The organism is Phaeobacter sp. 11ANDIMAR09 (assembly GCF_001294455.1).
Classification (GTDB): Bacteria; Pseudomonadota; Alphaproteobacteria; order Rhodobacterales; family Rhodobacteraceae; genus Pseudophaeobacter.
Genome location: NZ_LIKT01000005.1, coordinates 1 through 55,124, shown reverse-complemented (window position 1 = coordinate 55,124; position 55,124 = coordinate 1). Strand labels below are relative to the sequence as shown.

The window sequence follows — 55,124 nt, the reverse complement described above, 5'->3', positions numbered from 1 at the left end:
GACCATCGAACGCTTGGTCAGCCGTATTCAGCAGTTGGGGAATGACATCGAGCGCGAAGGCGGGTTGAACCGGGATGCTGGCGAGACCATCGAGCGGCTGGATTGGGAACAAAAGGAGCTGGCCAAGGCCAGCGAGGGCCAGGATGACCGCCTGAGCGAGGCCGGGGAATTGGCGCGGGAGGCCGCCAAAATTCTGGAGGCCCGCGAAGACCACCTGACCCAGCTGACAGAAGATGTGGCGCGGCTTTCGGCGCGCTATCAATCTGCGCAGCGCCTGGTCGAGGACTGTCAGCGCACCCTAGCGCGGTCTGAAACCGAAGGCGCAACGGCGGCGCTTGCTCAGGACCAGGCAAGAGAAGCGCTGGGCCTGGCAGGCGAAGGTTTTGAGGCAGCGCAGGCCACCGAAGAGGAGGCGCGGGAAGCTGTTGAGATGGCCGAAGAGGCTCTGGCTGCGGCGGATGAGACCCGGACTGAGACCCAGGCGCTGGAATCGGCGGCACGGGCGCAACGGTCCGAGGCCGAGGGGGAGCTGGGCGCGATCCGGGCCGAGGTGACGGCCCTGGCCAAGCTGTTGGAACGTGACACGGCCGAAAGCGGCCAGATTCTGGACGAGCTGAGCGTGGCGCCCGGATATGAAAAGGCGCTGGGGGCGGCTCTGGCGGATGATCTGCGCGCGCCGCTGGCGGCGGTGGACGGGCCAACAGGGTGGCTGGATCTGCCTGCCTATACCCGTGATGTGCCGCTGCCGGATGGGGTGGAGCCCCTGGCCAAACATGTCTCTGGCCCTGCGGCGCTGGCGCGTCGGATTGGTCAGATCGGGCTGGTGGATAGTGATACGGCCCGCGGGCTGCAGGCGGATCTGCAACCAGGGCAGAGGCTGGTGACCCTGGAGGGCGATATCTGGCGGTGGGATGGCTACCGGGCTTGGGCCGAGGATGCGCCCAGTGCAGCGGCCCTGCGGCTGGAACAGCTGAACCGGCTGGAAGCGCTGAAGCAGGAGCTGGAGCGGGTCAGCGCCAAGGCAGATGGCACACGTGCCGCGCATGAAACGCTGATCCGGCGCTTGGAAGAGGTGACCCAGGCGGATCAGAATGCGCGCCAGGCGCGCCGCGTTGCGGATCAGCGCGTGGCCGATGCGGCTCGGGCGCTGAGCCGCGCCGAGGCAGAACGGAACCTGGCCGAGGGTAAGCTGGAGACCTTGGGTATTGCGGTGGCGCGCCACAATGAGGATGCGATGAACGCCCGCTTGCAACTGACGGAGGCCGAGGCGGCGCAGGCTGAGCTCGGCGATCTGGACGCTGCCCGCGCCGGGGTGGAAGACATTAAACAGGGGGTCGAGGCGGCCCGGATCACCATGCTGACCCATCGCTCGGCGCATGATGAGTTGCGCCGCGAGGGCGAGGCTCGCACCAAACGCGCTCAGCAGGTTACCAAGGAACTGTCGGGTTGGCGGCACCGGTTGGAAACCGCTGAGCGACGCATTGAGGAGTTGGCGGAACGCCGGGAGGCCTCGCAGGAAGAGCTGGAGGACGCCCATGCGGTGCCCTCCGAAATTGCCGAAAAACGCGAGGAGCTGAATGAGGCCATTGAAGACGCCGAAAGCCGAAAGACGCTGGCCTCGGAAGCGCTGATCACTGCCGAGACCGGGCTGCGTGAACTGGTGCAGATCGAGCGCGACTCGGAACGGCTTGCTTCGGAAGGGCGCGAGGCGCGGGCGCGCTCCGAGGCGCTGTGTGAGGCTGCACGGGAAAGCGTTGCCCATGCTGCGGAGCGGATCAGCGAAGACCAGAATTGCAGTCCTGAGGCCCTGCTGGAACAGCTGCAGGTCAGCCCGGATCAGATGCCGGGGGCCGAGGATCTGGAGGCTGAGGTTAACCGGCATAAGCGGCAGCGCGATGCCCTGGGGGCGGTGAACCTGCGGGCCGAAGAGGATGCCCGCGAGATCCAGACAGAACATGATGAATTGGTCTCGGAAAAATCCGATCTGGAAGAGGCAATCAAGACCCTGCGTAGCGGCATTGCCAGCCTCAACCGCGAAGGGCGCGAGCGGCTGCTCACAGCCTTTGAAGAAGTGAATGCAAGTTTTGCCAACCTCTTTACCCATCTGTTTGGCGGCGGCGAGGCCAATCTGGTGATGGTGGAAAGCGACGACCCATTGGATGCCGGGCTCGAGATCATGTGTCAGCCACCGGGCAAGAAACTCTCGACGCTGTCTTTGTTGTCGGGCGGGGAGCAGACCCTCACCGCTATGGCGCTGATCTTTGCGGTCTTCCTGTCCAACCCGGCTCCGATTTGTGTGCTGGACGAGGTTGACGCGCCGCTGGATGATGCCAATGTTACGCGCTTTTGTGACCTGTTGGACGAGATGTGCCGCCAGACCGAAACGCGGTTTCTGATCATCACCCACCATGCGGTGACGATGGCGCGTATGGATCGGCTGTTTGGGGTCACTATGCAGGAAAAAGGCGTTAGCCAGCTGGTTTCGGTGGACTTGAAAAAGGCAGAGGCCCTGGTCGCATAGGCTTGAAGATCGCCCGTTGTTTGGTGGTATTGGTCCTAAGGACAAGGTCTTGGGGAAAAAGAATGGAAAACACTCTCTTGCTTGCCGTTTTGATATCTTAGTAGTTAGTTAGGGATGATCATGGCCAGATCTTGGACTGCGATCCAAGGGCCAGCATTGAGCAAAAACAAAATTGGAGGGACGAATGAAACTGACAAAACTCTTTGCGGTTGCAGCGCTTGCAATCAGCCCCATTGCCGCTCAGGCGGAGAATTTGACAGCTAGGAATTCCAGCAGCATCGAAGGTTTTTTCCTCGACGAAGGCTCTAGCGTTGAAGTGCTCGTGGACAATGTTGGTGATCCACAGCTGAACGTGAACCACTATGGCAGCGAGTTCACGATTTTCTACTATGGCTGCGACAACAACACCAATTGTGATTCCATTCAGTTCTACTCTGGCTATGCCACTGATGGCTCTGTCCGCCTGAAGACGGTCAATGATTTCAACGCTGAAAAGCGTTGGGTGCGCGCCTATGTTGCGGACAATGGCTCCACCAAGCTGGAGATGGATCTGTATATGGGCGACGATGGCGTCAGCCCTGATGACTTTGCCACGGTTGTCGGCCTCTGGTCGCGCCTGATGGGGGACTTTGAGGAAGTGATCGACTACTGATCCCTGTCATCAAGCCCGCGAAAGGGCCTGAGATCAATTGCGAAAGGGGCATGTGTGTTCATGCCCCTTTTCTCTGTCTAGCGCGTGAGTTTCGGTCTGGCTTACAGACGTCCCAACAGCGTGGGTGTTGGCCAGGCATCGGCCGGCAGCCCCAGGCGCTGTTGTTCGCTTTGAACCGCGGCGCGGGTCTTGGCGCCAAGAATACCATCGATCTTGCCCACATCATGTCCCAGATGCTGCAGTTTCTGCTGCAGCTGCTTCATCTGCGTCCCCGAGAGACCCTGGTCCGGCTTGCCGGCAGAATAGACCGAAGCTCCCTCTAGCCGGTTGGCAAAATAGGCAGCGGTCAACACATAGGTAAAGCTCTGGTTCCACTCAAAATAAACGTCGAAATTCGGGTAGGCGAGGAAGGCTGGCCCCCTGTGGCCCTGGGGCAAAAGCAGTGCGGCTTGCAGATTGCCTGCGGCCAAAGAACCCTCCTTGGCGCGCAGGCCCAGGGCTTGCCATTCTTTGACCGAGAGTTTGGTATCGGTGCCGGATTTGGACAGGTCGAGACCACCGGGGATGGTAACCTCTTGCAGCCAGGGTTGCCCGGCGGTCCAACCCAGATGGGACAGCATCTTGGCGCCGGACATCAGTGCATCTGCTGGCGAGGTTTTTAGGCTGACCTGGCCATCCCCATCGGCATCAACACCATTATCAAGAATATCCTGCGGCAGCATCTGCACCATGCCAATTTCGCCCGCCCAGGCGCCGGTAGTGCGCGCGGGGTCAAAATTGTCGCGCTTGTACAGCTCCAGGGCGGCAAAGATCTGTGGCCGGAACAGCTCTGGGCGGCGGCAGTCATGGGCCAGGGTGATCAGCGCGTTGCGGGTGTTGAAATCGCCCTGAAAGCTGCCGTAGTCGGTCTCAAAGGCCCAAAAGGCCAGAAGCACACCGCGATCAATGCCATAGGTGCTTTCAATCCGGCGGAAGGTGCTGTCGTATTTTTCTGCCATCGCGCGGCCCCGGTTGATCCGGCTCTGCGAGATCAGCCGACGGGAGAACTCGATAAAGGGCTTTTGAAACACGCCCTGGGCCCGGTCCGCTCGCAGCACCTTGGGATCCTGACTGGCCCCTTTGAAAAAGCCATTGACGGTGGCCCGGTCATAGCCTGCTGCCAGAGCCTCTTGCTTGAGGGATTTTACAAAGCCGGAAAAGCTGCCACCACATTGGGCAAAAGCGGTTGCCGGGAGCAAGAGGGCGGCAAAGGCGAGGGGCAAGAGGCGCATGACGGGCAGTCCTTAATGAAGCTCTAAAACACCGTATGTGCTAAAAGATGAGCGTAAAAGCAACCAACAGAGCCAGGCCAAGGCCCCATGTCATCCACAAAAGCGCGCAGCATCGCAGAATGGCGGGGCCGGTAATGCTCTTCGCGCCGGCTGTATTGACCCAGGAAAAATCCCGCATTTCCCCATCATAAGACCGTGGTCCAGCCAATGACAGTCCCAGGGCGCGCGCCGTGGCAGACTCGGGCCAACCGGCATTGGGAGAGCGGTGTTTGGCGGCATCGCGGGCAATGGCGGGCCAATCGCGCAGCACTCCGCCCACCAAGGCAATCAACAGCCCTGTCAGTCGCGCCGGAATCAGGTTGACCAGATCATCCAGCCGGGCGGTGGCCCATCCGAACTGCTCATAGCGCGGGGTGCGATAGCCGATCATGCTGTCGCCGGTGTTGATCATCTTGTAGGCCAGCAGCCCGGGCAGCCCGGCCAACAGAAACCAAAAAGCCGGGGCGACAACTCCGTCGGACATGTTCTCCGAGCCGCTCTCAATAGCCGAGCGGGCAACCTGCGGGCCGGTCATGGTTTCGGTGTCTCGACTGACAATCATGGCAACTGCCCGGCGCCCTTGATCCAGGGAGACGGTCAACCCGGTTGCAACGGCGCGCAGGTGTTCCACCAGCGAACGTTGTGCCACCAGGATGGCCGCGATCAGGATTTCGACCAGGGGTCCAAGGAGAGACAAAAGCCAGCCAAGGCTCAGTCCCAGGCAGGTCAGCAGGGTGACCGCAAGCAGTCCCTTGGCCCGGCGCCCATGGCCTGTGTTTAGGCGCTTCTCCAGCCAGGATACGAATTGGCCCATCAAAACGGCCGGGTGGGGCAGGCGCGACCAGAGCCAGTCGGGCTCACCCAACAGGGCGTCCAGCACCAGGGCGATGAGCAGGATCTCTGCGGTGCTCACAGGGCGTTCTCCAACCGCTCCCAGCCTTCTGCGGGCGGCAGTCCCAGGCGGATAAGGGTTTTGGAATAGGGAAAGATCCGGCTCCAGATATGGGCCTTGGCCAGACGCGTTTGCCATTGGGCGGCATCCTCGACCTCATAGAGGCGAAACAGATCAGTGCCCCCGGCAAGGGTGGCCCCCCGCGCGGTGGCCAGTTTATCCAGCCTCTGCGCGTCGCGGGCGAGGGTCTGCCGGGTGGTTTGTGCCCAGCTCTGATCCCGCAGTGCGTGAATACCGGTTTTTAATGCCGGCCCCGAAACCGCCCAGGGCCCCTGCAATTGAGCCAGTCGCTGGATCAGGTCAGGATCGCCAATGGCAAATCCCAGCCGCAGGCCGGCAAGGCCCCAGAATTTGCCAAAGCTTTTGAGGATGATCACACCGGGCTGGGCTGCCAGATGCATGAGGCTGTGATCAGGGCAGATATCGCAAAAGCTCTCATCAATGATGCTCAGAGGCGCGGCCACTTCATGGGGGTGCCACAGGCGTCCGTCGGGATTGTTTGGGTTCACCGCGACGCTGGCCTCGGCGGGCAGATTGGCGGTAATGGACCAGCCGTGATTTTCAAAGGCGGCGGCGTGTTCATTATAGGTTGGACGCGTGATCCTGACCCAGCGTGGGTCTCCCAGTCCGGGCAAGAGGGCAATCAGCACAGAGGCCCCCGGTGCGGGCAGTACGGCGGCCTCTGGTGGTACGTTCCAGAACTCCCGCGCGGCCTGCACCAGCTCTGCATTGGCGGCCACGTCAGGCAGCGCGCTCCAGTCTGATGCGTCAAAGGTCGGCAACGGATAGGGGGTAGGATTGATCCCCGTTGAAAGATCTATCCAATCGGCGCGGGGGCCGCCGTAGTCGTGGATGGCTGCGCTCAGATTGCCGCCATGATCGCGCAGGGTGGCGCCCGTTTTGATCTGGCCCTCAGTAACATGTGCCGACATGGAAAAGCCCCAACCTGATATCACTGCCAATGCCTGCGGCATTGTTTCTTTTCGTATGAAACAGGGGCAGAGATAAGGCAAGACAGCTTTGCTGGACGGTGGCTTGTTCTTGCTTAGGCGGGGCTTTTTTTGAGCTGAATTTAGGCACTGTGGAGTCAGATCTGGTTGCGATCATGGGGCTCCAGCCAGTTGATATCCGGGTTCACCGGAATGATCCGATTGGGATTGATGGTGTCATGACTGTAGTGGTAGTGGCGCACGATATGCTGCATGCCGATGGTCGCCTGAACGCCCGGGTATTGAAACAGCTCACGGCAATAGGCCCAGAGATTGGGGTAATCCACGATCCGCTTTTTGTTGCACTTAAAATGCAGGTGATACACCGGGTCGAAACGCACCAAGGTAGTAAAGAGCCGCCAGTCGGCCTCGGTCAGTTTGGTGCCCATCAGATAACGATGCTGCGACAGCAGATCCTCCAGCCAGTTGAGCGAGTCAAACAAGGGTCCAACAGCGGCATCATAGGCCTCTTGCGTCGTGGCAAAGCCGCATTTGTAAACACCGTTGTTCACGCTGTCATAGATCCGCGTGTTCACCGCCTCGATTGGTTCGCGCAGCTCTTCGGGCCAGAAATCTCGGGTGTTTCCGGTGATGCCGTCAAAGGCCGAATTGAACATACGGATGATATCGGCGCTCTCATTCGAAACGATGGTTTTGCGGGTTTTGTCCCACAAGATGGGCACAGTCACCCGCCCGGTGTAGCTGGGATCGGCGCGGGTATAGATCTGGTGCGCATGGCTGCTGTCAAAGAGGTGATCGCCCGTGGCGCCATCTGCGTCGCGCACAAAAGTCCAGCCTTCGCCCAGCATGTCAGGGTGCACTACCGAGACGGAGATATGGTCCTCCAGATCTTTGAGCGCGCGAAAGATCAGGGTGCGATGCGCCCAGGGGCAGGCCAGCGAGACATAGAGATGATAGCGTCCGCTTTCGGCCTGAAACCCGTCCTGACCGCTTAGACCCGCGCTGCCATCCGCAGTTACCCAGTTGCGAAACTGTGCTTCGGAGCGTTTGAACGCGCCTCCGGTGGATTTGGTGTCATACCATTGATCCTTCCAGATCCCGTCAATCAATAATCCCATAGCAGTGTCTCCTTCACTCGGCTGGCCTGCGGCATGGCTGGCTGCAGAGACAAATAGGCGCAGATGCGTCTCCAGCCTATCCGTGTTGTCGCGCAGATCCTCTGCATGGCTGCACATCACGAGCCCGTGCCTGTAGGGATATGTGACCAAGGTCTGTTTGAAACCAGCGCCTCAGCAGGCCATGGGGTGGGGCGTTTCGTTACGGGCTGTTTCAAAATGTTCACTTGATTTTATCTATTTGTCGGTCACCTTTAGAAGAAGATAGCAAGCCGAGGGTGACGCGATTCCCATCGCTCAGCGCTTGGCCGAAAGGGGACCAGCCATGACCACATATGTGCCAAAAGCCGTGCAAGAGGCGCTGGATGCAGCGCGCGTTTCCGGCCTGAAAAAGAAGAGCCGCCTGCGAGTGGCTGTGGATGGCGGCTATTTCCCGGTGCTGCGCACCTGGGAAAACGGATTTTCGGTCGAAGAGGAATTTGCGCCGCAGCTGCGCGGGTTGGTCGATCTGTATGATGGATCGCGCCACGTGTCGCAGTGCCTGATTGTTGCCTCAGAGGCCGCAGGTGGCGAGATGCGCTATGAGTTCAAGCGCTCGACTGCGGCAGCTGACAAGGCTCCGCTGGATTTCTATCGTGCTCCGGATGCGCCAATTGGCCTGATTGGCACGGAGGGTGCCGAAGGGCGGCTGCAGTAATTGCCATGGCGATCGGCGGCGTGGCGATCTCGGTCTGAGGGATTGCAGGTTCCATCTGTCGCCAGGGGCAGCAGAGAAGGGGGCTTTGCCCCCGTCGCCGCAGGCGACTCCCCCAGGATATTTTCGGCCAAATGAAAGCGGTGGAAAACAGCTCTGCTGTGAATTTTGAGGCAACGGGGGCTCAGGGTCTGATCTCTACTCGGGTCCCGAGCCCAGCCAAGTGCCAGAGCCGTTCCATTTGAGAATTGGTGACCGCGATGCAGCCTTCGGTCCAGTCTCCGGGCAGAACAAGCGCCTGGCCCAGGGCATTGGGTTGGCCGTGAATGAAAATATCACCTCCGGGGCTGAGGCCTGCCTCTGACGCGCGGGCGACATCCCTGGGCCGAGGGTAGTTTAACCCCAGTGACAGATAGAAACTGCTGTTGGGATTACGGCGGTCGATCTTAAACAGACCCTCGGGTGTTTTGCCGTCGCCCTCTTGTTGTTTGTCACCTTCAGGGGCAAAGCCAAGGGCGATGTTAAACTCCAGGACAACCTGCCCGTTCCGGCGTGCGGTGAGGCGGCGTGCGGATTTATCGATCAGGATATGATCAACCCGCTCGGCCTGCACCGCCAGGTCCGGGGGCACAGGTCTGGAGCCATAGTGGCTCCAGATCCCCCAGCCGAAGGCAAGAATAACGGGCACGATCAGAATGACCGCCACCCGCTTGAGACCGACGCGCCGCATCAAGACTATTGCAGATCCGCAAACGCCTTTGCCAGGCGTTCCCCTGCCTCAACGATACGGCTGCGCTGGGTGCCCATGTTGAAGCGCAGGAAGTTTTCACCACCGCTGCCAAAGGTCGTGCCATGGTTGGCAGCAATGCCGGCATCCTGCTCGACCCGTTTGGTGAATTCTTCGCGGCTCATGCCGGTGCCGGAGAAATCAATCCAGGACAGATAGGTGGCCTGCAATCTCATAGAGTTGAGACCGGGGATCTTGGCAATGGCGGCGTCAAAGACCTGACGGTTGCCGTCGATATAGGCGACCAGCTCATCCGCCCATTTTGCGCCTTCCGGGGAGTAGACCGCAGCGGTTGCCAGTTGACCCGCCGAATTTGGCGACAGGGCCAGCGCCAGCATGCGGCGCTGGAAGCGGGCGCGCAGGTCGGGATCGGGGATGATCACCTGCCCGGTGTGCAGCCCGGCAAAGTTGAAGGTCTTGGACGGGGCGGTGAGCATCAGCAGCCGGTCAGTGATTTCCGGCACCGCATTCTGCATCGGGATATGGGTAGCGCCATCAAAAACCAGATCGTGATGGATTTCATCCGACAAGAGGATCAGATCGTGGCGTTTGGCAAAATCAGCCACCTCTTGCAGCTCGTCCTGGGTCCAGACCCGGCCACCGGGGTTATGAGGCGAGCAGAGGATGACCATCTTTTCCTTGCCGGTCATCTGCGCGTCATAGGCATCCATATCCATTTCATAGCGGCCATCGCGGTTGATCATCTCGCATTCCACCACCTGGCGGCCAGCGTTGTTAATCACCTTGGCAAAGGCGTGGTAGACCGGGGTGAACAGGACAATGCCATCCCCCGGCTGGGTGTATGTGTCCAGACACATGCCGACGCCGTTCACCAGTCCGGTGGTGGTAAAGATGGCTTCGGGGTCGACCGTCCAGCCGTGGCGGTTCTGCATCCACCAGCAGATCGCCTGCTTGTAGGGGGTATCACAATTCACATAGCCATAGATGCCATGATCGGCCATTTCGCGCATCTTTTCAGTGACCATGGGCGGCACGGCAAAGTCCATATCGGCGACCCACATGGCGAGCCCGGTGTCAGGTGAGACACCATAGAGGCTCTCCATATAGTCCCATTTGGCGCAATGGGTGCCGCGACGGTCGATGATGCTGTCAAAATCCATGGGGATACTCCGCTTGTTTGCCAGCGAAGCTAGCGGCTATTGCGCCATGTGCAAGGGCTCTGTTGATCTGTAGCTTTGCCATGGCAAGCAGGGCGTTGCAGTCATAGGGGCAATGTCCTAAATCATCCTCATGAAACATTCGATCCTGATCCATCCCGATCCCCGTTTGAAAAAGCTCTGCGCTCCGGTTGCGGATCTGTCGGACAAGCTGCGCCTGCTGGCCGACGACATGCTGGAAACCATGTATGCAGCCCCCGGCATCGGCCTGGCCGCGCCACAGATCGGCGTGATGGACCGGCTCATCGTGATGGATTGCGAAAAGGCCGAGGGTGTCGATCCCAAGCCCTTGATCATGTTCAACCCTGAGATCATCTCGGCCTCGGATGAGACCAATGTCTACGAGGAAGGCTGCCTGTCGATCCCCGATCAATATGCTGAGGTCACCCGCCCCAAGGAGGTTGAGGTGCAATGGCTGGATCGCGATGGCAATCAACAGCAGCAGAGTTTTGACGGGCTTTGGGCCACCTGTGTGCAGCATGAGATCGACCATCTGGATGGCAAATTGTTCATTGATTACCTGAAACCGCTGAAACGGCAGATGATCACCCGCAAGATGCAGAAACTGAAAAAAGAGCGCGCCCGCGCCAAAGGAGCCTGATCATGGCTGTGCGCCCCTGCCTGCCCTGGCCCGACAAGCGTCTGCGCACCCCTGCGGCTGAGGTGAGCGAGATCACCGATGAGGTGCGTGAGATCTGGAACGATATGATCGACACTATGGAGGCCATGCCCGGTGTGGGTTTGGGGGCAAACCAGATCGGCGTGATGTTGCGCCTGGCCGTGGTGGATGGCTCCAAAGAGCGCGGCCGCGCCGTGCGCATGGCCAATCCCGAGGTGCTGCATGCCTCGACCCAGCTTCGTGAGCACGATGAGGCCAGCCCCAACCTGCCGGGCGTCTCGGCCAAGATCAAACGCCCACGCGCGGTGACTGTGCGCTACATGGATGAAAACGGCGAGGTTGCCGAGCGTGATTTTGTCGGTATCGAAGCCACCAGCGTGCAGCATCAGATCGACCATCTGAACGGCAAGCTCTACTTTCATCACCTGTCCAAGATGAAACGCGACATGCTGATCAAGAAATCTAAGAAACTGAGCGGCTAGAGCCTGGGAGCAGTCAGATGCGTGTCATCTTCATGGGAACACCGGAGTTCTCGGTGCCGGTGCTTGATGCGCTGGTCGAGGCGGGTCACGAGATTGCGGCCGTCTACTGCCAGCCACCGCGTCCCGCCGGGCGGGGCAAAAAGGATCGTCCAACCCCGGTGCATGCCCGCGCTGCCGAGCTGGGCTTTGAGGTGCGCCATCCGGTTTCATTGAAGGGCGAAGCCGAGCAGGCGGCGTTTGCCGCCCTGAAAGCAGATATCGCCGTGGTGGTGGCCTATGGTCTGATCCTGCCGCAGGTGATCCTGGATGCCCCCGCCAGGGGCTGCTTGAACATTCATGCCAGCCTGCTGCCGCGCTGGCGCGGAGCGGCACCGATCCATCGCGCCATCATGGCGGGCGATGCGGAAACCGGCGTCTGCATCATGCAGATGGAGGCGGGGCTGGACACTGGCCCGGTGCTGCTGCGCGAAGGCACGCCGATCGGGGCAGAGGAAACCACCAGCCAGCTGCATGACCGGCTGTCCGAGATGGGGGCCTCGCTGATTGTCACCGCGCTGCGTCATCTTGATGGGCTGACGCCGGACGTGCAGCCTGAAGAAGGCGTCACCTATGCCGCCAAGATTGACAAGAATGAGGCCCAGATCGACTGGAGCCAACCGGCGGAAGAGGTCGACCGCAAGATCCGCGGGCTGTCGCCCTTTCCTGGCGCCTGGGTTGAAATCGATGGGCAGCGGGTGAAACTGCTGGCCTCGCGTCTGGCAACAGGTAAAGGCCAGCCGGGGCAGGTGCTGGAGGGGGATCGGCTTGTGGTGGCCTGCGGTGAGGGCGCAGTAGAGCTGTTGCGCTTGCAACGGGCGGGCAAAGCTGCGCAGGATCGGGAGATCTTTCTGCGCGGCTTCCCCTTGGAGACCGGGCGACAGCTGTAACGGGAGGGTGCGGATGTTTCCGGTCCTGATGGGAACCATAGTGCTTGCCGGGATCACCGGTTACATTGCCGAGAAGACTGGCTTTACCCAAAACGGCTATCTGTCTTCGATCATCATCTGCATCGGCGGCGCCTTTCTGTTTTACTTTGTGCGGCTGATGTTTGGTTTTGGCTTTGCCTCACCGGGGCTCAACGCCATTGTGTCGTCAATTGGGGCGCTGATCATTGTGCCCTTCCATTGGCGGCGGTAACGGAGCGCACACATGAGCATTGTTTTCCTGATCATCATCGGCATTGCAGCCGGATTTGTCGCCACCAGGATCATGGGCATTGAATCCGATATCATCACCACCATGGCAATTGGCATCGCCGGAGCCCTGATCGGTGGCTTTGTCCTGCGCGCGCTGCTGACGGTGATGGGCATGATCGCGGGGCTGGTGGGCGCCGTGCTGGGCGCCCTGGTGCTGATCTGGCTCTGGCAGACCTATATCAAGCGCTGACCCCTTCCAGCGGGCAGCCCTCCACCGTGATGCGGTGCATGTAGCGGCGAAATCCGTGATAATCGTTGATCGCCTTGTGCCAGGTAGCGCGGTTGTCCCACAGGGTGATGTCGCCCGCCTGCCAGCGCACCCGGGCCTGCAGTTCCGGTTGCTGGCAATGCTGATAGAGCATCTGCAGCAGGGCCTCGGATTCCGCCGCGCTTAGACCGTCGATCCGGGTGGTGAAGACCGGGTTCACAAACAGAGATTTGCGCCCCGAGAAGGGATGTTTGATCACCACGGGATGCAGGACATCCTGGGTGGCGGCCTCGGCGTTGCTCAGTCGCCCGCTGCGCACCGCCTCGCTGTCCTGGGCTGCCATGCCAAAGACGTGGCGTGAGCTGTGCCAGGCGGACAGTCCTTCCAGTATCTTCTGCATCTTTGGCGACAGGCTATCATAGGCTTGAGACATCGAGACAAAGAGCGTGTCCCCGCCATAGGGCGGCACCTCGATGGCGCGCAGCAGCGAGCCCATGGCCGGGGCCTCATCATAGGAATGATCGGTGTGCCAGCCCTCTCCGACGGCGGCCCTTTGGTCCTTTTCCTTCAGCACAGTGGCGATCTCGGGGTGACCGTCCACAGGCTTGAAAAACCGGTTCACATTGATCGGGCCAAAGCGACGGGCAAAGGCGATGTGATCCTCCGGCGTCACCTCGGCCTGGCCTCGGATCACCAGCACTGAATGGGTTTTGAAAGCCTCAAAGAGAGGTGCAAAATCGGCCTCCTGGCGAATATCCGCGCCCTGCACCTCGGCACCCAATCCGCCTGTCAAAGGGGTAATCTGCATCGCGTTGTCTCCTGTTTGCTGCCGACAACGCTAGGGGATTTCAAAAGGCTGGAAAAATATATTATTCTGCGCTCAAAGGATAAAAAAACTGATGATTAAATTCACCCTGCGCCAGCTTGAGCATTTCTCCACTGCCGCCCGTCTGGGCAGCATCGCGGCGGCTGCACGGGCGCTGGGCATGACCCCAGCTGCCATTGCCGCGTCTTTGGCAAAACTGGAAGAGGTCAGCGGGGTGACACTCTTTGACAGGTATCCAGCGCAGGGCATTCGGCTGACCACGGCCGGGCGAGAGGTCCTGGAGGCGGCTGCAGGGATTCTCTCTCGCGGGGAAGAGTTGCAGGCAGGGCTTCACGGGTTGGAGCAACGCAGCCGGGGGCATCTGCGCTTTGGTTGTTACCCGGCGCTGGCCTATGTCTTTGCGCCGCCCATCCTGATGACACATGGCAATCGCTGGCCCGGCGTCCAGCTGGAGATTTTTGAGACCCATTTTGAGGAGATGCAGCAGCTTTTACAGCGGGCGGAGGTGGATTTGATCCTGACATATGATCAAGGGTTGGACCCAGAGCAATTTGACATTCAGCCGCTGATGCAGGTGCGCCCCAAGGTTCTGCTTTCGGCGCGCCATCCCCTGGCCCATCGCGCGGCCTTGTCGATCAGTGATCTGGAAGGGCTGCCCTATCTTTTGGTGCAGGATCCCGGCGCGGGGCCCGGCTATCTGGATTTGCTCCGCGCGGCGGGGGCCTCCCCCGAAGTGGCATTGGTCACCAGATCTTACGAGCTGGCCCGCTCCTGTGTTGGCAAGGGGCTGGGCTATAGTCTGATGGCCTTTCAGCCGCCAAATCCGCAAACCTATCATGGCGACAGGGTGGTTGCCTTGCCGCTCTCCACGGATCTGGGTCCGCAGGAGGTGGTGCTAGCCTATCGCAAGGGACGTGGGTCAGAGCCGCTGATCAAGGCCTTTGCCCAGAGCTGTCAGGAGGTTTTTGCTGTGCAGGCGCCGCCGCATGCGCAGCTGTTCCTGGCCTGAGCGCCTCTTCTTGCTGGTGGAGCGGTCACTGGCGCGGGGGGCGGCTTTTGTAGACTGGCAGGTGCCAGCCAAAGGCGATGGAGCCTGCCCGCAAGACCCAGGTGACAATGGCGCAAAGGATGAGAGTTGGTCCCGTGGTCAGGCCCAGTGAGGCTGCCGTTATGGCGGCTATGGCGCCGCTCATGGCGCAGGTGATGTACAGCTCACCCTGTTTTAGCACCAGGGGGACTTCACCAACCACCACATCGCGCATCAACCCGCCCAGGCTGCCAGTGGCCATGCCCATCAACACTGCGATGACATCGGGTTTGTCCAGTGCCATGGCAACCCCGGTGCCGGCAGATACCGCAATGGCCAGGGCAAAACTGTCGAGCCAGATCAGCAAGCGCAAGCGACTTTCCACCAGATGCGCGGTAAAGAACACCACAACAGCGGCCAGGGCGGCCAGCAGGATGTGGTTCGGATCGGCAACCCAAAACACCTCGTCCCGGTTCAACACCAGATCCCGTACTGTACCGCCGCCGACGGCGGTCAGGCAGGAAATGAAGGCAAAGCCGACGATATCAAGCTGCGCCCGGCTGGCGACCAGGGCGCCGGTCAGGGCAAACACCAGCACCGAGGCATAGTCCAGCAGAGTGACAAGACTCATCGCTGCCTCTCCCTGATCCCCGGCACCGGCCTCATGCTTTGGATTTGCTTTTCTTGAACGGGGCCATACCGGCGCGGGCCAGCTCATCAGCGCGTTCGTTTTCGGGATGGCCGGCATGGCCCTTGACCCATTCCCAGGTCACCCGATGGCGGCTTTGGGCGGCATCCAGACGCTGCCACAGCTCGGCGTTCTTCACCGGCTTTTTGGCGGCGTTCTTCCAACCGTTCTTTTTCCAGCCAAAGATCCAGCCGGTGATGCCGTTTTTGACGTAGTTGCTATCGGTCACCACGGTCAGAGCCGAGGGGCGATCCAGGCTTTCCAGCGCATTGATCGCAGCCAGCAGCTCCATCCTATTGTTGGTGGTATTGGCCTCGCCGCCTTTGAGTTCTTTTTCCTTGATGACGGTTTGGCCGTCCTTGGCCTGCAACAGGGCACCCCAGCCACCGGGGCCAGGATTGCCGGAACAGGCACCATCGGTATAGGCATAGAGATCAGCCATGACAGGCCACCGAAATCCAGCGGGCCATAGTGCCATCCAGGCCTTTGCTTTCGCCGTAGGCGCAGTCCCCTACCGTAAATCCGGCGGTCATCAGCTGATCTTTCAAGTCGTCTTCCTCAAAGTAGGTATAAAGCCGCCCTAGGGCGTCGCGGGCCTCGCCTTTACCCAGTTTGAGCGCGATGTAAAAGACGCCTCCGGGTTTCAGGCACTGTTTGATCTGAGCCAGATGCTTTGGGAAATCTGCGCGCGGCGCATGCAGCAGGCTGAAATTGGCCCAGATCCCGTCATAACGTGCCGTGCCTGAGATTTCGGAGAAGGTCGCCTGCCAAGCACTGACCCCTTCCTGAGCATTTGCCAGGGTGACCATCTCCGAGGAGGCATCCATCGCATCGGCCTGCAACCCTGCAGCCGCCATGACGGCCGCTGATGTGCCGGGACCGCAGCCGAGATCCAGCACCCGGCCAGCTGTCGGGCAGGCCGTGATAAAGCTGTGCAGGCGGGGATCCTGACTGAGGTAGTCCTGGTTTTGGGCTGCGTAGTCTGCGGCTTTGTCGTCATAGATGCGGAGTGTTTCTGCGTCGCTCATGGGGGGCTTTTCTGTGAAAAAGGAAGAGGGGCGCGGTCTAGGCGCGCTCAAACGCCAATCGTGCGGCAAGGGCGGCAAAAATGCTGGCAAAGCCTCGGTTCAGCCATTTCAACACGGTTTCCGATCCCAGGATGAACTGCCGGGCCTGGGCGGCAAAATACCCATAAAGCACAAAGACCCCAAACGTGAGCCCCATGAAGACCGCCCCAAGAAGTGCCATTTCAGTGGTGGCCGAGGCGGGATCCCCTGACAGAAAGGGCGGCAGCAGCGCGAGGAAAAACACCGAGAGCTTGGGGTTGAGGATATTGATCAAGGCGCCGCGCTGGGCAATGCGCAGGGGGGATTGGGCTTTGGCCTCGGCGGAAAGGCTGAGGGCGCCCCCGGAGCGAAGGGCCTGCCAGGCCAGATAGAGCAGGTAGAGCACCCCGAGGATCTTGACGATCTGAAACAGCAGGGCCGAGCTGTGCAGCACCGCCGCCAACCCAAGCGTTGCAGCCGCGAGATGCGGCAGAATGCCAAGGGTGCAGCCCAAAGCCGCCCAGATTGCGGGTCGCGCCCCCTGACCCAACCCCAGAGCCAGTGTATAGAGCACCCCGGTCCCGGGTGCCAAAACCACAACAATGGCGGTGATCAGAAACTGCATGGAAATCATGGGCTCTCCTTCTCTGGCGGGGCTTGGGTAAACTGGAAGTCACAGCCTATGAGCAAGCACTGGCGCAGTAAATAGGAAGAGCAGTTCTGACGTTAGATCGGAAGTCAGACTGAGTTGCCAGGGGCTGATCCAGCGGGTTGGCGCAGCACCCGTGGAACTTTAAATTCGACACGTTCCACCGCGGTTTCCACCACTTCGACCGTCACATCATAGCGGGCCCGAAAGGCGTCGATCACCTCATTGACCAGCAACTCCGGGGCCGAGGCTCCGGCGGTGATGGCAATGCTGGAAATGCCGTCGAGAGCGCGCCAGTCGATGTTTTCAGCCCGCTGCACCAATTGAGCGTATTTGCATCCTGCCTTTGATCCCACTTCGACCAGACGTCGCGAATTGGAGGAGTTCGGCGCGCCGACCACCAGCATGGCATCGGATTTGGGGGCAACGGCCTTCACCGCTTCCTGCCGGTTGGTGGTGGCGTAGCAGATGTCTTCTTTGTGGGGGCCGATGATGGCTGGAAAACGGGCTATGAGCGCGGCGACAATGCCCTTGGTATCATCCACCGACAGGGTGGTCTGGGTGACATAGGCCAGTTGCGCGGGGTCACGCACCTGCACCTGGGCCACATCTTCGGGGGTTTCCACCAGAATGACTTCGCCTTCGGGCAATTGCCCCATGGTGCCGATGGTTTCGGGATGGCCCTTGTGGCCGATCATGATCATCTGCAGCCCCTGCTCCGCATGGCGCTGGGCCTCGATATGGACCTTGCTCACCAGAGGGCAGGTGGCATCGACATAGACCATTTCGCGGGCTTGGGCCGCGGCGGGAACCGATTTTGGCACCCCATGGGCTGAAAAGATTACCGGCCGGTCCTGCGGGCATTCTTCCAATTCTTCGACAAAAACCGCGCCTTTGTCCCGCAGCCCGTCCACCACAAATTTGTTATGGACGATCTCGTGGCGCACATAGACTGGGGCTCCCCATTTCTCGAGCGCCAGTTCGACAATTTTAATGGCGCGATCAACGCCGGCACAAAATCCGCGTGGCGCCGCCAGATACAGGGTGAGGGCAGGTTTGGTCATCAGCGTCTCCTTAGGGGCAGGAGTAAGGCTTTGCAAAGCCAAGGTCCAGCCTGATGACAGGGTCGCGGATCGCCTGTTTTTTTGGCAGTAGGCCTGCTTTGGCGGCCCAAAGCGCGCCAAGGGCCGGATATTTCAAAAAAAGGAATATGTTAACGGGTCTGCGGCATGTTCGGAGAGCCTGTTGAGGCCCTGCGGGCGTTACGGGAAATGGAATGATGCAAGATTTCTTGGTTGTCGGGGTAAATGAGTGACACGCGCTGTATCTGATAGAACGGACCAGGCTGGCTGCCATCCCTGGGATGAGGACAACGACTTTGTCGCGCGGCAGCACCGGATTTCCATGAAGCGGCGATTCTATACCGTGAGTGCCACCTGCAATGCGGTTGTGGTTTTGGGCTTGTTGTGGATTTTTCTGGGGGTTGTCATTCAGGCGCCTGTTATGGTGGTGATCTCGACCGTGGCGATCATTGGCGCAGTTATCACCCGCATACTGCTGAAGACCAAATACAAACTTCTGGCCCGTCTTCTGTGGTATTCTACCGGATTGGCTGCAGTCTTGGGGGCGGTTTTCACACTCCCTCCGGAAAGCAATGTCGAACTGCTCTTTGTGGTCTTGTTGGGTGGGCCATTCATGACGTTTTCAGTACGTCGCGAAATGCCGATGATCCTGCTGCTGCTAGGGGTTATCCTGGGCAGTTGGACTTTGTTTCGGGTGTTGGGGCATGACTACTTTGGCGCGCCTCTCTTGGGAGATCTGATCCCGTCCGCTTACCTTTCCGGCGGAATTTTGGTGACGACCTTTGCCATCACGACTGTTGAAATGATGGCCTTTGGTCGATTGGCTGAAAGCTATAGCGATGATCTGTTGCGGGCGCATCAGGAGGAAAGCAAGGCAAACCAAGCCAAGAGTGACTTCCTGGCGGCCATGAGTCATGAGATCCGGACGCCGATGAACGGCGTTCTTGGGATGGTCGAAGTGTTGCAAAAGACCGATCTGGCACCAGAGCAGCGCCGCATCTTGCACACGATTCAGGAATCATCAAACTCGCTGTTGTGGATCATCGACGATATTCTTGACGTCTCCCGGATCGAAGCCGGGAAGATGGAGTTGTTTGAAGCGCCAATGCGGCTGTTGCCATTGATCGAAGGGGCGGCGGCCACGCTACGTCCCCATGCCAGTCAAATGGACGTGGAACTTGCGCTTTCTCTACAGGTGGATCTGCCGGACACCCTCAGAGGGGATGCAGGTCGGCTGCGTCAGATCCTGCTGAACCTGATGGGTAATGCCATCAAGTTTTCAGAGCCTTCGCCTGAGGCTGCAGATGGCGCTGGGCGGGTAGAGCTGAGGGTGGAGATTCACGAACCCGGCTGGATTGACTTTGTGATTCAGGACAACGGCATCGGCATTGAGCCGGAGCTGCAGGAGGCGATCTTTTCTCCCTTTGAACGCTCGGCCGAGGTGTCAAAACGCATGATTAAGGGGAATGGGCTTGGGCTAACGATTGTGCAGCAGCTTGTCTCCAAAATGGGCGGCACCATCTCGGTTGACAGCACCCTGGGAGAGGGCAGTGTTTTTACCGTGCGTCTGCCCATCATCGAGCCTTCGGGGCCAATCAAAGCGCCCCGGTTGGCGGGAACCAAGGTCGTGGCGATGCAGCCTACTCCAGGGCAGGGGGGCAATTGGGCCAGCTATATTCTGGCGGCAGACTGTGATCTGAAATGGGTCTCCAGCCAGGAAGAGTTCCTTTCGCTTGCCCGTATGGCTGGGCGCCAGTCGGTCTTTATACTGCCTCAGGATGCGGCTGAGGGGCACCAAGTGTCGTGGTTCCGCAATCGACTGGAACAGGAAATGCCAGACCTGAAGGTGCTGGAGTTCAAATCTTATGAAGAGGTGCAACAGGCCGGGGTAAACGCCCACTGGGCTGTGGTGCAATCCGGGCCGATACTACCCAGCCAATTGTGGGAGGCTCTGGAAACGCTGGTCGGGTGCGACAGCACGCTGGGTAAAGACACAGTCGAGACCTTGAAACCCTCTCTGTCTTCGAACCGGATGGGAGGACGCATTCTTGTGGCGGAGGACAATGAAATCAACCGCGCCGTCATTGAGAACCAACTGGCTTTGCTGGGCTGTGAGGTCACGCTAACCTGTGATGGCGCAGAGTGCCTTTCAGCTTGGCGCGATGGGGACTTCGATCTGATCCTGGCCGATTGCCAGATGCCGACCATGGATGGCTTCGAGATGACCCGCGCCATTCGCCAGATCGAAACGGAACAGGGCCGGCGTCGCATGCCAATCATCGCGGTAACGGCAAATGCTCTGGAAGGTGAGATCGGAAAATGTCTGGCCCAGGGTATGGATGCCTATGTCTCCAAACCGGTGACCATTGCCGGTCTTGAGGCTGTAATCCGCCAACACTTGACGCCCAGAGATGTGAGCGCCGAAACCCGGCGATGGGCGACGGGGCAACATGGCTAGAAGCAAAGCCCTGCGGTTTCTTGGGCAAGGAAATGCAAAAGCCGAAGTGTGTTACTTCGGCTTTTGCGCAGGATGGGCCTGGGAGTGTTGTGCAGAGGTTTGGTCAAAACAAAGAGAGTGAGTGGCAATCCGTTTTGACCGATCTGACGCAATCTATGGTTTGCACCTATGTCCACCTGGCTGGTGAGTGAAAAAGCCCAGTGGCATCGGTCGCGAGCAATATCCCATTGTGCTGCTGGTTCGCGTTTGAACCAGGCGGCAGTGATCCTCTCAGAGCAAACAGGGCGAGGCCTCAAATCTCTTTGGCGCTCGGTCGCGTTTGCTCAGAGCGTGTTACCCGGGTACGGCTGAAACGGAGCGCGTGTCCATGGGATGTTCCCGTGGGGGGCGCCCTATGACGTCTTTCAGCTCTTCCAGCTCGATAAAATTGTCGGCCTGACGGCGCAATTCATCAGAGATCATTGGCGGTTGGCTGCGAATGGTGGAAACGACAGAGACGCGAACGCCTTGACGCTGCAGGCTGGCAATCAGCGGGCGGAAATCTCCGTCCCCAGAAAACAGCACAATGTGATCCACGCGCGGTGCCAATTCCATGGCATCCACCGCAAGCTCGATGTCCATGTTGCCTTTGACTTTGCGACGCCCCATGCTGTCGGTGTATTCCTTGGCAGGCTTGGTCACCATGGTGAAGCCGTTATAGTGCAGCCAATCAACAAGGGGGCGGATGGGAGAGTACTCGTCATTTTCCAGCAGAGCCGTGTAATAAAAGGCCCGCAAGAGCTTACCGCGACGCATGAATTCCTGCCGCAGAAGTTTGTAGTCGATATCAAAACCCAACGCCTTGGCTGCGGCGTATAGGTTTGAACCGTCTATGAACAGCGCAAGCCGTTCGTCTTTGTAAAACATCCTAAAGTGTCCTTCCGGTAAATCCGTTTACGCCAGATGATCCGTGAGTGTAATTGGGGCGGCGAAACGGGTGGACATATTGTAAGTACTTTGGCACCTGCTTCAAGTGTACGGTTTTTCCTAAATGGGGTCAAAAGTGACCATTATGCGAACAAAAGCGATCATTTCTTTGGGAGGCAACCTGCCCTTGGGCGAAATGTCGCCGCGAAAAATACTCTTGGCTGCAGCGCGGGAACTGACTCTTCTTATGGGCGAACCATGCCAAGTTTCGCGCCTTTTTCAAACCCCTTGTTTTCCAGCGGGTGCCGGACCCGATTTTGTGAATGCCGTTTTGTCGGTTGAAACGGACCTCGACCCGGCAAGATTGCTCTCGTGTTTACATGATGTTGAGCAGAAATTTTCACGCCTTAGAAAGCAGCGCTGGGGGACCCGGACATTGGATTTGGACTTGATCGCTTTGGGCGAGAAAGTGCTCCCTGACCTGGGCGTCCATCAGCGCTGGCGTGATTTGCCCCTGGAGCAGCAGATGAAAGAAACGCCGGACCAACTGATTCTCCCGCATCCTCGGATGCAGGACCGGGCCTTTGTTCTGGTGCCGATGTGCGATATCTGTCCGCAGTGGCGCCACCCAATTCTGGGAAAAACAGCAGCGGAACTCTGTGCGGAGCTGCCAGAAACCGACCTGGAAGCTGTTCAACCGCTTTAATCACCGCAGGGTGATGCTTTCTGCGCTTGTCAACACTTAGATTTGGGCGTAAAAGTCGCGCTTCCGGACCCACATTTCTTTTGGAGAGTCGCCTATGGCCCGCGTAACGGTTGAAGACTGCGTAGACAAAGTACCCAACCGCTTTGAGTTGGTGATGTTGGCGGCCCATCGTGCCCGCGAAATCGCTGCCGGTGCTGAGATCACCGTAGAGCGTGACAACGACAAGAACCCCGTTGTGTCGCTGCGCGAAATTGCAGATGAAACGCAGCGCGCCGATGATCTGCGCGAGCGTCTGATTGAAAACAATCAGAACCAGATCGAAGTTGATGAGCCCGAAGAAGATTCGATGGCTCTGTTGATGGGTGCCGAAACAGACAAGCCCGCTGAAGATGACATGTCAGAAGAAAAACTGCTGCGTGCTCTCATGGAGGCGCAGGGGCAGGGCTGAAGACAGCCATACTACCCTAAAAATTGAGGCTGCGGACCGGATATGATTTCACCAGAAGACCTGATTGCTCTGGTCCGCAACTACAACCCCAAAACCAATGCAGGCAAGATCGCCGAGGCTTTCGCCTATGGCGAAGAGATGCATGAAGGCCAGTTTCGCCACTCAGGTGAGCCCTATTTCACCCATCCCGTGGCTGTCGCCGCCCTGTTGACTGAACAGCGCCTGGACGATGCCACTATCATCACCGCCCTGCTGCACGACACCATAGAAGACACCAAGGCCTCATATGAGGAAGTCGCCACCCGTTTTGGTGAGGAGGTGGCCGAGCTGGTGGATGGGGTCACCAAGCTGACCAACCTGCAGCTTTCCAGCCGCGAGACCAAGCAGGCCGAAAACTTCCGCAAACTCTTTATGGCCATGTCCAAGGACCTGCGGGTCATTCTGGTCAAGCTCGCCGACCGTTTGCACAATATGCGCACCATCAAGGCGATGCGGCCCGAAAAACAGGCGCAAAAAGCCCGCGAAACCATGGATATCTATGCGCCGCTTGCCGGTCGCATGGGGATGCAGTGGATGCGCGAAGAGCTGGAAGACCTGGCTTTCAAGGTGCTGAACGCCGAAGGCCGCCAGTCGATCATCCGCCGCTTTGTCACGCTGCAGCGGGAAACCGGTGATGTTATTCACCGGATCACAGGTGATATGCGGTTTGAGCTGGAAAAGGCCGGCATCGAGGCGGAAGTCTTTGGCCGCGCCAAGAAACCCTATTCGATCTGGCGCAAAATGCAGGCCAAGGATCAGGGCTTTTCACGGCTGTCGGATATCTATGGTTTCCGGGTGATCACCCAAAGCGAAGAAGATAGTTACCGGGCGCTGGGGGCGATCCATCAGCGCTGGCGGGCCGTTCCAGGGCGGTTCAAAGATTACATCAGCCAGCCAAAATCCAACGGCTATCGCTCTATCCACACCACGGTGTCGGGGCGCGATGGCAAGCGGGTCGAGGTGCAGATCCGCACCCGGCAGATGCATGATGTTGCAGAAACCGGCGTGGCAGCCCATTGGTCCTACCGCGACGGTGTGCGTTCGCAAAACCCCTTTGCGGTGGATCCGGCCAAATGGATTGCCTCGCTTACTGAACAGTTTGACGCCGAAGAAGATCACGACGAGTTCCTCGAAGCGGTGAAGCTCGAGATGTATTCCGATCAGGTGTTTTGTTTCACTCCCAAAGGGGATGTGACCAAACTGCCCAAGGGCGCGACGCCGATTGATTTTGCCTATGCCATCCACACCAGGATTGGCCATGCCTGTGTTGGCGCCAAGATTGACGGCATTCGGGTGCCGCTCTGGACCCGTATCCGTAATGGCCAATCGGTCGAAGTGATCACCGCCGAGGGGCAAACCCCGCAGGTGAGCTGGTTGGAGATTGCCACCACCGGCAAGGCGCGTACAGCCATTCGTCGCGCACTGCGCGAGGCGGATCGGGCTCGATTTGTTAAACTGGGGCGGGAGCTTGCACGTTCTGCCTTTGAACATGTCGACAGAAAATCCACCGATAAAACTTTGGAAACCGCCACAAGGGCCCTGCGGATCAGCTCGGTTGATGAGCTGCTGGCGCGGCTTGGTGCGGCAGAGATAACCGCTCATGATGTGGTGCAGGCGGTCTATCCCGAGCTCACCTCTCAGGACGGTGATGTGATCTCTCCCAGGCGCGCAGTGATTGGTCTGGAGCCGGGGCAGAGCTTTGAGCGGGCCCCCTGTTGTCAGCCCCTGCCCGGAGAGCGGATTATCGGCATCACCTATCGCGGTCGCGGTGTTGTGGTGCATACTGCGGATTGCGACCGTTTGGGCGAATTCGAAGACCAACCGGAACGCTGGGTCGATGTGCATTGGCACAGTGGCACACATCCGGCGGTCTACGGTGTTACCCTCGGGTTGACCATTGGTAATGACGCCGGGGTGCTGGGACGAATTTGCACATTGATTGGTGAGAAAAAGGCCAATATTTCCGACCTAGAGTTTTCAGATCGGAAACCAGACTTTTACCGGCTGATGATAAATGTTGAACTCAGGGATGTGGAACAGCTGCATTCGCTGATGCTAACATTGGAAGCCGAGAGCGACGTCGCTGAAGTAGCGCGTTTCCGGGAGAAGCCGGAGAAACGGCTGTCTTTGGGGTGAGGCTCGGTTGGAACTAGGAAGGACGCAGGGCTTTGGTTTTCAGGCGCCGTGACAGACGCCCGCTTCATCGAGCGGTTGCGGATTTCATCTGGCCCCGAGGGGGCTGGAAGCGGGCGTTTCTATACGTAAAGCACCGGGTACGCCGTTTGCCTGATTCGCCAGAGCGTATCGCACGGGGCGTCTGGGCCGGGGTGTTCACCACTTTTACGCCGTTTTATGCCATGCATTTCATCGTTGCCGCTTTGATCGCGCGGCTGATGAACGGCAATATCCTTGCGGCCCTCAGCGGCACCTTTTTTGGCAATCCGCTAACCTATGTGCCTATCGGGGTGGCGGCGCTTCAGACCGGGCATTGGATGCTGGGCACGGATTATGAAGAGGTCGACAAATCCTTGGTCGGCAAGTTCTTTGATGCGGGGAAGGACCTAAAGGACAATCTCTTCGCGCTTTTTCATGATCGCCCTGCCGACTGGAATGGGCTGAATCTGTTTTATGACGAAGTGTTCTTTCCTTATCTGGTGGGGGGCGTCATTCCGGGCGTTATCACCGCCACCATTTGCTATATGATCAGCCTGCCAGTGATCCGCGCCTATCAACAGCACCGCCGTTCGCGTATTAAGGCCAAATTCGAGGCGATCAAGAAACGCGCTGAAATGGAGGCGGCCGGGATTACCGCTGTGGTGGAGCCCGCCAAACCAAAGCCAAAGATGGCGCTGCCACGGGTGCGCAAGGCAAAATAGATCCTTTGCCGGTCTGCGGGGGGTTGCCCTTGGCGGCTTGCTGTCTAATCTCGCCGCAACAGATACTGATTTCAGGACAATTGACATGGCTCAGAACGCGTTGCGGTTGGGTGTGAATATCGACCATGTGGCCACGGTGCGAAATGCCCGTGGTGGCGACAATCCGGACCCGGTACGGGCCGCTATCTTGGCGCAGAACGCAGGCGCCGACGGCATCACGGCGCATCTGCGCGAAGACCGCCGCCATATCATCGACAGTGACATCGACGGATTGATGGCGGCTTTGCGTATTCCGCTGAACTTCGAGATGGCCGCCACCGAAGAGATGCAGGCTATTGCCCTGCGCCACAAACCCCATGCAGTGTGTTTGGTGCCGGAAAAGCGCGAAGAGCGCACAACCGAGGGCGGTTTGGATGTGGCAGCCAATGACAATGCGCTGGCGGAGTACATTGCGCCGCTGGCAGCGGCAGGCAGTCGGGTGTCGATGTTCATCGGTGCCGACAAGGCCCAGGTCGAGGCCAGCCACCGCATCGGTGCGCCAGTGATTGAGCTGCATGCCGGTGCCTATGCCGATGCCTGGGCTGAGGGTCGCTGGGAAGAACGCGACGCGGAGCTGGCAAAGATCACTGAGATGGCCACCTACGCCCATGGGTTGGGGCTCGAGGTGCATGTGGGCCATGGGCTGACCTATGAAAGCGTTGGCCCAGTTGCGGCCTTGCCAGAGGTCAAGGAGCTGAACATTGGCCATTTCCTGATGGGCGAGGCGATGTTTGTTGGTCTGCCAGCCGCCCTGGCCGAGATGCGCCGCAAAATGGACGAGGCGCGGGCGTGATAGGTCCTGAATGGATTGCGCTCTGGTTGGCTTGGTTGCTGGCGGGGGGCAGTCCAGGCCCTGCGACACTCTCTATTGCGGGCACCTCGATGAACACGGGGCGGCGCGGCGGGCTGGTGTTTTCGTTAGGTATTCTATTTGGCTCGGCCTGTTGGGGGCTTGCGGCTGCAGCCGGGCTCAGCGCTTTGATGCTGGCAAACGCCTGGGTCTTTGAACTCCTGCGCTACTGTGGAGCCGCTTATTTGCTTTTCCTCGCAGTGAAGTCCCTGCGATCTGCTTTGGCACCTCATAACTCTTTGTCGCAGCGGGCCTATGGTGGCACGGGTTGGCAGCTATTTGGTAAGGGCGCTCTTATTCACCTCACCAACCCCAAGGCGATCCTCTCCTGGGCTTCAATCTATTCTCTGGTGCTGCCTGCGGGATCGACCCCGGTTCAGGTTTTTGGATTGTTTGCCTTCCTCTATTCCGGTTCGATTCTCGTCTTTGTTGGCTATGCCTTTTTGTTCTCCACTCCTGGTGTGGTGGCCCCCTATATGCGGATGAAGCGCTGGTTCGAGTTTGCCTTTGCGGGTTTCTTTGGCTTTGCCAGTCTCAAAATCCTGACCGCACGTCTGGACGGATGATGTCATGATCCTTGGCATCGGAACCGATCTTGCCAATATCGAACGGATCCAGGGTACGTTGGACCGCTTTGGCGATCGCTTTCGCAATCGGGTCTTTACCGAGATCGAGCAAGGCAAGGCAGAGCGTCGGCTCGATGTGGCGGGCACCTACGCCAAACGCTGGGCTGCCAAAGAAGCCTGCTCCAAGGCCCTGGGCACGGGGCTGCGCATGGGCATCGCCTGGAAGGATATGGCAGTCAGCAATCTGGAAACGGGGCAGCCGGTGATGAAGGTCACAGGCTGGGCCGCTGAGAGGCTGGCCAAGATGACCCCTGCCGGGCACCAAGCTGTGATCCATGTCACCCTGACCGATGATCACCCCTGGGCGCAGGCCTTTGTGGTTATTGAGGCCCTGCCAATCCCCTCTCAGACAGGGGGGCAGCCAGCTCAATTCACCGGTGAAGCTTGACTCGGGGCTCAGACGCCCTCATGTAGCGCCGGACCCTTTTATGTATAACCCGGAGAGCCTGATGACGGCAAAACCCACGGCCGGACAATCGATCCTCGAAACGGTAAAGACCATTGTTTATGCCCTTTTGATCGCTGGGGTCTTCCGGACCCTGTTTTTCCAACCTTTCTGGATCCCGTCGGGGTCGATGAAAGAGACCTTGCTGATTGGTGATTTCCTCTTTGTCAACAAGATGGCCTATGGCTACTCCTATGCCTCCTGCCCCAGCGTGCGCATTGGTGCCATTGGTCTGAATATCGATGCCGAGGATATCTGCGGCTTTCTCGACAGCGAAAATTCCCGCTTTTTGGGCTCAGAACCCGAGCGCGGTGATGTGGTTGTCTTCCGCCATCCGGTGACCGGCACTGATTTCATCAAGCGGCTGATCGGCCTGCCCGGCGATAGCATCCAGGTCAAGGACGGCGTTTTGTTCATCAATGGGACGGCTGTTGGTCTTGAGGATGCGGGCAACTTTGAAGAAGTCATGGCCCCACAGGGGCCTCAGGGCTCTTTTCCTCGTTGTGAAAACCAGCCCGTGGGCCAGGGCGGGACCTGCCTCAAATCGCGCCAGATCGAGACCCTGCCCGGGGGCAATAAGCATGTGATCCTTAATATCGGCAATCAGTCCGCGGATCACACCGGTGTTTACAAGGTGCCCGAGGGCCATTTCTTCTTTATGGGCGACAACCGTGACAATTCCAGCGATAGCCGCCTGGCTCAGACTGCTGGCGGTGTTGGCTTTGTGCCGCTGGAAAACCTGATTGGCCGCGCCGACCGGATTATGTTCTCTTCTGCCGGACGCTCCATGCTGTTCTTCTGGACTTGGCGTTCGGACCGCTACTTCAAGGGGATCGAGTGAAACTATCCAAAGAAATGCGCATCTTTGAAGAGCGGATCGGGCATCAGTTTGCCCGGCCAGAACTTCTGGTGCGCGCCTTGACCCATCCCTCGGTCTCCTCGCCAAATCGCAAGGACAACCAACGTCTGGAGTTTCTGGGCGACCGGGTGCTTGGCCTGGTCATGGCCACAGCCTTGCTGGAGCACGACAAAGAGGCCAGCGAGGGCCAGCTGGCGCCGCGTTTCAATGCGCTGGTGCGCAAAGAGGCCTGCGCTGATGTCGCCCGCGAAATCCAGCTGGGCGAGGTGCTGAAACTGGGCCGCTCCGAGATGATGTCGGGCGGGCGACGCAAACAGGCGCTGCTGGGTGACGGTATGGAGGCGGTGATTGCCGCCGTTTACAAGGACGCAGGTTTCGAGGTGGCTCAGGCGATGATCCTGCGCCTGTGGGGCGCACGTGTGCATCAGGTCGAAGCCGATGCCCGTGACCCCAAAACCGCGTTACAGGAATATGTCCAGGCCCGGCGCCAATCCCCGCCTGACTATGTTCAGATCGCCCGGGAAGGCCCGGATCACCAACCTATCTTTACCATTGCCGTTCGGCTGGAAGACGGCACTGAGGAGCGCGCAGCAGCGGGCTCCAAACGTCTCGCAGAACAGGCCGCAGCCAAGGCGCTCTTGGCACGTTTGGAGCAAACATCATGACAACACGCGCTGGTTTCGTCGCCCTGATCGGAGAGCCCAATGCGGGCAAATCCACCCTTCTGAACCGGATGGTCGGGGCCAAGGTCTCGATCGTCACCCATAAGGTGCAGACAACCCGTGCCCGGGTGCGTGGCGTGGCGATGGAGGGCGAAAGCCAGATCGTTTTTGTTGACACGCCGGGCCTGTTCCAGCCGCGCCGCCGCTTGGACCGCGCCATGGTTGCCGCCGCCTGGGGCGGCGCGGCCGATGCGGAAATTGTCCTCCTGTTGGTCGAGGCCCATCGCGGCATTCCCGAGGGTGTGGAGCGCATCCTCGAGGGGCTCGCGGATGTGGCCCAGGGCCGTACTGTCGGCCTGGTGATCAACAAAATTGACCGGGTGCAATCCGAGGTTCTGCTGGGGCTGACCAAGGAACTGAACGACCGCTTTGATTTCGCCGAGACCTTTCTGATTTCCGCCGAGCGCGGTCATGGGGTCGAAGATCTGCGCAGCTGGCTGGCCAAGGAGCTGCCCGAAGGACCCTGGCTCTACCCCGAAGACCAGATCGCGGATCTGCCGATGCGGATGATCGCCGCAGAAATCACCCGCGAAAAGCTGACCCTGCGGCTGCACCAGGAGCTGCCCTACCAGATGACGGTGGAGACAGAAAACTGGGAAGAGCGTAAGGATGGCTCCGCCAAGATCGATCAGGTGATCTATGTGGTGCGCGACGGCCACAAGGGCATCGTGCTGGGCAAACGTGGCGAGACCATCAAATCCGTCTCGCAGTCCTCCCGCGAAGAACTGACCGAATTCCTCGGCCGCAAGGTGCATCTCTTCCTGCAAGTCAAAGTGCGCCCCAACTGGTTGGAAGAGGCCGAACGCTATTCAGAAATGGGACTGGATTTCAAGGACGGGAATTGATTCTGACCTGGGCGGCCCTGCCGCCACCCGGGTTTCATTTGGCCGCAAATATCCCCGCCGGAGGCATCCAGTCTCTGCCTTTTTTTCCGCGCCTAGCGGCTCAGCCCCAGACAGAGGCCCCGCAATGCCCCGACTGACCGCCCGTTTCTGGGTTGATGCCTATCTTGCCCGCCTGCGTTTTCAGGAGATCCCTGCCTTTGTCACCGCCCATGGCGATGACACGGCTGGGGCGGTTCTGGTTAAGCTCAACACCCTGGACGGTCAGGCCCAGAGCTTCCATCGCTCTTATGATCTCATGAGCGGCGCGCGCAAATGGATCGAACAGGCCAGCGGTCTTGAGGCGGATGTGGATGTTGCAATCCGGCGCCAGCAGGAATTTGATCCGGATCTTTGGGTGATTGAAGTCGAGGACCGCCAGGGTCGCCATCTGCTGGATGAACCCGGATTGGAATAGGGCGAAGACACCCATCCTCATGCTTTTGGATCCGGGGTTTTGACGGGGCTTGTTGTCCGTCTTTGGTTCGGGTCTGATGGAAGGGACAGGATCAAGCGAGCAAAGGGGATCAAAGGTGGAATGGCGGGACCATGGCATTCTCCTGACCCGACGGCGCCATGGTGAGGGGGCCGCGATCATAGATGTCTTTACCGAAGAGCACGGGCGTCATGCCGGCATTGTGCATGGTGGTGCCAGCCGTAAAAAGGCTCCGGTGCTGCAACCCGGGGCGCAGCTGGATCTGCTCTGGCGGGCGCGGCTCGAGGGACATCTGGGCAGCTATCAGGCCGAGCCGCTGCGCAGCCGGGCAGCGGCCGCGCTCTCTGGGCGCATGGCGCTGGCGGGCCTGAATGTGGTCACGGCGCTCTTAGGGTTTTGCCTGCCCGAACGTGCGCCCTATCCAGATCTTTACAAGCAGTCCGAGCAGTTGTTGGATCTGTTGGGGCAGGACGAGCTCTGGCCACTGGCCTATCTGAACTGGGAGATGGCGCTGTTGCGGGAGATGGGTTTTGGCCTGGATCTCAGCGCCTGCGCCGTCTCTGGGCGCAACGAGGATCTGGCCTATATTTCTCCCAAGACGGGGCGGGCGGTCTCGCGCCAAGAGGCAGGACAATGGGTCAATCGTCTGTTGCCGCTGCCGCCGGTGCTGCGCGGTCTGGGGGAAGCGCCGGATCACGAGGTGGCAGAGGGGCTGCGCACCACTGGCTATTTCCTGTCCGAGCGCCTGGCCCCCAGTCTGGGCAACCATCCGCTGCCCGAGGCGCGCGCCCGGTTCATTGATATCTTTTCCCGCCGTTTGCAGAGCCGATGAAAGCCTCTCCCGCCGGGAGGTTTCTTCGTCAGGGCTGATCTTTAGCGGTCTCAGCCAGGATCAGCTCTGCAATCCGGGTGCCTATAGCGGCGCTGCCCTTGACCGAAGGGTGGATCATGTCGAAGGCGTGGAAGCTGCGGTCTCCGTGGGGCACCAAATCTGCAAGCGACAGGAAATAGACGCCTTCATCGCGCGCGGCCATCTGGGTGGCCCGTCGGTCCAGCTCCTCGCCGTCATCCTTGCAATATTCAATCGGCGAACCAAGTCCCGGGCTGCGCAGATAGCCAGTATAGATCACCCTGGCCCCGGTGCTGCGTAAGCGCTGCACCAAGTCGGGAATCGCGCCCGTACTGCCATCTCTGGCGGTCAGCCGGTCCATCTTGCGCCGACAGGCGGTGCAACCGCAGCCCAGCCACAGATCATTGCCGCCGCCGTTCAGCACCACCCAATCCCAAGCCGTCTTCTTTGGCATCTGTTTGGGAATGCTCAGTCCCGCCGCGCCACTGACTGGCAGCCGGTAGATCATGCGGGCTGCGGAAACCGAGCGATCCGTCACCTCGACGTCCAGGTGCTGTTCCATCACATCTGATACGGCCCGCTGTGAAGTGCCATTCCAGGCCATCAGGGAGTCGCCCATGACGAGGATTTGTCCCGCCTGCTGTGTTTGGGACGCGCGTTCGCCGCAACCGGACAGGGCCAGCAGAGCGCAGGCCAGAAAGACAAGCCGAGACATGAATTGAGACATGGACAAATGAGGCATGGATAAATGAGACAGGGGCATGTGGCTAACTTGGCATAAAATAGGGGATGGATTGCAATCAAACCGGGTGTGGTTAACCAATAGTGAATTTCTGGCGGGGGGTAAGGCAAAGCCGCGGCATTTTGGGGGCAGGAGAAGCAGCATGTACCGGCTTGGGGGCGCCTGCCCCCGGAAAGCTGGTTGAAACAGAAATGCCCGGCCAATGGCCGGGCATCTGAGGAGTGGGAGACTGTATTAGGGGCAGGCCAGCGGTCAGGCCAGCAGGCGGCGGGCGATGACCTGGGCCTGGATTTCTGCGGCGCCCTCAAAGATGTTGAGGATGCGGGCATCACAGAGCACGCGGGAGATCTTGTATTCCAGCGCAAAGCCATTGCCGCCGTGGATCTGCAAGCCGTTGTCTGCGGCCGCCCAGGCAACACGCGCGCCGAGCAGTTTGGCCATGCCGGCTTCCAGATCGCAGCGATGGCCGTGATCCTTTTCCCAGGCCGAAAAATACGTCAGCTGACGGGCTACCATGATCTCCACCGCCATCATCGCCAGTTTGCCGGACACACGGGGGAAGTTGATCAGGCTTTTGCCAAATTGCTTGCGGTCTTGGGCATATTGCATGGCGATATCCAGCGCCGATTGCGCCACACCGATGGCGCGGGCCGCGGTTTGAATGCGGGCGCTTTCAAAGGTCTCCATTAGCTGTTTGAAGCCTTTGCCTTCGGCCGCACCCAGCAGGTTTTCCTGTTTGACCTTAAAGCCATCAAAGCCCAGCTCATATTCCTTCATACCGCGATAACCCAAAACCTCGATCTCGCCACCGGTCATGCCCTCGGTGGGGAAGGGCTCGGCGTCAGTGCCGGGGGTCTTTTCTGCCAGGAACATCGAAAGGCCACGGTGGTCTGTGGTCTCAGGATCGGTGCGCGCCAGCAGGGTCATTACATGGGTGCGCGCAGCATGGGTGATCCAGGTCTTGTTGCCTGTGACCTCATAATCGCCGCTCGCGGTTTTCACAGCGCGGGTGCGCAGCGAGCCTAGGTCGGAGCCGGTATTGGGCTCGGTGAAGACAGCCGTGGGCAGGATTTCGGCGCTGGAGATCTTGGGCAGCCACTGGGCTTTCTGCTCATCTGTGCCACCACAGAGGATCAGCTCAGCCGCGATCTCCGAACGGGTGGCGAGGGAGCCAACACCGATATAGCCACGCGACAGTTCTTCTGAGACCACAACCATGGAGGCCTTGGACAGACCAAAGCCGCCAAACTCCTCGGGAATGGTAAGACCAAAGACACCCATCTCGGCCAGCTCTTCGATGACCTCCATCGGGATCAGTTCATCCTTCAGGTGCCAGTCATGGGCATGGGGCTCGACCTTTTCCGAAGCGTAGCGGCGGAATTGATCACGGATCATTTCCAGCTCTTCTTCCAGACCCGAGGTGCCAAACATGGTGGCGCCGGCCTGTTCCTGCATCAGCTCAGCCAGACGGCTGCGTGCAGCCTGAGTATTGCCGCCCTCGGTGAGGGTCACAACGGCCTCAGTCCGCAGCGCGTTCAGGGCGTCCTGTCCTAGCCCCAAATCCTGCAGGCGGAGAACCTCGCCTTGGTTCATCTGGATGCCGCCCTGTACCTGCGCCAGATATTCGCCAAAGGCGATCTGGTGGATCAGCTGCTCCATCTCATTAAAGGCGCCATCGCTTTGCAGCTTGTCAGCCCATTGCTGCATCTGGCGCAGCGAGTAGACATAGGTGGCAAGCCAGGAGAGCCCATGGGCGGCAGTCTGGTTTTCTTCGATCAGCTGGCCGGACACGCGGCCGTCCTGGGTGACATCGGCACGCACTGCAAGACGGGCGGCCTCCAGCGTCGACTCCAGTGGGGCAATCGCCGCAGCAGTCAGCGTCAGCAGTTCGGGGAGCACAATCGGTTTCATTTGCAGGTCCTGTCCGTCATGAGCCATTGAATCACGTCCTTCTTTGGTCGCTTGGTGGTAAATCACTTTGCAGGTGCAGCGCAACAAAAATACGCCGCGCTGCGGCAATTCGATAAAAAGTTGCGCAACGGAAATTTGTGCAGGCCTATGGTTCTCTCTGTCCTGGCGGGATGATAGGGCAAATGCATGGATCAGTTTTTCTCGCTTCTCTCCGCCACTGATTTGGCTATCGCCTTTGGCATTGCGCTGCTTGCCGGCACGGTAAAGGGCATGGTCGGCTTTGCGCTGCCGATGATTCTGGTCTCGGGGCTAAGCCTGTTCCTCGCGCCGGAACTGGCGCTGGCGGGATTGATCCTGCCGACCCTGGTGACCAATTGGATGCAGGCGCTGCGACAGGGCGGCGGCGCCGCCTTTGCCTCGCTCAAGCGGTTCCGCTTGTTCCTGCTGGCCGGGCTGGTGTTTTTGCTGCTTAGCGCGCAGATGGTGCGGGTGCTGCCGCAGCAGGTGATGTTCCTGGCCATTGGCGGCCCGGTGACCCTGTTTGTGCTGTTGCAGCTGATCGGCGTGCCGCTGACCATTGCAAAGCCGACACCGCGTGTGGAAGTGCTGGTCGGGGCCTTTGCCGGGCTGATCGGGGGAGTGTCTGGTGTATGGGGGCCGCCGACCGTGGCCTATCTGACAGCGCTGGGGACTGAAAAGAGCGAACAGATCCGGGTGCAGGGGGTGATCTACGGCATGGGGGCCTTTGCGCTTCTGTTTGCCCATCTGGGCTCGGGCGTGATGCGCAGCGAGACCCTGCCGTTTTCGATCCTGCTGATTGTTCCGGCGGTGCTGGGCATGTGGATTGGCAGCAAGCTGCATGATCGCATTGATCAAAGAGTTTTTAAGCAAGCGACGTTAATCGTTTTGTTGCTGGCGGCGCTTAATCTGTTGCGCCGCGGGTTAATGTTGTAGATCTGTCCGACAAGACCTGTCGGGTAAGGGTAGTGTAACCAGGGAATGCTGAGATCGTGATGCAGGGGATGAACGCAGAACGGCTGGCGCTGGGGACGATCCTGGTCGCGGTACTGGTACTGGCGCTCAAGCTGCTGGCCTGGCGGCTGACAGATTCCGTGGCGCTGCTCTCGGATGCGCTGGAATCTCTGGTCAATGTTGGCGGCGCGGTGATGGCCTGGATGGCCGTGCATTACGCCAAAAAACCCGCAGATGCTGGCCATCCCTTCGGCCATTACAAGGCCGAGTACTTCTCGGCCGTTCTAGAAGGCATCATGATCATTATCGCGGCGCTGCTCATCGTTCAACAATCGGTGCAGGCGCTTGGCAACCTCGGCGAGACTGCCGACTGGGGCCGCGCGGGGCTCTTAGTCAATGGCGCGGCGTTGGGGTTGAACCTGATCTGGGCACGGCTTTTGATCACTCGCGGCAGCGCGCTGAGCTCTCCGGCGTTGATCGCCGGCGGGCGCCATCTGATGAGCGATGTTTGGACATCGGTCGGGGTTTTGGTGGGGCTGGGACTGGCGCTGGCGACCGGATGGGCCATATTAGACCCGCTTTTGGCGCTGTTTGTGGCGGTGAATATTCTGCGTGAAGGCTACGGCGTGGTGGTTTCCTCAGTAAATGGCTTGATGGATTCCGCCGCCCCCGAAGAAGAGCGCGCCGAGATCGAAGAGCTGCTGCATCATGCGGCGACGGGGGCTTTGCAGGTACACGGGCTCAAAACCCGTCGTGCCGGGGTGGCCCTGTTTGTGGAGTTCCACATGGTGGTTGAGGGCTCAATGACCGTGCAGGCATCGCATGACATCTGCGACTGCATCGAAGAGGCCATTCAGGCGGCTTTCCCAGAGGCTCAGGTCACCATTCACGTTGAGCCGGAGCACAAGCTGGAGCCATCGGGAATCGCTCCGGGCTGAGCTATCTCCGGAAGCGTTTGCATTCTGCTCTGCGCTCCCGTTTAAGCAACAGTTAGATGGTGTTGGCAGTCACGGGAGCTGGGCGAGATGGCGATGGAATGGGACAGGTTGTTGAACGCAGGGCGATTGTGCCGCCCGGATTTTGCAGAAGTTCCTGGTCGCCCCGCCTATTTGCAGGACTATGACCGGATTCTGTTTTCGGAACCCTTTCGCCGTCTGGCGCAGAAGACCCAGGTGCATCCGCTCTATGAGCATGACCATGTGCATCACCGGATGATCCACTCCCTAGAAACCGCCAGTGCGGGGCGCTCGCTGGGGGTTCTGGCCGGGCAGGCGATGCTCGAGAAAGGCTATATCTCGGAAACGCAGCGGGAGGTGATCGCTGGTACGGTTCAGGCAGCCTGTCTGGTGCATGACATCGGCAACCCGCCCTTTGGCCATTCCGGCGAGGACAGTATCGGCCATTGGTTCGCCCGCCAATTTGAGGCCAAGGCTGGTGTTGCCGGGGCGGTTCCCAAGGCGCAACAGGCCGAGTTCGAGGCCTTTGAAGGCAATGCCCAGGGCTTTCGCATCGCGGCAACATTGGAAATGGCGCGCCGCGATGGCGGTATGCGCCTGTCCTACGCCACCCTTGCGGCCTTCATGAAATACCCCTGCACCGCCGCGGCACGGCAGCTGAGCGCGCCCGGTTATGTGGGGTTGAAGAAATTTGGTGTCTTTGAGGCCGAGGCCGCGCTGTTTGCCGAGGTGGCCGAGGCCACCGGGCTGCGTGTCGATGGGGCAGGAGCGGGCAAATACTGGCGCCGTCACCCGCTGGCCTCTCTGGTGGAGGCGGCGGATGACATTTGCTACCGGATCCTGGATCTGGAGGATGCCGCCACGGTGGGGGATCTCAGCACCACTCAGGTGATAGACTGTCTGGAAAGCGTCGCAGGCAAGCCCAACCGGGCGGATGATCCGACGATGACCCCGCGCGAGATCGTGGCGATGCGGCGCGCCAGCGCCATCCATCAAGCGATTAAGGCCGCAGTAGAGGCCTTTCTGGCCCATTATGAGGCCATCATGTCGGGTGACTTCAACGACGGGCTGATGGAGGTCTCCAGCAAGGCAGAGGCCTTTGGCCAGATGAAAGAAATCTCAAACGCCCGGATCTTTACAGCAAAGCGCAAGACAGAGCTGGAGATCGCCGGGCGACAGGTGATCTTTGCGGTGCTGGATCATTTCCACGAGTTGTATGGTGATCTGCGGGACTGTGATTGGCAGGTCGAGACCTTCCTCGATAAACATGGCTATTGGGCCAAGCTGGTACGGGCAGTGGATCTGGATCTGCGCGGCATTACCGACGAATACACCGCCATGCACAGTCTGGCGGATTTTGTCTCAGGGATGACGGACCGCTATGCGGTAAAGGTGCGGGACATGATTGCGGGTCGGATCTGAACTAAAGACGCGAAGGGGTCCTAGATGGCGCAGGAGCAGGAAATGGCCATTCTCTTGATCTCGATGTTGGCGACCTATGCAGTTCTGTTGCTATGTTCCCGCCGATACCGAGAAGGCACAAGGCAAATGTTTCGCTTGGAGAAATCGTCCTTGCGGGTGCTCTTGGAAAATCCACTTGCCGTATTGGCGCATCTTTTGTCGTTTTTTATGCCGCTCTACCTCATGGGGCTGCTCTGAGGCTTTTCGGATAGTATACGAAAAAAACCCGGCCAATGGCCGGGTTTTCTATTTGTCGTGACGTATTGGGCTTAGCTGATCGCGGCGGCTTTTACGTCTTCGTCGATATAGGGCAGATACTGCTGGAAGTTGTTGGAGAACATCTCAACCAGTTTTGCGGCCTGTTTGTCATAGGCGGCCTGATCGTCCCAGGTGCGGCGCGGGTCCAGCAGCACTTCGGCAACACCGGGCACAGAGACTGGCACGTCGAAACCAAAGTTGCTGTCTTTGCGGAACTCGGCATCGGCCAGCGACCCTTCGAGAGCAGCTGTCAGCAGGGCACGGGTGGCGCGGATTGGCATCCGCGAGCCAACGCCGTAGGCCCCACCGGTCCAGCCGGTGTTGACCAGCCAGCAAGTCGCGCCATGGGCGGCGATCTTTTCGCGCAGCAGGTTGCCGTAAACCTCGGGGCGACGCGGCATGAAGGGCGCGCCAAAGCAGGTGGAGAATGTGGGCTCCGGCTCGGTCACGCCGCGCTCGGTGCCAGCCACCTTGGAGGTGAAGCCAGACAGGAAGTGATACATCGCCTGCGCCGGGGTCAGACGCGCAATGGGAGGCAGCACGCCAAAGGCATCACAGGTCAGCATGATGATGTTCTTGGGGTGGCCACCAATCGCGCTCTCTGATGCATTGGAGATATAGTGCAGCGGATAGGCGCAACGCATGTTGGCCGTCAGGCTGTCGTCCTCAAAATCCAGCTCTTTGGTCTCTTCGTCAAAGACCATGTTTTCGATCACAGTGCCGAATTTGGAGGTGGTCGCATAAATCTCGGGCTCAGCTTCTGGGTTGAGGCTGATGGTCTTGGCATAGCAGCCGCCCTCAAAGTTGAAGGTGCCGTTGTCGGCCCAGCCATGTTCATCATCTCCGATCAGCACGCGATCAGGGTCGGCAGACAGCGTGGTCTTGCCGGTGCCGGACAGGCCAAAGAACACGGCGGTGTCTACGGGATTGCCCTTGGCGTGGTTGGCCGAGCAATGCATCGGCATGATGCCTTTTTCGGGCAGCAGGTAGTTCAGCAGGGTGAAAACGGATTTCTTGTTTTCACCTGCATATTCGGTGCCGCCGATCAGGATCATCTTGCGATCAAAGTTCATCGCGATGACGGTTTCCGAACGGCAGTCGTGACGCTTGGGGTCGGCCTGGAAGCTGGGGCAGTTGATGACGGTGAAATCTGCCACAAACTCATTCAGGTCTTCGCGCTCGGGGCGGCGCAGCATGGTGCGGATGAACAGACCGTGCCAGGCGAGTTCAGTAACCATACGCACATTGATCGAATGCTTGGGGTCGGCACCGCCAACCAGATCCTGCACGTGGTAGTCGCCACCCTTCATGTGCTCCAGCATGTCGACATAAAGATTGTCGAACCCTTCGGGTGACATCTCGGCGTTGTTTTCCCACCAGATGGTATCTTTGACGCTGTCGGATTTGACGACGTGCTTGTCCTTGGGGGAGCGGCCGGTGAATTTGCCGGTGGTGACGAGGAATGCGCCGCCATTGCCCAGGGTGCCTTCGTCACGCTTCAGAGCTGCTTCAATAAGGGCAGGCTCCATGAGGTTGTAATGGACATTGCCCAGACCCTCGATACCTTGATCCTCGAGGCGGAAATTCGGGTTAACCCGTCCAGATGCCATGTGTTCTCTCTCCTGTGGCGGTTGTGATCAGCCGCATCCATTAAAAGCCGCGCCCCAAGGCCAAATTCGGGGCAGAAGTGCCGGTATCGACACCGGTTAGGCAGCTCATAACATGACGTTTCCATGACTGAACAGGACGGTTTGGCGCAGTTAGCGCCATCAAGGCGGAGTTTAGCGCAACCATTGGCCGCGATGCCGGATCCTTGTTCACTCTTCAGCGGATGATAAGACATTTTTGCCCTAATTGTGGCGAAAGAGAGGCCCGATTCGCCAATGGGGATTGATTCGACGTGCAAGACGGGCGATGAAAGGAAAAAAATAACGACAATATAAAGAGCAGATTTAGGGGCAAATCCAATGTCGAAGATTGCTTTGGTGGATGATGACCGTAACATTTTGACCTCGGTGCAGATGACACTCGAGGCCGAAGGGTTCGAGGTTGAAACCTACAACGATGGGCAGGCCGCTCTGGATGCCTTTAACAAGAAGCTGCCGGATATGGCCGTGCTGGACATCAAGATGCCCCGCATGGACGGTATGGATCTGTTGCAGCGTCTGCGCCAAAAAACGCAGATGCCGGTGATCTTTCTCACCTCCAAAGATGATGAGATCGACGAGGTTCTGGGCCTGCGCATGGGGGCCGACGACTACGTCAAGAAACCCTTCTCGCAACGCTTGCTGGTCGAGCGTATCCGCGCGCTGTTGCGACGTCAGGATGCGCTGAACGGCGATGAGGTTGGCGTTGAGAGCCCCGAGACCAAGGTGATGGAACGTGGCAACCTGCGCATGGATCCATTGCGCCACGCAGTCAGCTGGAAGGGAAAGGATGTGTCGCTCACCGTGACCGAATTCCTCCTGTTGCAGGCGCTGGCGCAGCGTCCCGGCTTTGTCAAAAGCCGCGATCAGTTGATGGATGTGGCCTATGATGACCAAGTCTATGTGGATGATCGGACCATCGACAGCCATATCAAACGGCTGCGTAAGAAAATGCGCACCGCAGACACGGATTTTGCCGCGATCGAGACGCTCTACGGGATCGGCTACCGCTATAATGAAGAGTAAGTCCTGCAGTGGTTTCCAGGGGGGCGTGAAACAATGCGTGACACTGGCCTGACATCGAGTCGGCAAGAAGGCGATGTGGTTTTGGGCGACGATTGGGTCGCGCCGGATCAGACTGTTGCAGCCGAAATGCAGGTGAAACGGGCGCGGCGTGGGTTTTTCTCTTTGAAAGGCTCGCCTCTGACTCGCAAGATCATCACTTTCAATCTTATCGCGCTGATCATTCTGGTTGCGGGGGTGCTCTATCTGAACTCGTCTCGCCAGAGCCTGGTGAAACAGCGAGCCGGTGCCCTGGTGGCCGAAGTCTCGCTAATTGCCGATGTTTATGAAGCGGTCCTGCCCTCCTCCGGCGCGGTCAGTTTGACGACAGGAGATGGCATCGATCCGGTGGAGGTGCTTGAGGGTGTCACCCTGCGCGGCGGGGTCGAAGCCTTTGTCTTTGATACCTCTGGTGTGCTGGTGGCTCAGGTCACTGGTGTGAACCGGCCTGGAGCACTAAATACCCTGAATGAAGGAGGCAAGAGCCGCACATTGATCTCTGACGGGCTGTCGGCCATTTGGACGACGCTGGGTGGGGTGTTCCAATCCCAATCCACCGAAGAGGGCAATGTTAAGCCATTGCAGGAGCAGTTGCAGACCTTAGTTCAGCATTCCCTGACCGGTGCGGCGCAGCTCCAAGTAGTCGGCGATACCAGTGGTGGAATAGTCCTGTCTGCGGTGGCCCCTATCCTCAGCAATGGCACAGCCATTGGCGTGGTGGCGCTTGCTTCCCCCTCAGGAGAAATCGACGCCTTGGTGCGTGGAGAGCGCGAGCGGGTCTTGCAGATTTTTGTCATTGCGCTGTTGGTTTCTATCGGGCTCAGCCTGGTCTTGGCCTCAACCATTGCCAATCCGCTTGCAGATCTTGCCGAGGCCGCCGAGCTGGGGCGTGAGCGGGATTCCCGCAAGGCGCAATCTGGTCGTATCCGCATCCCGGATCTGTCCGCGCGCCCGGATGAGATCGGTCGGCTGAGCCGTGCCCTACGCGGCATGGTCAAGGCACTATATAGCCGGATTGATAGCAACGAACAGTTTGCCGCTGATGTGGCCCATGAGATCAAGAATCCGCTGGCCAGCCTGCAATCTGCAGTTGGCACGCTGCGAATGGTCAAGCGGGACGATCAGCGCGAGAAGCTGATGGAGGTGATCGAACACGACGTGCGTCGCCTTGACCGCCTGGTAAGCGATATCTCCAATGCCTCGCGGTTGGACGCTGAGCTGGTGAAAGAAGAAGAGGATGAATTTGATCTTCTGCAGATGCTCACCAATCTCAACCAATATCTGGGCGAGGACGCGCGGGCAAAAGAGATCGACTATATCACGGACCTGCCACAGCGTCCGGTGATGCTGCAGGGGCTGGAAGCTCGTTTGGCGCAGGTCTTTGTCAATCTCATCACCAATGCGATTTCCTTTTGCGAAGAGGGCGATGCAATCCGGGTTTGGGCACGTCGACGTGACAATCGCGTCTTGATCGTGGTCGAAGACACAGGACCCGGTATCCCGGAACAGGCGCTGTCGAAGATCTTCAAACGCTTCTACTCGCAGCGCCCCGAAGAGCATTTTGGCAATAACTCGGGCCTTGGGCTGGCGATTTCCAAACAGATCGTCGAAGCGCATGGTGGCGTGATCTGGGCAGAGAATATTCGCCCTACCGAGGCCGATGTGACCTCTGAACCTCTGGGCGCGCGTTTTGTTGTTGGCCTGCCTGTCTGATCTGTGAGGCCCGTGACGATGCCCAGTCTCACCCTGCATGCCAGCTGCGTGTCACTGGGGGGACGCGGGATTCTGATCCGGGGGGCATCTGGGAGCGGAAAGTCCTCTTTGACCCTGCAGCTCATGGCATTTGGGGCGGATCTGATTGCGGATGATCAGGTGTGTCTTTGGTCTTCAGGCGATGCCGTCCAAGCCAGATCGCCTGAGGCCCTGAAGGGGCTCATCGAGGCGCGGCATTTTGGAATTTTGACGGCCGAGGTCGCCGCAGAAGCCAGGATCTGTGCTATCGTCGATCTGGACCTGACCGAGACGGAGCGCCTGCCTGTCAAACGGTATCAGAAGCTGCTGGAGCGGGATGTGCAGGTCTTTCATCGGGTCGAGGGGCCTTCTTTTGCCGCTGCCCTGATACAGTTCTTGAAATCTGGGCTACTTGATCCCGATGCTTAGGATTTCAGTATATATTTTTGACTGGCGGAGGGCTCATGTCTGACATCAAGGTAGTGCCGATTGTTCTGGTGACTGGTCCCTCTGGGGCGGGGCGGACAACTGCCATCAATGTGCTCGAAGACCTTGGCTATGAGGCGATTGATAACCTGCCTCTGCGTCTGTTGCCGGGGTTGGTCTCGGCCGCCGGAGACGCCGGGCCCATGGCCCTGGGGCTGGACAGTCGTAACCGGGATTTCTCCCCTGCGGCCCTGCTCGAGGTCATTGACATGCTCGACGCTCGCGCGGGGTGTGATCTGTCGGTACTCTACATGGATGCGCGCCCCGAGGTTCTGCTGCGGCGCTATTCTGAAACCCGCCGCCGCCACCCTCTATCTCCGGGGGAAACCCCTGAACTGGGGGTGCAGCGGGAGTTGAGCCTGATGGGGTCGATCCGCGACCGGGCCAGCCTGTTGCTGGACACCTCTGATATGAATGTGCATCAGGCCAAGGCTGAGATCGAACAGATCTTTGCGCCGGCAGGGCGCAATCTGGCGCTTTCTATTCAAAGCTTTTCCTACAAACGCGGAGTGCCGCGCAGCGTCGACATGGTGTTTGATTGCCGGTTTCTGGACAATCCCTATTGGAACCCGGATCTGCGCGGGAAGAATGGCCGCGATGCAGCAGTGCAGGCGCATGTCAAAGCGGACGCCCGATACGAGGGCTTTTTTGCCCGCGTGCTGGACCTGACGCAGTATCTACTGCCAGCTTACCGCGAGGAGGGGAAATCGCATCTGTCGATCGCCTTTGGGTGCACCGGTGGCCAGCACCGATCCGTCACCCTTGCAGAAACCCTCGCAAAAGCCCTTGCAGAAGAGGGCCAGCAGGTGTCAATTAGACATCGCGAGCTGCAAAGCTAGCAGGAATACGGAGTTGCAGGATTGATCGGGATCGTGATCGTGGCACATGGCGGACTGGCCAGGGAATACCTGGCCGCAGTCGAGCATGTCGTAGGGCCTCAGCCCAACCTTTTGTCCATTGCCATTGCGCCGGAAGATGACCGCGAAGACAAGCAATGCGAAATCTGCGCTGCGGCGGATCAGGTGGACACAGGCGACGGTGTTGTCGTGGTGACGGATCTCTTTGGTGGATCTCCGTCGAATCTTAGTCTGCGCGCCTGCAAGCCGCTCAATCGGCGCATTCTTTACGGGGCAAACCTGCCACTATTGATCAAGCTGGCCAAATCTCGCCATCTTGTCGTGGGAGAGGCGGTGCGTCAGGCGATGGAAGCCGGACGCAAGTATATCAATTCACAAAACATCAACCCCGACGGGGAGCAGGCGCAGTAAATGGTTTTGAAGACATTAAAAATCGTCAATGAAAAGGGGCTGCATGCCCGTGCCTCTGCCAAGCTGGTAGAGGTTGTCGAGGGCTTTGATGCCACGGCTGAGGTGTCAAAGGACGGCATGTCTGCCTCTGGCGACAGTATTATGGGGCTTTTGATGTTGGCAGCCTCGAAAGGAACGACTATTGACGTCGAGACTTCGGGGCCGGATGCTGGTGCTCTGGCCGAGGCGGTTGAGGCCCTGGTGGCTGACAAGTTCGGTGAGGGATTTTAATCTCTCCCCTTTAAACGGACAGGAATGGCACGGTGGCGGATACGGCACATGAGCAAAACACCGGTGTTGCACCGGAGAGTGACCAGGGAACAGGCGAGGTCTATGACCGGCGCACCCTGACCTATGCCAATTCCTTTGATGACCGCTGGACCTCTTTGGCGATCAAGGCGATCGAGTGGATGACCGGCAAGCTGACCATTTTGCGCATGGTCAAGAAGTTTGAAAACCAGAACGCCGAATACCGGGGACAAAAGTTCTGGCGCGGGGCGCTGAATGTGATGGGTATCAACCTGCTCACCCCCGAAGAGCAGATCCAAAACATCCCCGGCGAAGGCCCGGTGGTGATTGTCGCCAACCACCCGCATGGCATGGTCGATGGTATGATCTTTGCCGATCTGATTGGCCTGGTGCGTCAGGATTATCGGATCCTGACCCGCTCGGTGCTGACCGGCCTGGATGAGGCAGCAACCTCCTTTATGATCCCAGTTCCCTTCCCGCATGATCCGGAAGCGCAAAAGAAGATGGTCGAGATGCGCGCCAAGACCATGTCACACCTCAAGGCGGGGGGTGTTGTTGCGCTCTTCCCATCGGGGGTTGTGATGTCCTCCGAGAGCTGGTTCGGCCCGGCAATCGAACAGGAATGGAACGTCTTTACTGCGCAGCTGATCCGTCGCTCTGGCGCGCGGGTGGTGCCGATCTTCTTTCCTGGCAGCAATTCGCGCAGCTATCAGATTGCCAACAAGCTGTCCCCGATTCTGCGCCAAGGCCTGCTGCTGCATGAAATCGTCCGCTCCTGCAACAAGCCACAGGCGCCGGTGGTGGGGGAGCCCCTGACCGACGAACAGATGGCGCAGCTACAAAGCGACCCGCGTGGTTTTATGGCCTGGCTGCGTGAGCATACTCTCAGCCTCGGTAAGAAGAGCTGAGTCAGGCGTTTTGGGGCTTTTCAGCTTCTGAGTCACCAAAGCAGCAACTTCAAAGCCCGCATCTCCTGATCCCTGCGTGACAGCGCTTTGTTCCAGTCCCAAGCAAAATGACGGTATCCACGCCCAAAGGGCGCGGAGCCTCCGCAATTTGGCTTGATCCTGGCCCGCACCGCCGTCCTACGGGTGTCAGGCGATGAGGGCTCCGAAGCAGCGGCTTGAGGAGAGGAGAATCAGCGGGTAGGGACGGGAGTTTCACCGCGATAGTCGTAAAAACCGCGCTGTGTTTTGCGGCCCAGCCAGCCGGCCTCGACATATTTTGTCAGCAGCGGGCAGGGGCGGTATTTGGTATCGGCCAGCCCTTCATGCAGCACGTTCATAATCGCAAGGCAGGTGTCCAGGCCGATAAAATCAGCCAGCTCCAAGGGCCCCATCGGGTGGTTGGCGCCCAGCTTCATCGACTCATCAATAGATTTGACCGAGCCGACCCCTTCATACAGCGTATAGACTGCTTCGTTGATCATCGGCATCAGGATCCGATTGACGATGAAGGCGGGGAAATCTTCGGCGCTGGCCGAGGTCTTGCCCAGGCGTGCAACCACGGCCTGACAGGCGGCAAAGGTCTCTTCATCGGTGGCAATTCCCCGGATCAGTTCCACCAGCTGCATTACCGGCACCGGATTCATGAAGTGAAACCCCATGAAACGCTCGGGGCGGTCTGTGCGGCTGGCCAGACGGGTGATCGAGATTGAGGAAGTGTTGGAGGTGAGAATCGTATGAGGCTGCAGATGTGGCAGCAGGTCTTCAAAGATGGCTTGCTTGATGGTTTCGCGTTCGGTCGCGGCCTCGATGACCAAATCCGTCGCACCGACATCGGACAAAGCCAAGGTTGTTGCAATGCGGGCCATAGCGGCGCTGACATCTGCCTCGGAGATCTTTCCGCGACTGGCCTGACGCGTCAGATTTTTTTGAATGGAACTAACGGCAGCATCCAGGGACTGTTGGTTAATGTCATTCAAAACAACATCATAGCCAGCCAATGCCATGACGTGCGCGATGCCGTTGCCCATCTGGCCCGCGCCGATGATGCCGATCTTTTTGATTTCCATTCCCGTGGCTCCTGAATTGCCTGCGGGATAACCTTATCGGGGGCTTTGGGGCAGACACAAGGCTGCTCATCTGGAATTTTAGGTGAAATTTAACTTTAGGGAATTTGCAATCATTCCCCGCCAAAGTGATCCTTGGGTGAAAAGATTGGTGGGAACCATGAGTTACGAAACCAAAAGCGCAGGCGCGCTTTCGGGCGGAACGTGCTGCTACGCGGGATCGCGTTTGCCGGTGCGTGGCCCTCTAAGAGAATTGAAAAGTCCTTATATCGCGTTTCTTGGTGGCACCGAGGTGTTTGGCCGCTTTGTCAAAACGCCAATGTCCGATGTTGGCGAGTCCCTGTTGAAGCGAACCTGTGTCAATCTGGCGGCCGTGAATGCAGGTCTGGATGCCTTTGCCTCAGATGGGGCATTATTGGCGATTGCGCGTCAGGCGGAGCTTGCGGTGGTGCAGGTGTTGGGGGCACAGAATGTCTCGAACCGCTACTACCGGGTGCATCCACGGCGCAACGACCGCTTTCTGCAGGCGCAACCAGCCCTCAAGACACTGTTTCCCGAGGTGGACTATACCGAGTTTCATTTTAACAAACATCTGCTGACCTCGCTTCAGGCGCTCTCAGAGGAGCGGTTTGCCCAGGTCCGTCAGCATCTTCAGGACGCTTGGGTAGACCGCATGACGCAGATGATCGCGGAGTTGCAGGGGCGGGTTGTCCTGCTGTGGCTACGCTATGATCTCAATGGCACGGCTGCCTTCACTCAGGAGCCTGTTTTGGTAGAGCGCAGCATGATCCAGGCTCTGGAGGATCGTGTTGAGGGTCTTGTCGAGATCGATGTGTCACCTGCGGGGCTGGTGGATGACTTTGACGGTATGATTTTGGGTGATCTGGACTTTCCTGCGGCGCAACACATGCTGGGACCAAAGGAGCAGGCCCGCATTGGCTGCCTGCTGGCCGAAACACTTCAAGAACTGCTATAGGGCGCGGACCGACATCAGTTGATTTGAGAGAGCCAAAGAAAACGGGGCCCGCAGCAAATGCAGGCCCCGTTTCTATGTGTTGGTCCGCTCAGGATTGCCCCTGGTCGGACGTATCGCGCTTAGCCGAGCTTTTCGGTCAGCTCAGGCACGGCAGCAAAGAGATCCGCAACCAGGCCAAAGTCGGCAACCTGGAAGATTGGCGCTTCTTCGTCCTTGTTGATCGCAACGATCACTTTGGAATCTTTCATGCCTGCCAAGTGCTGGATCGCACCGGAGATGCCGACAGCAACATAAAGGTCAGGCGCGACGACCTTACCGGTCTGGCCAACCTGCCAGTCGTTAGGAGCGTAGCCGGAGTCAACAGCCGCACGCGAGGCGCCAACCGCCGCGCCCAGCTTGTCTGCCAGGGCTTCGATCAGTTTGAAGTCTTCTTCTGACCCAACGCCACGACCACCAGAAACAACCACACCAGCCGAAGTCAGCTCGGGGCGGTCAGAGGCGGCAACCTTGTCTTCGACCCATTCGGACAGACCGGGGTTTTCGGCAGCACCGATGGTGTCAACGGAGGCAGAGCCGCCTTCGCCAGCCGCGTCAAAGGTCGCGGTGCGGAAAGAGATAACTTTCTTTGCATCCGAGGATTTGACGGTCTGGATCGCGTTACCTGCATAGATAGGACGCTCAAAGGTGGAGCCGTCAACAACAGCTGTCACATCCGAGATTACCATGACGTCCAGCAGCGCGGCGACGCGGGGCAGCACGTTCTTGGCGTCGGTGGTGGCCGGAGCAACGATGTGCTCATAGTCACCAGCCAGCGAGGCGATCAGCGCCGCAGTGGGTTCCGCCAGGCGGTGGCCCAGGGAAGCATCTTCGGCAACCAGAACCCGTGAAACGCCAGCGATCTTGGCGGCTTCGGCACCAGCAGCCGCAGCAGAGGCGCCAGCGGCCAGAACGGTCACATCACCCAGAGCAGCAGCCGCAGAAACGGCCTTGGCGGTTGCGTCCAGCGCCAGGGCGCCATCGGTCACTTCAGCAAGGAGAAGAACAGCCATTACACAGCCCCCGCTTCTTTGAGTTTCTCGACCAGCTCGTCAACGGAGCCAACCATGATACCGGCGGCACGGGCCGCTGGCTCGGAGGTGGAAACCACTTCCAGGCGCGGAGTGACATCGACGCCGTAATCGGCGGCGGTCTTCTCGGCCATGGGCTTCTTCTTTGCCTTCATGATGTTTGGCAGCGAAGCATAGCGTGGCTCGTTCAAACGCAGATCAACGGTGACGATGGCAGGCATGTTCACCTTGATGGTCTGCAGACCGCCGTCCACTTCGCGGGTCACAACGGCTTTGTCGCCATCGATGTCCAGCTCAGAGGCAAAGGTGCCTTGCGACCAGCCCAGGAGGGCCGAGAGCATCTGGCCAGTGGCGTTCATGTCGTTGTCGATCGCCTGCTTGCCAGCCAGAACCAGGCCGGGCTGCTCTTCGTCGACGATGCCTTTGAGGATCTTGGCAACCGCCAGTGGCTCGATGTCGCTGTGCACATCATCAGCGGCCACAACCAGGATGGCGCGGTCGGCGCCCATGGCCAGAGCGGTGCGCAGGGTTTCCTGAGCCTGCTTCACGCCGATGGAAACAGCAACGACTTCATCAGCCTTGCCTGCTTCTTTGAGGCGGATGGCCTCTTCTACAGCGATTTCGTCGAAGGGGTTCATCGACATTTTAACATTGGCGAGATCGACACCGCTGCCGTCCGCTTTGACGCGGACTTTCACGTTATAGTCAATCACGCGCTTGACAGGCACGAGTACCTTCATTTTGCGTTCTCTCCTTAACAAACGGCACACCGCCGAAACGGGCACCCTCTATGCTCTCGCGCTGTTGATACCGGGTCAGACCGGGGCACAACAGGGAAAAATCGTCACGTTGCAGTTCGCAGACGTCGTGTTTGGTCTTTTGCCACGACAATCTTGCAAGAATGTTTCGTGGTGGCTGCTCGCATTTCGCATGGTGACGCGAAACCGGCTGGCGGCTTGCTCCGGTGTGACGGGTTCCGGAACAAGAGTTAGCTAGGCGCGAATCGCTGCTCTGTCGATGGGTTTTGCGACAGGTGACGCTGCGGCGCAGCATGTGACGCTGGGTGCCTTTGGGAAAACCCTGCGCCAGAATCTGCCTCAAAGGTCCCCTTAACGATTGGCGCCGGGCACCCAGAGCACATCCCTGGCGCCGTTGTCATTGGCATGGCGCGAGGCGACAAAAAACCAATCCGACAGGCGATTGAGATAGGTCACAACCACCGGGTTGATGTCTTCCACTGTCGCGAGTTCTGTTGTCAGCCGTTCAGCGCGCCGCGCTACGGTGCGGCAGATATGCAGATGCGCCGCCAGGGCAGAGCCCCCGGGCAGAACAAAGCTGCGCAGCGCGGCCAGATCTTTGTTCATCGCGTCGATTTCGCTCTCCAGCCGGTCGACCTGAGATTGGGCAATGCGTAGTGGCGGATATTCCGCCTCAGCGTCTTTATCCATTTCGGGGCGGCACAGATCGGCGCCCAGATCAAAGAGGTCATTCTGGATGCGCGACAGGGCGCTGTCCATTTTGGCGTCATCAGAGCTCGAAAGGCGGGCTACGCCGATACAGGCGTTCAGCTCATCCGAGGTGCCATAGGCGTTGACGCGCGCATCATGTTTGGCAACGCGCGCGCCGTTGCCAAGCGCGGTGTCGCCCTTGTCGCCGGTGCGGGTATAGATCTTGTTCAGGACCACCATGTTTTACTGTCCTCCTTGGCCGCGCAGATAGACATAGGCTACCAACAGCACCACAGCGATGAACTGAAACAACAGCCGCAGCCGCATCAACTTATTGGCATTTTTCTGGTTGAAAGCGCCGCCTTTGCCAAAGCCGCCAAGCCCCAGCACCAAAACAACCACGACAGCTGCCATTGCCAGAATTGCTAGTAAATAAAGCGGATCACCCATGTGCTGTCTTCCTTCGCGTTTGCCTAGGTTCTGGTCTATCCTTTGCCGAAGGGCTTGGCGACCAAGAAGTGATTATCTGAGTCTCAGCAGGATGCGGTCAATTGCCCGGGTGGTCAGAATACGGCGCAGGAAACCGGCGACATAGGTCGGTGTGGTCACATAATAGCGTGGCCGTGGGCGCCGGGATTCGCAGGCATGGACCAGCTTGGCGGTGACAGCGGAAGCCGGCAGTTCGAACTGATCCGGGCCTGTGCTCTCATAGAGCCGCTTGAGTAGTTTCTTTTCATACAGAGGGCGAAAGGCCGAGTTTTTCCAATCGATGTGGCGCTCAAAATGGGGAATGGCATTTTCGCGAAACCGTGAGGTCACCGGGCCGGGTTCGATCAGGGCGACCTCGATATTGCTACCGATCAGCTCAATCCGCAGCGTGTCGGTCAGGCCCTCGATGGCGTATTTTGTAGCCACATAGGCGCCGCGCCAGGGATAGGAGACCAGCCCCAGAATCGATGAATTCTGCACAATTCGCCCATGGCCCTGCGCCCGCATCACCGGCAGCACCTGGCGGGTCAGCTCGTGCCAGCCAAAGACATTGGTCTCAAAGATCTGGCGCAACCCTTCGGTGGCCAGATCCTCAACCGCGCCGGGCAGCCCATGGGCACCATTGTTGAACAGCGCATCCAAAGTGCCGCCAGTCGCTTCCAGCACCTCGGCCAGCCCGGTGGTGATGCTCTGGGCATCCGTGTAGTCGATGCGCGGGCTGTCAAAGCCTTCGGCGCGCAGACGGTCACAGTCCTCTGCCTGCCTGCAAGAGGCAAAGACCCGCCAGCCGCGTGCCCGCATGGCGCGCGCAGCGTCCAGCCCGATCCCAGAGGAGCAGCCGGTGATCAATATCGTTTGTTGCATGGTCAACCCTGTTTGCCAAACCCCCGGCTGATGGATCCGGGGTACTCTGCACAGGGTTATGAGCGTTTCTTGCTCACCAGGGAAGCGGCAACCCAACCGATCTTCTGGCCATTCTGGGTTCTGAGTTGCAGCCAGCCTGTGCCGCTGTCTTCCACAACAAGCACCTCATCCCCGGCCAGCAAGCGGCCAATCACCGGATAGATGGTTCCAGGCCCTTGGCGCATATTGACGCGTGAAGCGCGGATCTGGCGGATGTCGAGATAGCTTTCGGCAGGCGGTGCGGGCGTCGTAGGATCTGCAGCTGACAGCCCGGTGTTGAGCACCATACCGCCGCTGCCTGTCCCGCTGGCGGGGCGATTGGTCATGGCGACCAGCCCGCCCTGGATATTGTCCATCTGTAGCAGACCGGTTTCAGCCCCCGGCGCAAAAGCTGTGCCGGAGCTTTGCAAGCTGTTGCCAGCCGAGGCGATTTTTTCTAGCGCGACGGCTCGCCGATGAGCCGGATCTGCGGCAGGTCTAGGGGTGATGACAGGGTGCTCTGCACCGGCTGAGGTCGGTTGCAGCACCGGTGTCGTGACCAGCGAGGCGGCGCGGATCTTGGCGCTGCGCTGGAACTTACTGTCTGCTGCTGTCGGCTGAGTTGGCGTTGCAGCTGGAGTCGTGGCTGCGACCTGCTGCTGAGGCGGCCGTTCGGGCGCCACAAAATCACGCCCCCCGCTGAGTTCGTAAAACCCCCACCCCATGAAGGCAAAAGAGACTATAACTAGGCGCGACATGGCGCATCCCCCCCGGAACAAAATCAATAGCATCAAATAATGGCGGCACGCCCAAATTGGCTGGAACAGGCCATTGGACCGCTGTGGCAGCACCAAAGGCCGCCATACTCTAAACTGATCCCATTAATATAGTTCGAATCGTCTCGGAACACAGGGGAGACTGTTCCGGCTTCTCCCCCTTTGGCCGCTATCAGCACACATCCCAGCGGTCATTGGCCGGGCTGCCTATGCTGAAAAGGCAGCAGTTGTTGCAAGGCAGTGGATAAATCGGATCCATCGCTTTACCGCAGCAGAAGGGAGAAGTATCACAAAGGCATGAGCGACACCCAAGACGATACCGATGCCCCGCTGCCGCAAAACGGCGAGATTCTGGAACCCCTGCGCCGTGCCATTGGGGAGCGCTACCTGACCTATGCGCTGAGCACCATCATGCACCGGGCTCTGCCCGATGCGCGTGACGGGCTGAAACCGGTTCATCGACGGATCCTTTATGCGATGAATCGGCTGCGGCTCAGCTCGACCGGGGGCTTTTTGAAATCGGCCAAGATTTCCGGCGATACCATGGGGGATTTCCACCCCCACGGTGATGCTGCGATCTATGATGCCATGGCTCGCTTGGCGCAGGATTTTAACGTCCGCTACCCGCTGGTTGATGGCCAGGGCAACTTTGGCAATATCGACGGCGACAACCCGGCGGCCTCGCGCTACACCGAGGCGCGCATGACCTTTATCGCCGAGGCGATGCTGGAAGGTTTAAACGAGGATTCGGTCGATTTTCGCGACAACTACGATGGCCGCCTGACAGAGCCAGCGGTTCTTCCAGCAACCTTCCCCAATATCCTCGCCAATGGGGCGGCAGGGATTGCCGTGGGCATGGCGACCAATATTCCGCCGCATAATATTGCGGAACTCATTGACGCCTGTATCCATCTGATCAAATCACCAGGTGCCGATGATGACACGCTGCTGAAATATGTGCCGGGGCCTGATTTTCCAACTGGCGGTATCATCGTTGAACCCCGCGAAAACATCGCCAAGGCCTATCGCACCGGGCGCGGCTCGTTCCGGCTGCGCTGCACCCATGAGGTCGAAGACCTGGGCCGGGGCCAGTGGCAGATCGTGGTCACCGAGATCCCCTATCAGGTGCAGAAATCCAAGCTGATCGAAAAGATCGCCGAGCTGATCCAGACCAAGAAGGTGCCGATTCTCGCCGATATCCGCGACGAAAGCGCCGAAGACATCCGTATCGTGCTGGAACCGAAGTCAAAGAATGTCGATCCGGATGTTTTGATGAACATGATGTTCCGCAACTCCGATCTGGAGCTGCGCTTTAGCCTCAACATGAATGTGCTGATCGACGGGGTGACGCCCAAAGTCTGCTCGATGAAGGAGGTGCTGCGCGCCTTCCTCGATCATCGCCGCGATGTGTTGCAGCGCCGGTCTGAATACCGCATGGGCAAGATCGATCATCGGCTGGAAGTGCTGGATGGTTTTATCATCGCCTTCCTCAATCTGGACCGGGTGATTGATATCATCCGCTACGACGAGGATCCAAAATCTGCATTGATGCGGGAAGATTGGGATCTGGATCATCCCCGTGCCTATGAGGAAGCGGATTATGTGACCCCGGCACCGGGGGAAGGCGCGCTCAGCGAGGTTCAGGCCGAGGCGATTCTGAATATGCGGCTGCGGTCCCTGCGCCGCCTCGAAGAGGTCGAACTGACCAAGGAACGTGACGCCCTGCGCGAAGAGCGCGCCGGGCTGGTTGAGTTGTTGGGCTCGGATGTTCTGCAATGGAGCAAGATCACCGAGCAGCTGCGCGCCACCAAGAAACAGTTTGGCAAAGACTATGTTGGCGGTGCCCGTCGCTCGCGCTTTGCCGAGGCTGGCGAGGTCGAAGAGGTGCCGCTGGAGGCCATGATCGACCGCGAACCCATCACCGTGGTTTGCAGCCAGATGGGCTGGATCCGGGCGATGACCGGGCATATCGATCTGAACCGTGAGCTGAAATTCAAAGATGGCGATGGTGCACGGTTTATCTTCCATGCGGAAACCACTGACCGTTTGCTGGCCTTTGGCAGCAATGGCCGTTTCTACACGATTAGCGCCGCCAACCTGCCCGGCGGGCGCGGGATGGGCGAGCCGCTGCGTTTGATGGTGGATCTGCCAAATGAGGTCGAAATCGTCGATATCCTGATTCACAACCCCGAAGGCAGGCTCCTGGTGGCCTCTTCGGCAGGCAACGGGTTTATCTGCGCCGAAAAGGACATCGTGGCCCAGACCCGAACCGGCAAACAGGTGTTGAACGTCAAGGATGATGATCGTGCCCAGATCTGTATTCCGGTGACCGGTGACCACGTGGCGATTGTCTCGGAAAACGGCAAATTTCTGGTCTTTTCAGTCGAGGAAATGCCAGAGCTGACCCGCGGCAAGGGCGTGCGGCTGCAAAAATACAATATGGCACGCGGGAAACAGGGCTCGCTTGAACTCGACGGCGGGCTCAGCGATATCACCACCTTCAACTGGGACGAGGGTATTTCCTGGGAGATGGGCGGCGGCAAGACCCGCCATGAAACCGACCTCAGCCAGTGGCTGGGCAAACGTGCAGGCATCGGCAAGCGCCCCCCCTATGGCTTCCCACGGAACTACAAATTCAAATAGTGGGACGTTTTTCGCCTATGATCTGTGACCCTTAGGCCACCGAGATTGCCAGAGCCGCCCCTTTCGGTTTACCGATTGGGCGGCTCTGGTTTATCTGACGCTAGACCAAAACCCATAGTTCCTACCCGATGAGGCCCTTGATGATCCGAATTCTTGCTCTATTGGCCTCCCTGGTCCTGCTGGCGGCCTGCGACGAAACCCAGTTGAACGAGGCCAAAGAGGACCTTGGGGATTTCAACATGCGGGTCTCTTTTGTCTATACCGATAAGGCGCTGCAATGGCCTCTGTCACGGGCTGCCGAAACTTCAGAATGGAATGAACCCATTGAGCGCGCTTTGGAGGCGCGGCTGGGTCGCTACAATGGCGCTGGAAAATATGATGTGGCTATCACGCTGGAGGGCTTTTTACTCGCCACGGGCGGCATCCCGGTTCTGGTGAACCCCAAAAGCGCCGCTGTGGTGAATGTCTTTGTCTATGACGTCACCACCAAGACCTATCTGCTGAAAGAGCACCAGATGAAGATCTTTGAGGATACCACAGGTGAGAGCGCCATTTTTGGATCGGGCTACAGCCGCACAAAGGCAGAGCAGATCGACGGGCTTGCGCTCAAGATTGTTGATGGGCTGGAAGAATACATGGCCGCGCAACATGCCGAAAAGGGCTGGTTCAACGGTGGAGAATCGCCTGAGACCTTGGCCGAACCGGAACCGGTCACAGCGCCTGCCGATACCGCAGCTGTGGCAGAGTAAAAACAGGCAGGCCAAAGATGGCCAAAAGCAACCCCATCAATCAGGTACGGGTTGATTTTCTTCTCCAAACCAAATATGCGGCGCGCGCAGAGGAAATTTGGGTCGATAGTCGGCCCTCTCTTTCAAAAGGGCGCCTAGAG

At 59.0% G+C, this 55,124-nt stretch carries 59 protein-coding genes (1 of these 59 running past the window's edge); 36 read left to right on the top strand and 23 right to left on the bottom strand.

Annotated features, from left to right (window positions below; genetic code table 11):
• Both AN476_RS05760 and AN476_RS05755 read left to right on the top strand, forming a co-directional pair.
• Positions 1-2,521 carry the 3' portion of a chromosome segregation SMC family protein gene (locus AN476_RS05760; protein WP_054460037.1) on the top strand. Its footprint begins 935 nt before the window's first position, so the window shows 2,521 of its 3,456 coding nt (coding positions 936-3,456); its start codon lies beyond the left edge, outside the window; the stop codon is at positions 2,519-2,521.
• 184 nt (positions 2,522-2,705) lie between these two features.
• Positions 2,706-3,173, top strand: coding sequence for a YbjN domain-containing protein (locus tag AN476_RS05755; RefSeq protein ID WP_054460036.1), 468 nt, complete (start codon positions 2,706-2,708; stop codon positions 3,171-3,173).
• Between the two features lie 101 nt (positions 3,174-3,274).
• Here AN476_RS05755 and AN476_RS05750 read toward each other — a convergent pair whose 3' ends face one another.
• From AN476_RS05750 to AN476_RS05735, 4 genes are all read right to left on the bottom strand, one after another.
• Complete coding sequence (locus AN476_RS05750; RefSeq protein ID WP_054460035.1) at positions 3,275-4,444, bottom strand: lytic murein transglycosylase; 1,170 nt, start codon at positions 4,442-4,444, stop codon at positions 3,275-3,277.
• 40 nt (positions 4,445-4,484) lie between these two features.
• Entirely contained in the window at positions 4,485-5,396 is a 912-nt protein-coding gene (gene cbiB, locus AN476_RS05745) for an adenosylcobinamide-phosphate synthase CbiB (protein ID WP_054460034.1), read from the bottom strand.
• Positions 5,393-6,367 (bottom strand): threonine-phosphate decarboxylase, encoded by a 975-nt coding sequence (locus AN476_RS05740; protein ID WP_054460192.1) that lies wholly within the window; start codon positions 6,365-6,367, stop codon positions 5,393-5,395. Before AN476_RS05740 ends, cbiB begins: the two co-directional genes overlap by 4 nt.
• Before the next feature lie 155 nt (positions 6,368-6,522).
• Positions 6,523-7,503 carry a glutathione S-transferase family protein gene (locus AN476_RS05735; RefSeq protein ID WP_054460191.1) on the bottom strand — a complete coding sequence of 327 codons (981 nt, stop codon included), beginning with the start codon at positions 7,501-7,503 and terminating at the stop codon, positions 6,523-6,525.
• Between the two features lie 322 nt (positions 7,504-7,825).
• On the opposite strand from AN476_RS05735, the gene AN476_RS05730 reads away from it, so the two are divergent.
• Positions 7,826-8,197 (top strand): hypothetical protein, encoded by a 372-nt coding sequence (locus AN476_RS05730; protein WP_054460033.1) that lies wholly within the window; start codon positions 7,826-7,828, stop codon positions 8,195-8,197.
• 181 nt (positions 8,198-8,378) lie between these two features.
• On the opposite strand, the gene AN476_RS05725 is transcribed toward AN476_RS05730, so the two are convergent.
• Both AN476_RS05725 and AN476_RS05720 read right to left on the bottom strand, forming a co-directional pair.
• On the bottom strand, positions 8,379-8,924 hold the full coding sequence (locus tag AN476_RS05725; protein ID WP_054460032.1) for a murein L,D-transpeptidase family protein: 546 nt from the start codon (positions 8,922-8,924) through the stop codon (positions 8,379-8,381).
• 5 nt (positions 8,925-8,929) lie between these two features.
• Positions 8,930-10,102, bottom strand: a complete 1,173-nt coding sequence (locus AN476_RS05720; RefSeq protein WP_054460031.1) for a MalY/PatB family protein — start codon at positions 10,100-10,102, stop codon at positions 8,930-8,932.
• A gap of 130 nt (positions 10,103-10,232) precedes the next feature.
• Here AN476_RS05720 and def (AN476_RS05715) point away from each other — a divergent pair, with 130 nt between their 5' ends.
• Genes def (AN476_RS05715) through AN476_RS05695 form a run of 5 tightly spaced genes read left to right on the top strand, consistent with a single transcriptional unit; the run spans position 10,233 to position 12,685 of the window.
• Complete coding sequence (gene def, locus AN476_RS05715; protein ID WP_054460030.1) at positions 10,233-10,760, top strand: peptide deformylase; 528 nt, start codon at positions 10,233-10,235, stop codon at positions 10,758-10,760.
• Between the two features lie 2 nt (positions 10,761-10,762).
• Entirely contained in the window at positions 10,763-11,260 is a 498-nt protein-coding gene (def, locus tag AN476_RS05710) for a peptide deformylase (protein ID WP_054460029.1), read from the top strand.
• Positions 11,261-11,277: 17 nt separating this feature from the next.
• Positions 11,278-12,186 carry a methionyl-tRNA formyltransferase gene (gene fmt, locus AN476_RS05705; RefSeq protein WP_054460028.1) on the top strand — a complete coding sequence of 303 codons (909 nt, stop codon included), beginning with the start codon at positions 11,278-11,280 and terminating at the stop codon, positions 12,184-12,186.
• Positions 12,187-12,199: 13 nt separating this feature from the next.
• The gene (locus tag AN476_RS05700) at positions 12,200-12,436 is read left to right on the top strand and encodes a hypothetical protein (RefSeq protein WP_054460027.1); all 237 of its coding nucleotides are present in this window, start codon (positions 12,200-12,202) and stop codon (positions 12,434-12,436) included.
• A 12-nt stretch (positions 12,437-12,448) separates the two neighbouring features.
• The gene (locus AN476_RS05695; RefSeq protein ID WP_054460026.1) at positions 12,449-12,685 is read left to right on the top strand and encodes a GlsB/YeaQ/YmgE family stress response membrane protein; all 237 of its coding nucleotides are present in this window, start codon (positions 12,449-12,451) and stop codon (positions 12,683-12,685) included.
• On the opposite strand, the gene AN476_RS05690 is transcribed toward AN476_RS05695, so the two are convergent.
• Entirely contained in the window at positions 12,675-13,511 is an 837-nt protein-coding gene (locus AN476_RS05690; protein WP_054460025.1) for a TauD/TfdA family dioxygenase, read from the bottom strand. The genes AN476_RS05695 and AN476_RS05690 overlap by 11 nt on opposite strands.
• Positions 13,512-13,602: 91 nt before the next feature.
• Here AN476_RS05690 and AN476_RS05685 point away from each other — a divergent pair, with 91 nt between their 5' ends.
• Positions 13,603-14,538 carry a LysR family transcriptional regulator gene (locus AN476_RS05685; RefSeq protein ID WP_054460024.1) on the top strand — a complete coding sequence of 312 codons (936 nt, stop codon included), beginning with the start codon at positions 13,603-13,605 and terminating at the stop codon, positions 14,536-14,538.
• A 25-nt stretch (positions 14,539-14,563) separates the two neighbouring features.
• On the opposite strand, the gene AN476_RS05680 is transcribed toward AN476_RS05685, so the two are convergent.
• The 5 genes from AN476_RS05680 to ispH form a co-directional block, all read right to left on the bottom strand.
• A complete protein-coding gene (locus AN476_RS05680) occupies positions 14,564-15,187 on the bottom strand; it encodes a trimeric intracellular cation channel family protein (RefSeq protein WP_054460023.1) in 624 nt (207 codons plus the stop codon).
• 31 nt (positions 15,188-15,218) lie between these two features.
• Positions 15,219-15,686 carry a ribonuclease HI gene (gene rnhA, locus AN476_RS05675; RefSeq protein ID WP_054460022.1) on the bottom strand — a complete coding sequence of 156 codons (468 nt, stop codon included), beginning with the start codon at positions 15,684-15,686 and terminating at the stop codon, positions 15,219-15,221.
• Positions 15,679-16,272, bottom strand: a complete 594-nt coding sequence (locus tag AN476_RS05670) for a bifunctional 2-polyprenyl-6-hydroxyphenol methylase/3-demethylubiquinol 3-O-methyltransferase UbiG (RefSeq protein ID WP_054460021.1) — start codon at positions 16,270-16,272, stop codon at positions 15,679-15,681. The genes rnhA and AN476_RS05670 overlap by 8 nt, the downstream gene beginning before the upstream one ends.
• A 37-nt stretch (positions 16,273-16,309) precedes the next feature.
• Positions 16,310-16,924 (bottom strand): LysE family translocator, encoded by a 615-nt coding sequence (locus AN476_RS05665; protein WP_054460020.1) that lies wholly within the window; start codon positions 16,922-16,924, stop codon positions 16,310-16,312.
• Positions 16,925-17,028: 104 nt separating this feature from the next.
• Positions 17,029-18,003 (bottom strand): 4-hydroxy-3-methylbut-2-enyl diphosphate reductase, encoded by a 975-nt coding sequence (ispH, locus tag AN476_RS05660; RefSeq protein WP_054460019.1) that lies wholly within the window; start codon positions 18,001-18,003, stop codon positions 17,029-17,031.
• Between the two features lie 247 nt (positions 18,004-18,250).
• On the opposite strand from ispH, the gene AN476_RS05655 reads away from it, so the two are divergent.
• Positions 18,251-20,479 carry an ATP-binding protein gene (locus AN476_RS05655; RefSeq protein WP_157063687.1) on the top strand — a complete coding sequence of 743 codons (2,229 nt, stop codon included), beginning with the start codon at positions 18,251-18,253 and terminating at the stop codon, positions 20,477-20,479.
• 333 nt (positions 20,480-20,812) lie between these two features.
• Here AN476_RS05655 and AN476_RS05650 read toward each other — a convergent pair whose 3' ends face one another.
• Positions 20,813-21,385 (bottom strand): NYN domain-containing protein, encoded by a 573-nt coding sequence (locus AN476_RS05650; RefSeq protein WP_054460017.1) that lies wholly within the window; start codon positions 21,383-21,385, stop codon positions 20,813-20,815.
• Positions 21,386-21,530: 145 nt separating this feature from the next.
• Here AN476_RS05650 and folK point away from each other — a divergent pair, with 145 nt between their 5' ends.
• The 12 genes from folK to recO all read left to right on the top strand — a co-directional run bounded on the left by folK (position 21,531) and on the right by recO (position 31,144).
• Entirely contained in the window at positions 21,531-22,091 is a 561-nt protein-coding gene (folK, locus tag AN476_RS05645) for a 2-amino-4-hydroxy-6-hydroxymethyldihydropteridine diphosphokinase (RefSeq protein WP_371257315.1), read from the top strand.
• Positions 22,092-22,185: 94 nt separating this feature from the next.
• On the top strand, positions 22,186-22,539 hold the full coding sequence (gene rpoZ, locus AN476_RS05640) for a DNA-directed RNA polymerase subunit omega (RefSeq protein WP_054460016.1): 354 nt from the start codon (positions 22,186-22,188) through the stop codon (positions 22,537-22,539).
• A 42-nt stretch (positions 22,540-22,581) separates the two neighbouring features.
• Positions 22,582-24,714, top strand: coding sequence for a bifunctional (p)ppGpp synthetase/guanosine-3',5'-bis(diphosphate) 3'-pyrophosphohydrolase (locus AN476_RS05635; protein ID WP_054460015.1), 2,133 nt, complete (start codon positions 22,582-22,584; stop codon positions 24,712-24,714).
• A gap of 32 nt (positions 24,715-24,746) precedes the next feature.
• A complete protein-coding gene (locus AN476_RS05630) occupies positions 24,747-25,454 on the top strand; it encodes a DUF2062 domain-containing protein (RefSeq protein ID WP_054460014.1) in 708 nt (235 codons plus the stop codon).
• A gap of 85 nt (positions 25,455-25,539) precedes the next feature.
• A complete protein-coding gene (locus AN476_RS05625) occupies positions 25,540-26,286 on the top strand; it encodes a pyridoxine 5'-phosphate synthase (RefSeq protein ID WP_054460013.1) in 747 nt (248 codons plus the stop codon).
• Positions 26,283-26,909: a LysE family translocator gene (locus AN476_RS05620; RefSeq protein ID WP_054460012.1), complete on the top strand. Its 627-nt coding sequence runs from the start codon at positions 26,283-26,285 to the stop codon at positions 26,907-26,909. Before AN476_RS05625 ends, AN476_RS05620 begins: the two co-directional genes overlap by 4 nt.
• A gap of 4 nt (positions 26,910-26,913) precedes the next feature.
• Positions 26,914-27,357, top strand: a complete 444-nt coding sequence (acpS, locus tag AN476_RS05615; protein WP_054460011.1) for a holo-ACP synthase — start codon at positions 26,914-26,916, stop codon at positions 27,355-27,357.
• Positions 27,358-27,418: 61 nt separating this feature from the next.
• Complete coding sequence (gene lepB / locus AN476_RS05610; RefSeq protein WP_054460010.1) at positions 27,419-28,255, top strand: signal peptidase I; 837 nt, start codon at positions 27,419-27,421, stop codon at positions 28,253-28,255.
• Positions 28,252-28,938, top strand: coding sequence for a ribonuclease III (rnc, locus tag AN476_RS05605; RefSeq protein ID WP_054460009.1), 687 nt, complete (start codon positions 28,252-28,254; stop codon positions 28,936-28,938). Before lepB ends, rnc begins: the two co-directional genes overlap by 4 nt.
• Entirely contained in the window at positions 28,935-29,840 is a 906-nt protein-coding gene (gene era / locus AN476_RS05600) for a GTPase Era (protein ID WP_054460008.1), read from the top strand. Before rnc ends, era begins: the two co-directional genes overlap by 4 nt.
• Positions 29,841-29,964: 124 nt before the next feature.
• Positions 29,965-30,294, top strand: coding sequence for a DUF1491 family protein (locus AN476_RS05595; RefSeq protein ID WP_054460007.1), 330 nt, complete (start codon positions 29,965-29,967; stop codon positions 30,292-30,294).
• A gap of 115 nt (positions 30,295-30,409) precedes the next feature.
• Positions 30,410-31,144 (top strand): DNA repair protein RecO, encoded by a 735-nt coding sequence (gene recO, locus AN476_RS05590; protein WP_054460006.1) that lies wholly within the window; start codon positions 30,410-30,412, stop codon positions 31,142-31,144.
• Positions 31,145-31,172: 28 nt separating this feature from the next.
• On the opposite strand, the gene AN476_RS05585 is transcribed toward recO, so the two are convergent.
• Both AN476_RS05585 and AN476_RS05580 read right to left on the bottom strand, forming a co-directional pair.
• Positions 31,173-31,877: an SGNH/GDSL hydrolase family protein gene (locus AN476_RS05585; RefSeq protein WP_083464258.1), complete on the bottom strand. Its 705-nt coding sequence runs from the start codon at positions 31,875-31,877 to the stop codon at positions 31,173-31,175.
• 279 nt (positions 31,878-32,156) lie between these two features.
• Positions 32,157-33,842, bottom strand: coding sequence for an acyl-CoA dehydrogenase family protein (locus tag AN476_RS05580; protein WP_054460005.1), 1,686 nt, complete (start codon positions 33,840-33,842; stop codon positions 32,157-32,159).
• A 159-nt stretch (positions 33,843-34,001) separates the two neighbouring features.
• Here AN476_RS05580 and AN476_RS05575 point away from each other — a divergent pair, with 159 nt between their 5' ends.
• From AN476_RS05575 to AN476_RS05560, 4 genes are all read left to right on the top strand, one after another.
• Positions 34,002-34,769, top strand: coding sequence for a sulfite exporter TauE/SafE family protein (locus AN476_RS05575; protein ID WP_054460004.1), 768 nt, complete (start codon positions 34,002-34,004; stop codon positions 34,767-34,769).
• A gap of 59 nt (positions 34,770-34,828) precedes the next feature.
• Positions 34,829-35,725 (top strand): cation diffusion facilitator family transporter, encoded by an 897-nt coding sequence (locus tag AN476_RS05570; RefSeq protein WP_172684795.1) that lies wholly within the window; start codon positions 34,829-34,831, stop codon positions 35,723-35,725.
• Positions 35,726-35,818: 93 nt separating this feature from the next.
• Positions 35,819-37,165 carry a dGTP triphosphohydrolase gene (dgt, locus tag AN476_RS05565; RefSeq protein ID WP_054460187.1) on the top strand — a complete coding sequence of 449 codons (1,347 nt, stop codon included), beginning with the start codon at positions 35,819-35,821 and terminating at the stop codon, positions 37,163-37,165.
• Positions 37,166-37,207: 42 nt separating this feature from the next.
• The gene (locus tag AN476_RS05560; RefSeq protein ID WP_157063686.1) at positions 37,208-37,402 is read left to right on the top strand and encodes a hypothetical protein; all 195 of its coding nucleotides are present in this window, start codon (positions 37,208-37,210) and stop codon (positions 37,400-37,402) included.
• A gap of 71 nt (positions 37,403-37,473) precedes the next feature.
• On the opposite strand, the gene AN476_RS05555 is transcribed toward AN476_RS05560, so the two are convergent.
• Positions 37,474-39,072 carry a phosphoenolpyruvate carboxykinase gene (locus AN476_RS05555; protein WP_054460002.1) on the bottom strand — a complete coding sequence of 533 codons (1,599 nt, stop codon included), beginning with the start codon at positions 39,070-39,072 and terminating at the stop codon, positions 37,474-37,476.
• A gap of 357 nt (positions 39,073-39,429) precedes the next feature.
• Here AN476_RS05555 and AN476_RS05550 point away from each other — a divergent pair, with 357 nt between their 5' ends.
• Genes AN476_RS05550 through AN476_RS05520 form a run of 7 tightly spaced genes read left to right on the top strand, consistent with a single transcriptional unit; the run spans position 39,430 to position 44,851 of the window.
• Positions 39,430-40,134 carry a response regulator transcription factor gene (locus tag AN476_RS05550; protein WP_054460001.1) on the top strand — a complete coding sequence of 235 codons (705 nt, stop codon included), beginning with the start codon at positions 39,430-39,432 and terminating at the stop codon, positions 40,132-40,134.
• 33 nt (positions 40,135-40,167) lie between these two features.
• Complete coding sequence (locus tag AN476_RS05545) at positions 40,168-41,883, top strand: sensor histidine kinase (protein ID WP_054460000.1); 1,716 nt, start codon at positions 40,168-40,170, stop codon at positions 41,881-41,883.
• Positions 41,884-41,901: 18 nt separating this feature from the next.
• Entirely contained in the window at positions 41,902-42,330 is a 429-nt protein-coding gene (locus tag AN476_RS05540) for an HPr kinase/phosphorylase (RefSeq protein WP_083464250.1), read from the top strand.
• A 35-nt stretch (positions 42,331-42,365) separates the two neighbouring features.
• A complete protein-coding gene (gene rapZ / locus AN476_RS05535) occupies positions 42,366-43,226 on the top strand; it encodes an RNase adapter RapZ (protein WP_054459999.1) in 861 nt (286 codons plus the stop codon).
• Between the two features lie 21 nt (positions 43,227-43,247).
• Positions 43,248-43,655, top strand: coding sequence for a PTS sugar transporter subunit IIA (locus AN476_RS05530; RefSeq protein ID WP_054459998.1), 408 nt, complete (start codon positions 43,248-43,250; stop codon positions 43,653-43,655).
• The gene (locus AN476_RS05525; protein ID WP_054459997.1) at positions 43,656-43,925 is read left to right on the top strand and encodes an HPr family phosphocarrier protein; all 270 of its coding nucleotides are present in this window, start codon (positions 43,656-43,658) and stop codon (positions 43,923-43,925) included.
• A gap of 32 nt (positions 43,926-43,957) precedes the next feature.
• Positions 43,958-44,851, top strand: a complete 894-nt coding sequence (locus tag AN476_RS05520) for a lysophospholipid acyltransferase family protein (RefSeq protein WP_054459996.1) — start codon at positions 43,958-43,960, stop codon at positions 44,849-44,851.
• 230 nt (positions 44,852-45,081) lie between these two features.
• Here the strand turns inward: AN476_RS05520 and AN476_RS05515 are convergent, their stop codons facing one another.
• Entirely contained in the window at positions 45,082-45,957 is an 876-nt protein-coding gene (locus AN476_RS05515) for a 3-hydroxybutyryl-CoA dehydrogenase (protein WP_054459995.1), read from the bottom strand.
• 157 nt (positions 45,958-46,114) lie between these two features.
• Here AN476_RS05515 and AN476_RS05510 point away from each other — a divergent pair, with 157 nt between their 5' ends.
• Positions 46,115-46,930, top strand: coding sequence for a DUF6473 family protein (locus AN476_RS05510; protein ID WP_054459994.1), 816 nt, complete (start codon positions 46,115-46,117; stop codon positions 46,928-46,930).
• Between the two features lie 119 nt (positions 46,931-47,049).
• Here AN476_RS05510 and AN476_RS05505 read toward each other — a convergent pair whose 3' ends face one another.
• The 6 genes from AN476_RS05505 to AN476_RS05480 all read right to left on the bottom strand — a co-directional run bounded on the left by AN476_RS05505 (position 47,050) and on the right by AN476_RS05480 (position 51,574).
• Complete coding sequence (locus AN476_RS05505) at positions 47,050-47,979, bottom strand: electron transfer flavoprotein subunit alpha/FixB family protein (RefSeq protein WP_054459993.1); 930 nt, start codon at positions 47,977-47,979, stop codon at positions 47,050-47,052.
• Positions 47,979-48,737 carry an electron transfer flavoprotein subunit beta/FixA family protein gene (locus AN476_RS05500; RefSeq protein ID WP_009810803.1) on the bottom strand — a complete coding sequence of 253 codons (759 nt, stop codon included), beginning with the start codon at positions 48,735-48,737 and terminating at the stop codon, positions 47,979-47,981. The genes AN476_RS05505 and AN476_RS05500 overlap by 1 nt, the downstream gene beginning before the upstream one ends.
• 369 nt (positions 48,738-49,106) lie before the next feature.
• Positions 49,107-49,685, bottom strand: a complete 579-nt coding sequence (locus tag AN476_RS05495; protein ID WP_054459992.1) for a cob(I)yrinic acid a,c-diamide adenosyltransferase — start codon at positions 49,683-49,685, stop codon at positions 49,107-49,109.
• A 3-nt stretch (positions 49,686-49,688) separates the two neighbouring features.
• Positions 49,689-49,895 (bottom strand): twin transmembrane helix small protein, encoded by a 207-nt coding sequence (locus AN476_RS05490; protein ID WP_054459991.1) that lies wholly within the window; start codon positions 49,893-49,895, stop codon positions 49,689-49,691.
• A gap of 72 nt (positions 49,896-49,967) precedes the next feature.
• Positions 49,968-50,798 (bottom strand): SDR family NAD(P)-dependent oxidoreductase, encoded by an 831-nt coding sequence (locus tag AN476_RS05485; RefSeq protein ID WP_054459990.1) that lies wholly within the window; start codon positions 50,796-50,798, stop codon positions 49,968-49,970.
• Between the two features lie 56 nt (positions 50,799-50,854).
• The gene (locus AN476_RS05480) at positions 50,855-51,574 is read right to left on the bottom strand and encodes an SH3 domain-containing protein (protein ID WP_054459989.1); all 720 of its coding nucleotides are present in this window, start codon (positions 51,572-51,574) and stop codon (positions 50,855-50,857) included.
• Between the two features lie 315 nt (positions 51,575-51,889).
• Here AN476_RS05480 and AN476_RS05475 point away from each other — a divergent pair, with 315 nt between their 5' ends.
• Positions 51,890-54,235, top strand: coding sequence for a DNA topoisomerase IV subunit A (locus AN476_RS05475; protein WP_054459988.1), 2,346 nt, complete (start codon positions 51,890-51,892; stop codon positions 54,233-54,235).
• A gap of 140 nt (positions 54,236-54,375) precedes the next feature.
• A complete protein-coding gene (locus AN476_RS05470) occupies positions 54,376-54,984 on the top strand; it encodes a hypothetical protein (RefSeq protein ID WP_054459987.1) in 609 nt (202 codons plus the stop codon).
• The last annotated feature ends 140 nt before the right edge of the window (positions 54,985-55,124 follow it).

What these genes read in the sequence shown, in the direction of transcription:
- rapZ (WP_054459999.1), top strand. Translation starts at nt 42,366, where the DNA reads ATGTCTGACATCAAGGTAGTGCCGATTGTTCTGGTGACTGGTCCCTCT.
- AN476_RS05545 (WP_054460000.1), top strand. Translation starts at nt 40,168, where the DNA reads ATGCGTGACACTGGCCTGACATCGAGTCGGCAAGAAGGCGATGTGGTT.
- AN476_RS05725 (WP_054460032.1), bottom strand. Translation starts at nt 8,924, where the DNA reads ATGCGGCGCGTCGGTCTCAAGCGGGTGGCGGTCATTCTGATCGTGCCC.
- AN476_RS05670 (WP_054460021.1), bottom strand. Translation starts at nt 16,272, where the DNA reads ATGAGCGACGCAGAAACACTCCGCATCTATGACGACAAAGCCGCAGAC.
- lepB (WP_054460010.1), top strand. Translation starts at nt 27,419, where the DNA reads ATGACGGCAAAACCCACGGCCGGACAATCGATCCTCGAAACGGTAAAG.
- AN476_RS05490 (WP_054459991.1), bottom strand. Translation starts at nt 49,895, where the DNA reads ATGGGTGATCCGCTTTATTTACTAGCAATTCTGGCAATGGCAGCTGTC.
- AN476_RS05695 (WP_054460026.1), top strand. Translation starts at nt 12,449, where the DNA reads ATGAGCATTGTTTTCCTGATCATCATCGGCATTGCAGCCGGATTTGTC.
- AN476_RS05525 (WP_054459997.1), top strand. Translation starts at nt 43,656, where the DNA reads ATGGTTTTGAAGACATTAAAAATCGTCAATGAAAAGGGGCTGCATGCC.
- AN476_RS05635 (WP_054460015.1), top strand. Translation starts at nt 22,582, where the DNA reads ATGATTTCACCAGAAGACCTGATTGCTCTGGTCCGCAACTACAACCCC.
- AN476_RS05505 (WP_054459993.1), bottom strand. Translation starts at nt 47,979, where the DNA reads ATGGCTGTTCTTCTCCTTGCTGAAGTGACCGATGGCGCCCTGGCGCTG.
- folK (WP_371257315.1), top strand. Translation starts at nt 21,531, where the DNA reads ATGCGAACAAAAGCGATCATTTCTTTGGGAGGCAACCTGCCCTTGGGC.
- AN476_RS05665 (WP_054460020.1), bottom strand. Translation starts at nt 16,924, where the DNA reads ATGATTTCCATGCAGTTTCTGATCACCGCCATTGTTGTGGTTTTGGCA.
- AN476_RS05470 (WP_054459987.1), top strand. Translation starts at nt 54,376, where the DNA reads ATGATCCGAATTCTTGCTCTATTGGCCTCCCTGGTCCTGCTGGCGGCC.
- AN476_RS05475 (WP_054459988.1), top strand. Translation starts at nt 51,890, where the DNA reads ATGAGCGACACCCAAGACGATACCGATGCCCCGCTGCCGCAAAACGGC.
- AN476_RS05700 (WP_054460027.1), top strand. Translation starts at nt 12,200, where the DNA reads ATGTTTCCGGTCCTGATGGGAACCATAGTGCTTGCCGGGATCACCGGT.
- AN476_RS05690 (WP_054460025.1), bottom strand. Translation starts at nt 13,511, where the DNA reads ATGCAGATTACCCCTTTGACAGGCGGATTGGGTGCCGAGGTGCAGGGC.
- def (WP_054460030.1), top strand. Translation starts at nt 10,233, where the DNA reads ATGAAACATTCGATCCTGATCCATCCCGATCCCCGTTTGAAAAAGCTC.
- AN476_RS05650 (WP_054460017.1), bottom strand. Translation starts at nt 21,385, where the DNA reads ATGTTTTACAAAGACGAACGGCTTGCGCTGTTCATAGACGGTTCAAAC.
- AN476_RS05560 (WP_157063686.1), top strand. Translation starts at nt 37,208, where the DNA reads ATGGCCATTCTCTTGATCTCGATGTTGGCGACCTATGCAGTTCTGTTG.
- AN476_RS05625 (WP_054460013.1), top strand. Translation starts at nt 25,540, where the DNA reads ATGGCTCAGAACGCGTTGCGGTTGGGTGTGAATATCGACCATGTGGCC.
- def (WP_054460029.1), top strand. Translation starts at nt 10,763, where the DNA reads ATGGCTGTGCGCCCCTGCCTGCCCTGGCCCGACAAGCGTCTGCGCACC.
- AN476_RS05550 (WP_054460001.1), top strand. Translation starts at nt 39,430, where the DNA reads ATGTCGAAGATTGCTTTGGTGGATGATGACCGTAACATTTTGACCTCG.
- AN476_RS05485 (WP_054459990.1), bottom strand. Translation starts at nt 50,798, where the DNA reads ATGCAACAAACGATATTGATCACCGGCTGCTCCTCTGGGATCGGGCTG.
- acpS (WP_054460011.1), top strand. Translation starts at nt 26,914, where the DNA reads ATGATCCTTGGCATCGGAACCGATCTTGCCAATATCGAACGGATCCAG.
- AN476_RS05685 (WP_054460024.1), top strand. Translation starts at nt 13,603, where the DNA reads ATGATTAAATTCACCCTGCGCCAGCTTGAGCATTTCTCCACTGCCGCC.
- AN476_RS05595 (WP_054460007.1), top strand. Translation starts at nt 29,965, where the DNA reads ATGCCCCGACTGACCGCCCGTTTCTGGGTTGATGCCTATCTTGCCCGC.
- AN476_RS05495 (WP_054459992.1), bottom strand. Translation starts at nt 49,685, where the DNA reads ATGGTGGTCCTGAACAAGATCTATACCCGCACCGGCGACAAGGGCGAC.
- AN476_RS05570 (WP_172684795.1), top strand. Translation starts at nt 34,829, where the DNA reads ATGCAGGGGATGAACGCAGAACGGCTGGCGCTGGGGACGATCCTGGTC.
- era (WP_054460008.1), top strand. Translation starts at nt 28,935, where the DNA reads ATGACAACACGCGCTGGTTTCGTCGCCCTGATCGGAGAGCCCAATGCG.
- AN476_RS05730 (WP_054460033.1), top strand. Translation starts at nt 7,826, where the DNA reads ATGACCACATATGTGCCAAAAGCCGTGCAAGAGGCGCTGGATGCAGCG.
- ispH (WP_054460019.1), bottom strand. Translation starts at nt 18,003, where the DNA reads ATGACCAAACCTGCCCTCACCCTGTATCTGGCGGCGCCACGCGGATTT.
- AN476_RS05500 (WP_009810803.1), bottom strand. Translation starts at nt 48,737, where the DNA reads ATGAAGGTACTCGTGCCTGTCAAGCGCGTGATTGACTATAACGTGAAA.
- AN476_RS05540 (WP_083464250.1), top strand. Translation starts at nt 41,902, where the DNA reads ATGCCCAGTCTCACCCTGCATGCCAGCTGCGTGTCACTGGGGGGACGC.
- AN476_RS05510 (WP_054459994.1), top strand. Translation starts at nt 46,115, where the DNA reads ATGAGTTACGAAACCAAAAGCGCAGGCGCGCTTTCGGGCGGAACGTGC.
- fmt (WP_054460028.1), top strand. Translation starts at nt 11,278, where the DNA reads ATGCGTGTCATCTTCATGGGAACACCGGAGTTCTCGGTGCCGGTGCTT.
- rpoZ (WP_054460016.1), top strand. Translation starts at nt 22,186, where the DNA reads ATGGCCCGCGTAACGGTTGAAGACTGCGTAGACAAAGTACCCAACCGC.
- AN476_RS05575 (WP_054460004.1), top strand. Translation starts at nt 34,002, where the DNA reads ATGGATCAGTTTTTCTCGCTTCTCTCCGCCACTGATTTGGCTATCGCC.
- AN476_RS05740 (WP_054460192.1), bottom strand. Translation starts at nt 6,367, where the DNA reads ATGTCGGCACATGTTACTGAGGGCCAGATCAAAACGGGCGCCACCCTG.
- AN476_RS05750 (WP_054460035.1), bottom strand. Translation starts at nt 4,444, where the DNA reads ATGCGCCTCTTGCCCCTCGCCTTTGCCGCCCTCTTGCTCCCGGCAACC.
- AN476_RS05515 (WP_054459995.1), bottom strand. Translation starts at nt 45,957, where the DNA reads ATGGAAATCAAAAAGATCGGCATCATCGGCGCGGGCCAGATGGGCAAC.
- AN476_RS05755 (WP_054460036.1), top strand. Translation starts at nt 2,706, where the DNA reads ATGAAACTGACAAAACTCTTTGCGGTTGCAGCGCTTGCAATCAGCCCC.
- AN476_RS05555 (WP_054460002.1), bottom strand. Translation starts at nt 39,072, where the DNA reads ATGGCATCTGGACGGGTTAACCCGAATTTCCGCCTCGAGGATCAAGGT.
- AN476_RS05680 (WP_054460023.1), bottom strand. Translation starts at nt 15,187, where the DNA reads ATGAGTCTTGTCACTCTGCTGGACTATGCCTCGGTGCTGGTGTTTGCC.
- AN476_RS05585 (WP_083464258.1), bottom strand. Translation starts at nt 31,877, where the DNA reads ATGTCTCGGCTTGTCTTTCTGGCCTGCGCTCTGCTGGCCCTGTCCGGT.
- AN476_RS05735 (WP_054460191.1), bottom strand. Translation starts at nt 7,503, where the DNA reads ATGGGATTATTGATTGACGGGATCTGGAAGGATCAATGGTATGACACC.
- AN476_RS05480 (WP_054459989.1), bottom strand. Translation starts at nt 51,574, where the DNA reads ATGTCGCGCCTAGTTATAGTCTCTTTTGCCTTCATGGGGTGGGGGTTT.
- AN476_RS05580 (WP_054460005.1), bottom strand. Translation starts at nt 33,842, where the DNA reads ATGGCTCATGACGGACAGGACCTGCAAATGAAACCGATTGTGCTCCCC.
- rnhA (WP_054460022.1), bottom strand. Translation starts at nt 15,686, where the DNA reads ATGGCTGATCTCTATGCCTATACCGATGGTGCCTGTTCCGGCAATCCT.
- dgt (WP_054460187.1), top strand. Translation starts at nt 35,819, where the DNA reads ATGGAATGGGACAGGTTGTTGAACGCAGGGCGATTGTGCCGCCCGGAT.
- AN476_RS05720 (WP_054460031.1), bottom strand. Translation starts at nt 10,102, where the DNA reads ATGGATTTTGACAGCATCATCGACCGTCGCGGCACCCATTGCGCCAAA.